The organism is Larkinella ripae (assembly GCF_054780775.1).
The window spans coordinates 863,756-921,426 of sequence record NZ_BAAGVR010000022.1 but is presented as its reverse complement, the minus strand read 5'-3'; the positions used below and the strand labels follow the sequence as shown (position 1 = coordinate 921,426).

General features: G+C 54.7%; 43 protein-coding genes (2 of these 43 running past the window's edge). 16 read left to right on the top strand and 27 right to left on the bottom strand.

Features of this window, described 5'->3' with window-relative positions; genetic code table 11:
- The 14 genes from ACYVHX_RS16760 to ACYVHX_RS16695 all read right to left on the bottom strand — a co-directional run.
- Positions 1-616, bottom strand: the 5' end (the start) of a protein-coding gene (locus ACYVHX_RS16760; RefSeq protein WP_460672814.1) for a capsule assembly Wzi family protein. The gene continues 872 nt to the left of window position 1, outside the view; 616 of the gene's 1,488 nt are visible here — the first part of the coding sequence; the start codon lies at positions 614-616; the stop codon falls past the left edge of the window.
- Positions 617-640: 24 nt separating this feature from the next.
- Positions 641-1,978 (bottom strand): exopolysaccharide biosynthesis polyprenyl glycosylphosphotransferase, encoded by a 1,338-nt coding sequence (locus tag ACYVHX_RS16755; protein ID WP_460672958.1) that lies wholly within the window; start codon positions 1,976-1,978, stop codon positions 641-643.
- Between the two features lie 288 nt (positions 1,979-2,266).
- On the bottom strand, positions 2,267-3,403 hold the full coding sequence (locus ACYVHX_RS16750) for a glycosyltransferase family 4 protein (protein WP_460672813.1): 1,137 nt from the start codon (positions 3,401-3,403) through the stop codon (positions 2,267-2,269).
- A 57-nt stretch (positions 3,404-3,460) separates the two neighbouring features.
- Positions 3,461-4,540, bottom strand: coding sequence for a glycosyltransferase family 4 protein (locus ACYVHX_RS16745; protein ID WP_460672812.1), 1,080 nt, complete (start codon positions 4,538-4,540; stop codon positions 3,461-3,463).
- A gap of 27 nt (positions 4,541-4,567) precedes the next feature.
- Positions 4,568-5,863 carry an O-antigen ligase family protein gene (locus ACYVHX_RS16740; protein WP_460672811.1) on the bottom strand — a complete coding sequence of 432 codons (1,296 nt, stop codon included), beginning with the start codon at positions 5,861-5,863 and terminating at the stop codon, positions 4,568-4,570.
- Positions 5,860-6,600: a glycosyltransferase family 2 protein gene (locus tag ACYVHX_RS16735; protein WP_460672810.1), complete on the bottom strand. Its 741-nt coding sequence runs from the start codon at positions 6,598-6,600 to the stop codon at positions 5,860-5,862. Before ACYVHX_RS16735 ends, ACYVHX_RS16740 begins: the two co-directional genes overlap by 4 nt.
- Positions 6,601-6,638: 38 nt before the next feature.
- Entirely contained in the window at positions 6,639-7,496 is an 858-nt protein-coding gene (locus ACYVHX_RS16730) for a hypothetical protein (RefSeq protein ID WP_460672809.1), read from the bottom strand.
- 182 nt (positions 7,497-7,678) lie between these two features.
- Complete coding sequence (locus ACYVHX_RS16725) at positions 7,679-8,779, bottom strand: glycosyltransferase family 4 protein (protein WP_460672808.1); 1,101 nt, start codon at positions 8,777-8,779, stop codon at positions 7,679-7,681.
- Between the two features lie 107 nt (positions 8,780-8,886).
- A complete protein-coding gene (locus tag ACYVHX_RS16720) occupies positions 8,887-9,705 on the bottom strand; it encodes a nucleotide-diphospho-sugar transferase (protein ID WP_460672807.1) in 819 nt (272 codons plus the stop codon).
- Positions 9,706-10,077: 372 nt separating this feature from the next.
- Positions 10,078-10,764 (bottom strand): O-methyltransferase, encoded by a 687-nt coding sequence (locus ACYVHX_RS16715; RefSeq protein WP_460672806.1) that lies wholly within the window; start codon positions 10,762-10,764, stop codon positions 10,078-10,080.
- Between the two features lie 155 nt (positions 10,765-10,919).
- Complete coding sequence (locus ACYVHX_RS16710; RefSeq protein WP_460672805.1) at positions 10,920-12,269, bottom strand: flippase; 1,350 nt, start codon at positions 12,267-12,269, stop codon at positions 10,920-10,922.
- Positions 12,269-13,246 (bottom strand): GDP-mannose 4,6-dehydratase, encoded by a 978-nt coding sequence (locus ACYVHX_RS16705; RefSeq protein WP_460672804.1) that lies wholly within the window; start codon positions 13,244-13,246, stop codon positions 12,269-12,271. Before ACYVHX_RS16705 ends, ACYVHX_RS16710 begins: the two co-directional genes overlap by 1 nt.
- A gap of 35 nt (positions 13,247-13,281) precedes the next feature.
- Positions 13,282-14,394, bottom strand: a complete 1,113-nt coding sequence (locus ACYVHX_RS16700) for a lipopolysaccharide biosynthesis protein (RefSeq protein WP_460672803.1) — start codon at positions 14,392-14,394, stop codon at positions 13,282-13,284.
- 22 nt (positions 14,395-14,416) lie between these two features.
- A complete protein-coding gene (locus ACYVHX_RS16695) occupies positions 14,417-16,744 on the bottom strand; it encodes an SLBB domain-containing protein (protein ID WP_460672957.1) in 2,328 nt (775 codons plus the stop codon).
- Between the two features lie 254 nt (positions 16,745-16,998).
- Here ACYVHX_RS16695 and ACYVHX_RS16690 point away from each other — a divergent pair, with 254 nt between their 5' ends.
- Entirely contained in the window at positions 16,999-17,514 is a 516-nt protein-coding gene (locus ACYVHX_RS16690) for a gamma carbonic anhydrase family protein (RefSeq protein WP_460672802.1), read from the top strand.
- A gap of 155 nt (positions 17,515-17,669) precedes the next feature.
- A complete protein-coding gene (locus ACYVHX_RS16685) occupies positions 17,670-18,164 on the top strand; it encodes a Fur family transcriptional regulator (protein ID WP_460672801.1) in 495 nt (164 codons plus the stop codon).
- A 96-nt stretch (positions 18,165-18,260) separates the two neighbouring features.
- On the opposite strand, the gene ACYVHX_RS16680 is transcribed toward ACYVHX_RS16685, so the two are convergent.
- Both ACYVHX_RS16680 and ACYVHX_RS16675 read right to left on the bottom strand, forming a co-directional pair.
- Positions 18,261-18,914 carry a DedA family protein gene (locus ACYVHX_RS16680; RefSeq protein WP_460672800.1) on the bottom strand — a complete coding sequence of 218 codons (654 nt, stop codon included), beginning with the start codon at positions 18,912-18,914 and terminating at the stop codon, positions 18,261-18,263.
- Positions 18,915-19,019: 105 nt separating this feature from the next.
- Positions 19,020-20,876, bottom strand: coding sequence for an ABC-F family ATP-binding cassette domain-containing protein (locus ACYVHX_RS16675; RefSeq protein ID WP_460672799.1), 1,857 nt, complete (start codon positions 20,874-20,876; stop codon positions 19,020-19,022).
- 182 nt (positions 20,877-21,058) lie between these two features.
- On the opposite strand from ACYVHX_RS16675, the gene ACYVHX_RS16670 reads away from it, so the two are divergent.
- Together ACYVHX_RS16670 and ACYVHX_RS16665 are read left to right on the top strand one after the other, a co-directional pair.
- Complete coding sequence (locus ACYVHX_RS16670; protein ID WP_460672798.1) at positions 21,059-22,054, top strand: formylglycine-generating enzyme family protein; 996 nt, start codon at positions 21,059-21,061, stop codon at positions 22,052-22,054.
- A 64-nt stretch (positions 22,055-22,118) separates the two neighbouring features.
- Positions 22,119-23,459 (top strand): Gfo/Idh/MocA family protein, encoded by a 1,341-nt coding sequence (locus ACYVHX_RS16665; protein ID WP_460672797.1) that lies wholly within the window; start codon positions 22,119-22,121, stop codon positions 23,457-23,459.
- On the opposite strand, the gene ACYVHX_RS16660 is transcribed toward ACYVHX_RS16665, so the two are convergent.
- The 8 genes from ACYVHX_RS16660 to ACYVHX_RS16625 all read right to left on the bottom strand — a co-directional run bounded on the left by ACYVHX_RS16660 (position 23,460) and on the right by ACYVHX_RS16625 (position 34,130).
- Positions 23,460-24,602 (bottom strand): mechanosensitive ion channel family protein, encoded by a 1,143-nt coding sequence (locus tag ACYVHX_RS16660; RefSeq protein ID WP_460672796.1) that lies wholly within the window; start codon positions 24,600-24,602, stop codon positions 23,460-23,462. It abuts the gene before it with no gap.
- A gap of 84 nt (positions 24,603-24,686) precedes the next feature.
- Positions 24,687-25,280, bottom strand: a complete 594-nt coding sequence (locus ACYVHX_RS16655) for a GNAT family N-acetyltransferase (RefSeq protein WP_460672795.1) — start codon at positions 25,278-25,280, stop codon at positions 24,687-24,689.
- 13 nt (positions 25,281-25,293) lie between these two features.
- Positions 25,294-25,692: a ketosteroid isomerase-related protein gene (locus ACYVHX_RS16650; protein WP_460672794.1), complete on the bottom strand. Its 399-nt coding sequence runs from the start codon at positions 25,690-25,692 to the stop codon at positions 25,294-25,296.
- A gap of 99 nt (positions 25,693-25,791) precedes the next feature.
- A complete protein-coding gene (locus ACYVHX_RS16645; RefSeq protein ID WP_460672793.1) occupies positions 25,792-27,240 on the bottom strand; it encodes a DUF1501 domain-containing protein in 1,449 nt (482 codons plus the stop codon).
- An 89-nt stretch (positions 27,241-27,329) separates the two neighbouring features.
- Positions 27,330-30,791 (bottom strand): DUF1553 domain-containing protein, encoded by a 3,462-nt coding sequence (locus ACYVHX_RS16640; RefSeq protein WP_460672792.1) that lies wholly within the window; start codon positions 30,789-30,791, stop codon positions 27,330-27,332.
- A 115-nt stretch (positions 30,792-30,906) separates the two neighbouring features.
- Complete coding sequence (locus ACYVHX_RS16635; RefSeq protein WP_460672791.1) at positions 30,907-32,433, bottom strand: c-type cytochrome domain-containing protein; 1,527 nt, start codon at positions 32,431-32,433, stop codon at positions 30,907-30,909.
- 179 nt (positions 32,434-32,612) lie between these two features.
- Entirely contained in the window at positions 32,613-33,680 is a 1,068-nt protein-coding gene (locus ACYVHX_RS16630; protein WP_460672790.1) for a twin-arginine translocation signal domain-containing protein, read from the bottom strand.
- A gap of 39 nt (positions 33,681-33,719) precedes the next feature.
- On the bottom strand, positions 33,720-34,130 hold the full coding sequence (locus ACYVHX_RS16625) for a contact-dependent growth inhibition system immunity protein (RefSeq protein WP_460672789.1): 411 nt from the start codon (positions 34,128-34,130) through the stop codon (positions 33,720-33,722).
- Between the two features lie 175 nt (positions 34,131-34,305).
- Between ACYVHX_RS16625 and ACYVHX_RS16620 the strand changes: the two genes are divergently transcribed.
- From ACYVHX_RS16620 to ACYVHX_RS16590, 7 genes are all read left to right on the top strand, one after another.
- Positions 34,306-34,986: an RNA polymerase sigma-70 factor gene (locus ACYVHX_RS16620; RefSeq protein WP_460672788.1), complete on the top strand. Its 681-nt coding sequence runs from the start codon at positions 34,306-34,308 to the stop codon at positions 34,984-34,986.
- A 7-nt stretch (positions 34,987-34,993) separates the two neighbouring features.
- Positions 34,994-35,986 (top strand): FecR family protein, encoded by a 993-nt coding sequence (locus tag ACYVHX_RS16615; RefSeq protein ID WP_460672787.1) that lies wholly within the window; start codon positions 34,994-34,996, stop codon positions 35,984-35,986.
- A gap of 29 nt (positions 35,987-36,015) precedes the next feature.
- Positions 36,016-39,552, top strand: coding sequence for a SusC/RagA family TonB-linked outer membrane protein (locus ACYVHX_RS16610; RefSeq protein ID WP_460672786.1), 3,537 nt, complete (start codon positions 36,016-36,018; stop codon positions 39,550-39,552).
- 251 nt (positions 39,553-39,803) lie between these two features.
- On the top strand, positions 39,804-42,998 hold the full coding sequence (locus ACYVHX_RS16605) for a DUF1553 domain-containing protein (protein WP_460672785.1): 3,195 nt from the start codon (positions 39,804-39,806) through the stop codon (positions 42,996-42,998).
- Between the two features lie 138 nt (positions 42,999-43,136).
- A complete protein-coding gene (locus ACYVHX_RS16600; protein WP_460672784.1) occupies positions 43,137-44,585 on the top strand; it encodes a DUF1501 domain-containing protein in 1,449 nt (482 codons plus the stop codon).
- A 172-nt stretch (positions 44,586-44,757) separates the two neighbouring features.
- Positions 44,758-45,126 carry a DUF2695 domain-containing protein gene (locus ACYVHX_RS16595; RefSeq protein ID WP_460672783.1) on the top strand — a complete coding sequence of 123 codons (369 nt, stop codon included), beginning with the start codon at positions 44,758-44,760 and terminating at the stop codon, positions 45,124-45,126.
- 32 nt (positions 45,127-45,158) lie between these two features.
- A complete protein-coding gene (locus ACYVHX_RS16590; protein WP_460672782.1) occupies positions 45,159-45,596 on the top strand; it encodes a WapI family immunity protein in 438 nt (145 codons plus the stop codon).
- 34 nt (positions 45,597-45,630) lie between these two features.
- Here the strand turns inward: ACYVHX_RS16590 and ACYVHX_RS16585 are convergent, their stop codons facing one another.
- On the bottom strand, positions 45,631-45,777 hold the full coding sequence (locus ACYVHX_RS16585; protein WP_460672781.1) for a hypothetical protein: 147 nt from the start codon (positions 45,775-45,777) through the stop codon (positions 45,631-45,633).
- Between the two features lie 530 nt (positions 45,778-46,307).
- Between ACYVHX_RS16585 and ACYVHX_RS16580 the strand changes: the two genes are divergently transcribed.
- Positions 46,308-46,835, top strand: a complete 528-nt coding sequence (locus tag ACYVHX_RS16580) for a hypothetical protein (RefSeq protein WP_460672780.1) — start codon at positions 46,308-46,310, stop codon at positions 46,833-46,835.
- 164 nt (positions 46,836-46,999) lie between these two features.
- On the opposite strand, the gene ACYVHX_RS16575 is transcribed toward ACYVHX_RS16580, so the two are convergent.
- Positions 47,000-48,586 carry an N-acyl-D-amino-acid deacylase family protein gene (locus tag ACYVHX_RS16575; RefSeq protein ID WP_460672779.1) on the bottom strand — a complete coding sequence of 529 codons (1,587 nt, stop codon included), beginning with the start codon at positions 48,584-48,586 and terminating at the stop codon, positions 47,000-47,002.
- Between the two features lie 152 nt (positions 48,587-48,738).
- Between ACYVHX_RS16575 and ACYVHX_RS16570 the strand changes: the two genes are divergently transcribed.
- The 3 genes from ACYVHX_RS16570 to ACYVHX_RS16560 all read left to right on the top strand — a co-directional run bounded on the left by ACYVHX_RS16570 (position 48,739) and on the right by ACYVHX_RS16560 (position 54,218).
- Positions 48,739-49,197, top strand: a complete 459-nt coding sequence (locus ACYVHX_RS16570; protein ID WP_460672778.1) for a hypothetical protein — start codon at positions 48,739-48,741, stop codon at positions 49,195-49,197.
- Between the two features lie 538 nt (positions 49,198-49,735).
- A complete protein-coding gene (locus ACYVHX_RS16565; protein ID WP_460672777.1) occupies positions 49,736-52,726 on the top strand; it encodes a SusC/RagA family TonB-linked outer membrane protein in 2,991 nt (996 codons plus the stop codon).
- 16 nt (positions 52,727-52,742) lie between these two features.
- Positions 52,743-54,218 carry a RagB/SusD family nutrient uptake outer membrane protein gene (locus ACYVHX_RS16560; protein ID WP_460672776.1) on the top strand — a complete coding sequence of 492 codons (1,476 nt, stop codon included), beginning with the start codon at positions 52,743-52,745 and terminating at the stop codon, positions 54,216-54,218.
- A 105-nt stretch (positions 54,219-54,323) separates the two neighbouring features.
- Here the strand turns inward: ACYVHX_RS16560 and uvrA are convergent, their stop codons facing one another.
- Positions 54,324-57,245, bottom strand: coding sequence for an excinuclease ABC subunit UvrA (gene uvrA / locus ACYVHX_RS16555; RefSeq protein ID WP_460672775.1), 2,922 nt, complete (start codon positions 57,243-57,245; stop codon positions 54,324-54,326).
- A gap of 119 nt (positions 57,246-57,364) precedes the next feature.
- On the opposite strand from uvrA, the gene ACYVHX_RS16550 reads away from it, so the two are divergent.
- A protein-coding gene (locus ACYVHX_RS16550) for an MgtC/SapB family protein (protein ID WP_460672774.1) crosses the window boundary here: on the top strand, positions 57,365-57,671 show its 5' end (the start). Its footprint extends 323 nt past the window's final position; the window shows 307 of its 630 coding nt (coding positions 1-307); its start codon is at positions 57,365-57,367; its stop codon lies off the right edge, out of view.

The window sequence follows — 57,671 nt, the reverse complement described above, 5'->3', positions numbered from 1 at the left end:
GCCGCCCATACAGGGCCTTCTGGTGCAGGTACGAGTTGGTAACAATGCGGTTATTGTCGAACCAGCCGTGGTTGTAGAAAGCATAAACGGCCAGGAAATCATTGGTCAGCGGAACGGAAATGAAACCATTGGTTCCGATCTGAATGACCGGAATGGGCAGGGCGTTTCCCGACCAGGCGTACGAGCCCGAAGTCAGCGTGGTGTCCATCAGTCCGTAGACGGTCCGCCGACGCCCGGCGTAGAATTCAAAACTGCCGTAGCGGGCTTTTACGTAGGCTTCGGGCAGCAGGATTTTCGAGTTGCCTCCCACGTTGCCGACCACCTCGACCCCGTATCCCCAGTCGAACTTTTTCTGCTGAATAATGCCGCTGTCGATAACCGGTTTTCCGTAATCCGACGAAATACCGACCCGAACCGTGGCGGCTGGCGTGGTGGTGGGGACGATGCCGAATTGATTGGCCCGCATCCAGAACGGTGTGCGATCACCTGAAGAAATGTAGGCGCCTGCCTGCAGATCATACCGGGTTGTTTTGGGGAAATAAGCGCGCTGAGCAACAACCGGATGGATGAAACACGAAACTATTACAAAAAATGCCAGTCCGGCTTTTATTTTCATACTTGTAAAACGTCTCCAATCTATTTATTTGCCGCGTCCCTGCACCATGACCCGGACCGTCTGAACGATGAGCCAGACGTCGGTTGAGAGCGAGACACTCTGAAGATATTCCAGGTCATACCACAACCGCTGGACCATCTCTTCGACATTTTCGGCATAGCCGAATTTGATTTGTCCGATGGAGGTAATACCGGGTTTCACCATCAGCAGATACTTGTATTCCGGCGATTTTTCAACGATCTGGTTGATAAAAAACTGCCGTTCCGGGCGGGGACCCACCACCGACATATCGCCCCGCAACACGTTGTAAAACTGCGGAAATTCGTCGAGCCGGGTTTTTCGCATGAACTGCCCCCAGGGCGTAATCCGGTGGTCGTTATCGCCCGTCGAAAGGGCCGGGCCACTCCGTTCGGCATCCGGATACATGCTGCGAAACTTGTAAATATGAAACGGGCGACCCCATTTTCCGATCCGTTCCTGCGAGTAAAAAACCGGTCCTCGCGAGCTGAATTTGGTGATCAGGGCAATAACCAGGAAGAACGGCGAGCCAAACATCAGGACGCTGGACGAAAACGCGATGTCAAAGATTCGTTTGAACACATTGACCTGCAAATCGTCGAGGTAATGCGTTGACATGCTGATTACCGGCTGTACGTCGTGGTATTCAATGGTCACGCCTTTGGTCAAAAAGCCTTTGAAATCCACGATCAGTTTGACCTGGTAGCTGGCTTCCTCCGAAAAATTCATGATGTCGCGCAACTGCTCGGTTTCGATGTACGGCAGGCAGCAATACACACAGTCGATCTCGTTCCGGATGATGTATTCTTTCAGGTAGCTGTAATCGCCCCGGAGTGCAGCCGCGTTGTCGGGCGTCAGTTTATCGAAATACCCGTAAAATTTAAAACCAATTTCCGGGTACATCTGGTAGAACGTCTGGATACTGCGCGAAAGCGGGCCGTAGCCGACGACGACAAACCGCCGGGTGTTGTAACCCATTGCCCGGTAGACTTTTAGCAGAATCAGCACCACCGCGCGCCAGAGCGAACCGGCGCACAGAAACAACACATACGTCAGAATAAGGTGTTCACGTGAATAATAAAAACCGCCTTTGGTAAATACCCAGAAAACCGAAACCAGGGCAATGTGCAGCCCGATCAGTTTGGCCAGACCCACCAGCAGATTCTGGATCGTGAACGTCAGACGGGAAAAATTATACGGCTTATTCAGTAATAAAATCAGGAACCAGGCAGCGTTGATGAACCAGAACAGGGTAACATATGGTACATCGAATAAGGATTCCATGGTACCAAATTTCAGCCGGTAAGCAAGCGCGAAACAGATATCCAGAAAGATGATATCCATCGTCGCACTAAAAGGCCGCAATAAAAAAGAAAACCGGTGTTTCATAAGCAATTCGTTTAGAACGGTCGCTGCACGGGCAGGCTAAAACTGACTAAACCGTTCCCCCGATGAATTCGTAACCAATGAAAAACACTTATTATAAGGAGCTTCACGCCAAAGAGTATAACCCGAAGTTCATCTTATTTGTACGATATTCGACAGAAAATTATTGAAAAATGGCACAATATTTATCCTAAGGGCATATCGTTTTTCTGTTTCTTGACATAGTTCTATTTAATAATCAGATAGTTAAATGGCTTTTCCGGGCCCAGGCCATTCAGTAACTTTACTGGTGACATACTGTTCGAAGGCCCGGCGGAAGTTCTCGTTGCTGAACCCCTGCGCGTGTTGATGAATACTGACCGGATCAAACCGATCCGCACTGCGGTCGAATCGCTGAACACATTCAATAAGCGAATCGGCGCGCTGCTGGTTGAAAAACAAGCCGGTTTTCTGATCAACGACTGATTCCAACACCCCGCCTTTTCCGTAGGCCAGCACCGGCGTTCCGCAGGCCTGCGCTTCCACGGGCGTAATACCGAAATCTTCTTCGGCGGCAAACACAAAGGCTTTGGCTTTTTGCATATACGAAACCAGCGCGTCGTTGGATTGATAACCCACCAGTTCGATGTTCGGCGTGGCCAGCCGTTTGATTTTTTCGTAATCCGGACCATCGCCCACCACCACCAGCCGTTTGTCGGGCATGGCCGCAAACGCTTCGACAATCAGGTTGATTTTTTTGTAGGGCACCATCCGCGACGCCGTCAGGTAGTAATTTTCCTTTTGCTGGCACAGCGCAAACTGCTGCGTATTGACCGGCGGATAGATCACATCGGCGTCCCGGCCGTAGACTTTTCGGATGCGCCGGGCAATGTAACGGGAGTTGGCAACGAAGTAATCGACCCGCTGCGCCGACTGGTAATCCCAGAGCCGGATGTAGTGCAGGATCAGCTTGGCAACGGCTCCGCTCAAGCCGGTTTTCAGCCCGCTCTCGTTCAGGTACTGGTGGTACAAATCCCAGGCGTAGCGCATGGGCGAGTGGCAATAGCAGATGTGCACCTGATTGGGGCCCGTCAGCACGCCCTTGGCGACGGCGTGGCTGCTCGACAACACCACGTCGTAAGCGCTGAGATCGAACTGCTCGACGGCCATCGGCATCAGCGGCAGATACGACCGGTATTTCTTTTTGGCCCACGGCAATTTCTGAATGAAACTCGTCGTAGCGGTTTTGTTCTGGATGAGCGGGCGCTGCGCGTCGGGTAAAAAATCGACCAGCGTGAACAGATCACTCTGCGGATACAGCCTCAGAATCTGTTCGACCACACTTTCCGAACCGGCAAACGTAACCAGCCATTCGTGCACCAGGGCGATCTTTGTATCAAGCATGATTTTATGTTGAGATAAAAGAGGGCAGGCAAGACAAATACGACCCGAATCTCTTATCTAGCCTCTCCTGTCTAATCCGGTAATGATTCCGGCCAGTTTTTTGGCCGATTGCTGCCAGTTGAATCGTTCGACCCGTTCGCGCCCTTTTTCGACCAGCGTGTTGCGGAGCGATTCGTCGCTGTAAAGCTTGACCAGGCCGTCGCGGATGCTGCCAATGTCGTACGGATCGACGTACACACTGGCGTCGGCGCAGACTTCGGGCAGACTCGTGGTGTCGGATACCAGCGTGGGACAACCGCAGGCCATGGCTTCGAGCGGAGGAATCCCGAACCCTTCAAAATACGACGGATACGCAAAAAACAGGGCGTGCTGGTACAGATTGACCAGTTGCTCGTCGCTGAGGTAGCCCGTAAAAATGATGGACGGATCGTGCTCAATCATTTCTTTCAGGCCCGTATCGGCAAACACTTTGTGGGCCGCGCCGACAATCACCAGTTTGGTGTCCTGAAACTTCGCCAGTTGAAAGGCCTGAATCAGCCCTTTAAAATTCTTGCGGGGGTCGAGCGACGAAACCGCCAGAATGTACTTGCCATACGGGTTTTCGCCTTTAATAACGGGCGGATACCGGAAAATATCCGAAATGCTGGGGTAAATAATGTCCAGTGCCGAGCGCGGAACGTCGTAAAACCGGTGCAGATCGTTTAGGGAATACTCGCTGATGGTCAGTACTTTATGGGCCTTCCGGACAATGCGCGGAATGGTGAAGTTATACAGTAACGAGAATTTTCTGGAAAACCACTCGGGATGCCGGTGAAACGACAGATCCAGGACCGTAACAATCTTGTTATCGTACACAATCGGGGCCGTGTTGCACAGATTCAGCAGCAGCGGGCTGTCCTGACTCTGGAGGTAAAACGGCATTTCGATCTGTTCCCAGATATACCCCCGGCTGCGCCCGTAAACTGTCGCGCCTAACTCACTCGCAATGTCTTTCTGAAGAATATTATGGGGCGTTAAAAACGTAATATCCGGTAGCAGATTCTTGAGTCGCAACCCGAGTTCGATGCCTACCCGTTGGGTTCCGGTGACGGGCTGGGTCAGAAATCGGGCGTTGACAACAACAGATTTATGATTCATAACAGACTATAGTGAACAGGCGTAAAATTAGAGATTGCTTTCCACACTCCTTATAGAAACCGCCGGGTTCCGCTTTTTAGTATCAAAATTTCGCTTGAGCACGTAAATGCACAGGGCGATCACCAGCGGCAGGGCATTGGAAGGCGACGTAATCCGGTGTTCGGTGAAACTCATGACCGACAGGTTGAAATACGAAACCAGCAGAAACTTCCGGACAAAACTTTCGGGTCCTTTTTTCAGAAACTGATAGAGCGCATACCAGAACACCAGAAAAATGCCCAGCCCGACGAGTCCCTGCTCACCCAGGATGTGGAGGTACGAATGGTGGGCGTGGGCATCGTTAAATTCTTTCTTCGGCTGGTCGTTGAGACTAAGCACGTACGGAAGGCCCTTGTATTTCAGCGGAATATCGTTGACGGAACCAAAACCGGTGCCGATCAGGGGCGAATGCAGAAAACAATCCACCGCGCGCGGCCAGGTTTCGAGCACCCGAATGGCTACATTGGCCGATTTGGTGCTGACCTCGCCGAAAATAGGCGAAATGTAGGTGCTGGCGCCCGCTTCACTCAGGTCGGCATCGCGCACGTAGCGGTCGTAGAGCGGATACGCAAACCACAGCACCACGCACTGAACGGCCACAATGGCCAGCAGCGCCAGCCGAATGAGGTAGGCGCGGTTGGTGCGGTCAAAAAAGTAAAAGGCAAAACCGGCCACCAGACCCAGGATGGAGCCGCGCGAGGTGGTGGCCACCAGAAAGACAGAATTAATCAGAATCATCAGCAGCCACTTTCGCCTGCGTTCCTGCAAATACAGCACAATGTTGAGCGAGAGCACGATGCTGATGAAACCGCCCGCGCCGTTGGTACTTTTGAAAAAACCGTGAAAGTATGTTTCGGGGTTGCCCCAGTCGGTGATGGCGGCAAAATTGGTGAGCACCAGATTCAGCGCAAAGGCCAGGGCGTTGACGGCGGTGGCAAAAATCAGAAATTGCTTGAAAAGCCGGTCGAGAGCCACGTTGTACGAAAAAAACGGGATCAGCAGCAAGGGCAGGTACGAAATGATGAAGTTGCCGTCGTACCGGTAAAATCTAAAGTTCCACAAAGAAGGCGGGTAGTAGATCAGAATGCCCGCCAGCGAATACAGAAAGTAGATATAGAGGTAATAAATAAACCGGGGAAGGACGAAAACCGAATGCCGCAGGAATAGGTACGGCAAAACCGCCAGGGCCAGAATCGACGGCAGCGGACTGATGAAGATCAGGTTGGTGACCGTTCCGAACAGCCCGATCAGCAGCGCGATATAAAGCATTGACCGGATCTTCATGGCGTGCGGCCCGTCAGCCGTTTGGCGTATACTTTCAGTTTGTCTTTGTAAAGCCAGGTCAGGTATTGCTGACGGCTCAGAATGCCGTTTTCGTGCCAGAGGTGCAGGTTTTCCCAAACGGCCTCCGCTTTGTGGGAAGCGCCACCCTGCCGGAAATTACTGAGAATGCGGTTTAGGGGAATAAACGGAACCTGCTGCCGTCGAAAACGTAACATCAGCTCGTAATCACTGACGTAGCGGTAGTGCTCACTGAACAGGCCGTAGGTCTGGTAAAACGAGGCCGGTACAAAACAGGTCGGGTGCTCGATGTTGCCTTTCGGGAGCTGGCTGGCGTGTGTTTGAATCAGAAAAGCTTCCTGTTCGTTGAGAAAGGTCCGCTGAATGCCGTGAAAAACCGCCGGGCCGGCCTGCTGATAGGCCTTTACCACCCGCTCGACGGTGTCGGTTTCGTACCAGTCGTCGCTGTTGATGATGCCGATCAGTTCGCCGGTGGCCAGCCGGATGCCCTTGTTCATGGCGTTGTAAATGCCGGAATCGGGCTCGGAAACGTAGCGAATGCGCTCCGGAAACTGCCGGGCATACCGCTCGATGATGGCCACTGTCTGGTCGGTCGATTTGCCGTCGATCAGAATGTACTCGATGGGCGCGTAGGTTTGGTGGACCACCGACTGAATGGTTTGTTCAAGGTGTTGCTGACTGTTGTAACAGACGGTGATGATGGAAACCAGTGGCGGCATAAACGACTCCAGCGAATGCGTAACGAAAAGAAAACGACTCAGAACGGTTCGACCGCTTGCGTGCGCGTATTGAAAACCGGCAAGCCCCGGATGACCTCAATGCGGTCGTCGCCGGTGGCAAACGTCAGGTTTCCGGCCGGGTCGCGGGCTTCCCGAAACATCGAATACACGTATCCTTCGGCGGCTGTCAGCGGTTTTAACGACCCGAGCTGGCTGTTTTTAACGAAATAGGCATTCAGCCCGACGCTGTTGCAACCCACCAGCGAATAGCCCTTTTCGGCGGCCAGATCGCAGAGCGCAGCCAGTGACGTACCAAAATACAGATGGCTGTAATGGGCCTGACCCCGGACAAAATCCGGTTTATAAGGAACGGTAATGGCTCTTTCGGCCCCGAAAAGGCTGTTGTATTCGGCCACTACAATATCCGGATCAACGGCCTGGATGGCCTTCCAGACCCAGTAATCATTCCCATCGATGTCGATGCTGAGCAAACCCAGCGTTCCGGCAAAACCGTTGTCGGCGAGCAGGGAATTGATGTTTTCGGCGGTGATAAACGCCTGTTTGGCAATCAGGTGGTGCTGCCAGAAAAACCGGTCGGACTGGATGTAGGCGATGTTTTCCGTACTGCCGTCCAGCACCAGCCCTTTCCAGTTGTTGTTGATCAGCAAAAACCGGGTGTTGGATTCAACGTAGGTTTCGACGCCGAATTCGACGAAGCTGCGGGAACGGATCGGAACCGTTTTAATCAGGTATTGAATAATGCCGTCGTCGCCGTATTGTGAAAACACTTTGTATTCCGCATCCTGAAGCGACTGAACCGCCGTTTGCTGGAGCGAAAGCAACTTGCCCATCAACACCCGGTTTTCGTACACTTCGTGCCGCGTTGTCTGAAGCATCGTCGAAAAAAACTGGATTTTCTTGAGAATTTTCCCGATCATAAGAGCTATAAAGCGTTATCCGCTGCGGTCAGAAAGGCAATCGATACTAACGTTCACGGTAGAATTAGCCACAAAGATAGGAAAATGCCGGTTGGCTGTTCAGTCATTGGGCAGACTCCTCTTGAGCGGGAAAATAACGGTTACAAACTCTGGTACAGCCGCAGGGTGTCCTGCACGGTTTTTTCCCAGGAAAAATGCTGCAATTGCTGGCGTCCCTGCTCGGCGAGCTGCTGCCGCAAAGCCGGTTTTGTCAGGATTTGCGCCACCGCTTCGCGCATGGATTCGGCCTGATCCGGATCAAAATACAGGGCCGCCGGACCGGCCACTTCGGGCAATGAGCTCCGGTCGCTGATCAGGCACGGACAGTTGCAGGCGAAGGCTTCCAGCACCGGAATGCCGAATCCCTCGTAGAGCGACGGAAACACAAACGCCAGCGCCTGACTGTATAACTGCCGCAATTTGGCGTCGTCAATGGGGTGCTGTTCAACGAGGTCGGTGAGGCCTGACTGGTGCAGGGCGGTTTTTTCCTCGGACGAAAAAGCGCCACCGCCCGCGCAAATCACCCGAACCTGGTGGGAACGCAGCAACGGTGCCGCGGCCCGGATGAAGGGCAGAAAATTTTTGTACATGCTGCGGTTGCCCACAAACAGCAGATACGGTTTTTGGGCGGACGGTTCGGCGGTTTTTTCGGTCACCGAAACCGAAGAGCCGAGGTAAATAACCCGAACCCGTTCCGCGGGTACCTGATAATACTCGACCAGATCTCGTTTGGTATTTTCCGAAATGGCGATGATGGCCGTTGCCTGATGAACAATCTGCTTTTTCCAGGCCATGACCTGATGATCGGCGGCCAGTTCCGGAAAAACCGTGTGGTATTTTTCGTGAATCATGTCCAGAAACGTGACCACAATGGGGCGTTTTCGGATGTGTTCGAGGAAATACGGTTCGTAATACGTGGCGTGAAAAACGTCGTACGCCCTTGTGCGCATCTCCAGGAGATTGAACGCTTTGTTGAGTTTGTAGATGTACGGCTGGGTTTTGGCAAAGGGCAGGCTGGGAAGAAACGGAAGCGCCCGCAGGGATTTTTCCTTTAAGTAGGCATTGTTCGAAACGAGAAGTGACAAATGGGCCTGGTGGTCGCTGGTGGGCTGTTTCAGACCGGCAATCAATTCACAGAAATACCGGGAAATGCCGCCGTAATTTTGTTGGGAAAACGTTTGGTGGTCAAAAAAAATCTTCATGCCGAGGTGTTTTCGGGAAGCGCCTGCCTCCCGAAAGCCACAAAGTAACGGTAAATTTGTCAAAAACGGGTTTCCGGATCATTCACTGCGCGCAGAAAACCGGCGTGTCAATTGAGCCCGAGCCGCCTTTTCAGGCTGGCGGTTTTGAGCGTTACCCAGTTCGGCTTTTTAAAGTAATGATGGGTGGCGTATTCCGTGGCCGGCAGGTTCTCAATCAGAAAACTGGGGTGCCGGATTTCGTGCAGCGGCTGAATCGGTACGTTGGCCAGCGATCCGTTGTCATCCAGTGTGTGGGTAGCGCCATTGCCAAACCCAATGTTGGACACCAGATTCTGGTTGGGCGAAATACATAGGCCGTTATTGATCCAGATGGAATAACACCAGGGATAGGCCCAGCTGCTGGTACGCCCGGCATATACGCCGTCGAAGGCTTCCGTCCAGTACTCCTGCACTTTGGGGTCGGGGAAGAGGTCGGCAATGCGGTTTAATTTCCGGAAACCCGGGTACGTTGCCATGCTGCCGTCGTATTTTTCCCAGGCCCGACGCCAACTGGCCCAGCCCCAGACGTGGCAGATTTTGGAATAGAAATAGGACCCGTCGCCGTGCCATTGTCCGTTCTGAAGATTGGTGCCTCCGATGTGTAAAATGTTGGCGCTGGCGCGGTGATGGTGCAGGTTTTCCCGGCAAAAAGTGAAAAAAGTCGGGTCGGGCAGGCAGTCATCTTCTAAAATAATGCCCATTTCGACCTGCTGAAAAAACCAGGTGATGGCCGTACTGACGGCCCGTTTACACCCCAGGTTCTGGTCCTGGACCAGCCGGTGAATGGAGCAGGGCCAGTCAATTTCGTTGAGCAACGCCAGGCACTGGGCTACGTTTTCCTGATCGGTGGGGTGCCCGGCGCGGGGGCCGTCGATGGACACAAACAATTCCCGGGGTTGAACCTGACGGATTCGATCAAGAACTTGGCGGGCAAGATGAGGCCGATTAAATAAGAGGAATAAAATGGGTACGTCTAACTGCATCGTTACGCTGAGTTACGTTAATCTGGTGAGAACTCTCTCCGCTTAACTACATTAAAATAACGTCAATTCTAAAGGCTTCCATATGAAGATTCCGCACTTTAGACAGAGGGTGGTTATAAATGAATAAATCAACAACTAGCTCTAAGGACAGATTTTGTCCGCGAACAGTTGTCAGGATTACACCCAAAAAATTCACATTTATAAACGATCCGGTAGGCCGTAGGGCTATTTGCCTAATGATTCAGGTAAGACGAGTACTTAAAGGTACAAAATTCTTTATTCAGAAGTGTTAAGCATGCTGCCAATTCCGTGTATGGGTTGCCGTTCATGACCCGGTTTAAAATCGATTTGCCGGGACAGATAAAAAGAAGTGGTGGTAGTATACCCGTTAATCGGATTAAAACCCGCCATATCAATTTCAATCAGGTCCGCTTCCCGGAGCAGGGCGGACGAGCGGGGGTGCCAGTCCGCATTGTCCAGAATGAAAAAACCGGTCGGCGATAGCCGTGCGAGTGCGCTGGCCGTGCAGTCGAAGCGGTATTTACCGTCAACAATGATGATGTCGAACGGATCGGGAAACCGGTGGATCGCCCGGATGTATGCTTCTTTATCTTCCAGTAAAAGGTAGTCAACATTCGGGGGGAGCCGGGCCTGAATGGTGGCATGCCAGGCTTTATCGTCTTCCACGGCGATGACGTGCTGGCAGCGACTGGCCCAGAACAGCGTGGAATTGCCCGAACCGTATTCAAAGACGGTTTTCGTCGATAAATCCAGTTGCTTGATAAACTCAATCGCGGGGTAGGTATACCACGGAATCGGGTTATTGTCCTTATCCACGGATTGCCACCGCTTCGCACTTTTGAAATGGCCAAATTCACGGCTTAGATTCTTGTAATTCTGAAAAGTGGCGCCGTATTCGTACGGCAGTATTTTCAGCAGCTTCCCCAAAATGAATCCGATCATAGCTGTAAAGAGTTAAGGAACGCTACGACTTCTGTGAGTGTACAAAAAAACGGTTTATTGGGGAAAATGTACAGAAAATTTTATCCTGTGTCCGAAAAATACCATTCTAAAAACCGGACAAGCGAAGAAGGCGCCCAGCCGAAAACCGCAGCTGGTCAGTCCGACCGGCGTAAATACGCTTTCAGGATCTTTAGTCGGAACAGGTCGGCAAAAGCCGCCGTCTGGGCAAAGAAAATAGGCCGGGTCTGGCTGATGAAGTAGTGAATGAGGTACGCCGTCGTCAGTTGGGCAACCAGCGTAGCGATTGAGGTGCCAATAGCGCCATAACGCGGAATCAGAATCAGGTTCAGCAGAATGTTTACGACGGCACCGGCAATGGTACGGATCAGCAGGATTCGCGGTTTGTTGTGCAGAATGAACCAGTAGCTGCTGCCGACACCCATGAACACAAAAACGCCCGCCCAGATGTGAATAATCAGGATTTTATCGACCCCGGTGTATTGCTGGCCGTATAGAAATGTAATAAGGTAAGAGGCTGAAAAGGAAATGGTCAGGGCAATCAGGATGCTGATGCCAATCAGCAGCGTCAAGAGCTTCCGAAAGGCCCGCTGAAACGCTTCCTCGTTCTGACTTTTTAACTGAACGATGGTCGGATAAAACGAAGCCGTAATGGCCGTGGAGATAAAATACCAGGCTTCGGAAAGCCGTAGGGCTGCGCTGAATTTTCCCAATTCCAGATCGCTGGCCAGTTCTTTCAGCATGAGCTGGTCGGCCCGCATGTACATGAAGGTAAAAAACTCCGCAATCATGATGGGCCAGGAGATGGACAGCAGGTGCGTAGCCAGTTCCCGGTTAAACTGCCAGCGGAAGATGGGCTGGTCGTTGTGCCGGTTATAAAAAATGACCAGGATTATGGCGGCCAGCGTGGCTTCGACGAAGGTGATGGACGCAAAAGCCAGCAGACCGAACTGATTGGCCAGAAAGTAAACCCGCAGCACCGTTGACAGGGCAAAGGCGGTGGATTTGGCAATCACCGAAAGCCGGGTTTTTATGCGGGCCTGAAAATGCAGGTCGATCACCTCCAGACTCTGGTAAACCAGAATGGAGCTGGTGAAGAGAATCATGGACTGCAATAGCGGTTCATCGGCGTAGAAAAGCCGGGCCAGCAGCGCAATGCTGACAAACGAAACCGTACCGGCTATCAGCCTGAGGACAAACCCCGTTCCGAGCAACTGCTTTTCGGAATATTTATCATTCCGAACGATTTCCGTCACCAGCACATTCGCCAGGCCCAAACCGGATAACGAGGTCAGCGCAATGGGGAAGGTCTGCGCGAAATTGAGCAAACCAAATTGGGCGGGCCCCAGAAACCGCGCCGACCAGACCCCGACCAGCAAGGCCGTTGCCATCCGGAAGATGCGGTCAAAAAACACCCAGCCCGCATTGGCAAATGCTTTCCGGGCGGTCGTACTCAGCATCCGGGGTTTTAACGCTGACAGGCGCATCAGCTGGCCGTCGGGTGGAAAGCGCCGTTGAGCTGGGCATCCACCATCAGCCGGGCCACGTCTTCCATTTTATGTTTTGCCTTCCAGCCAAATTGCCAGTACGCTTTGGCCGGGTTGGCATTGCCCTCCGCCAGGTCCGTGGGCCGGAAAAAGGACGGGTCGATCTGAACGTGGTCCTCCCAGTTGAGCTGGACCCGCTCGAACACAATTCGGATGAAGTCTTTCAGTTTGCGGGTGTGGCCCGTGGCAATCACATAATCGTCGGGCTGCGGTTGCTGCAACATCAGCCACATGGCCTCGACATAATCCGGCGCCCAGCCCCAGTCGCGGGCAATGTCGATGTTCCCGAGGGTCAGTTGTTCATCACTGCCCTGCGCAATGCGGCAGGCGGCTGCGACAATCTTGCGGGTTACAAACCGCTCCGGGCGCAGGGGGGATTCGTGGTTGAACAAAATGCCGGTGCTGGCGTGGAGCTGGTAGGCTTCGCGGTAGTTGGCCACCTGCCAGAAAGCGGCCGCCTTGGCAACGCCGTACGGGCTGCGGGGGCGGAAAGGCGTTCCTTCGTCGGCGGCCAGGTTGCCCGTATCCCCGAAGGACTCGCTCGACCCGGCGTTGTAGAGTCTGATCGGCAATTCGCTGAACCGAATGGCTTCCAGCAGGTTGAGCGTCCCGACGCTGATGCTCTCCAGCGTTTCGACGGGCTGTTCGAACGACAGGCCCACCGAGCTTTGCCCCGCCAGGTTGTACACTTCGTCGGGCCGTATTTTGAGCAGGGCTTGCAAAACGCTGCGAAAATCGTTGATGTTAACCGACACCAGCGTGATCTGCGACCGAATGTTCAGCCGGTTCAGATTCTGGAATGACGACATCTGGGCATCGCGCGAACCCCCGTATACCTCGTAGCCTTTCTCCAGCAACAGATGCGCTAAAAAGGCGCCATCCTGCCCCGAAACCCCACAAATCAATGCTTTTTTCATGCTTTCGTATTGGTTTTCAGTTCCGAAAACCGGTTTTAGACCGAACGGCCGGTTTTATTCACAAAAGAGCGCACCAGCGTCCAGCCAAGTCCCACAAACACCCCGGCCGCCAGACCCGCCAGAACCAGCATCGTGCGTCGCGGGCCACTGGGCCGCAACGGAATCCGGGGCGGTTCCAGCATTTTGAAAACCGGGGTTTCTTCCTCCACCCGGATTTTGGTTTGCTCCAGTTGCCGGGATAAATCATTATAGACGTTCTGGGACAGGAGAAATTCGGCCTGCAGGCGTTGTTCGGCAATTCGGGCCAACCCGCTGTACAGACTGCGGTTGCGGTCGCGGTAATTCTCCAGCTCGTATTCCGCAGCCTGGTACCGACGCCGGGACTGCTCGACCTGCTGGGTCAGAAACCGCTCCTGGTTCCGGACTTTCTGCGTCCGGTAACTGGTGATGTAGTTGGTTAGGTACTCCAGCGATAAACGGGCCACCGTCGCGGCCACAACGGGATCGGGCATAATCACCTCGATGGTGACCATCCCGGTGCGCCGTTCGTAGGTGGTCGTGATCCGTTTGGTCAACGTGGCCGCCAGCCCTTCCTGCTCGGGCGTAACCTGCAAGGCTTTGCTGTAATTTTTGGGGTCGGGCAGGGCAACCGGCGCCGGCTTGGTGTTGTCCGGGGGCGTATCGCTGATGGTACCGGTCAGCCGTTGAAACGTGCTTTCCTTCTGCTGCCGTTTCAGGTACGTTTGCAACGGCATGGTGGTTCCGTAGTTTTTGGAATAAACCGGCTGCTTCAGCACCTGCAACGCGAAGGGAATACTTTTCAGCACATTCGGGTATAAATCGGGGCGTATGGCATCACCGGCGGCATTATCCAGGTTGATACCGGCCAGACCGGCCAGGGACCCCAGACCGCCCGTTCCGCCCGTGCTGCCGCTTGACACTTCCGGCATGACGATCACCTCCGATTTATAATCGTCCGGTTTGGAAAAGGCATAGTAAAGACCCGCCACGGCACCCAGCAGCGCAAAAACCGCCACGGCCCTGCGGCTGCGCAGTAAAAATTTTCCGATGTCACCCGGCCGGATCTGGATGAGATCGTCGTCATCCATTTCGGAGCCGGCAGCGGGTTTGGACGTGGTTACTGACATGAAAATTAGGCCGTAAATCGGCTTATTCTATTAAACGGACCAGGTTAATAATCACGGTGGTTAACGTAACCGTCATGGTGCCAATCACTGAAATCAGGCCAATTCGCTCACCCGGTGTCAGCCGTCGATCATCGGTTAACGGGCCGAAGGGCACAATCACCCGCGAGCCGGGTTCAACTTTGGGGTATTTCCGGAAAAACAAAAACCGCTTCGTCCGATCCTTCAGTCCGTTGGCATAAACCACATAGGCCCTTTTCTGGCGGGCGTTATCCGTATACCCCCCGGCCTGCGTAACGTAGTCCTTGAAGTCGAAGCCGGCGGTATAGCCCACGGTCGATGGATTCAGCACGGCCCCCTGAATGGTAACGGTTTCGGGCCGTTTCGGAATGATCAGCGAATCGCCCACTTCCAGCAGCAGGTTGCCCGGCACGCCCGGATCTTCCAGAATGGCCCCCAGATCGGTGGCAATGGGAATCCCCCGTCGCGAAAACCGGGCTCCCGGCAGAAACGCTTCGGGTTTAAGACCACCCACCCGCCGGAGCACGTCCGAAATTCGTTCCGACCGTGATTCGATGGCGTAATTGCCGGGATGCATCACTTCGCCAAAAACCGCCACGTTCTGTTGCAGCGCGTAGCGGGGCGATGTGCGGACATACACCACGTCGAACGGTTTGAGCAAAAACCGGGCTTGAGCCGGTTGCAGGTCCAGGTTCCGGTCGATGGCGAACTGAAAAACCTGAACGGTTTCCTGACCGGTCATTTTCGTGGTGTCCTCCCGAATCCGCCGGGCCACTTCGATCCGGGTGGGGGTTGCGCCTTCCTGAAAACCGCCTGCCTGCGCAATCAGGTCGGCAATCGTCAGGTTGGCGACGTACGAAACCGTATCCGGCCGGTTCACGGCCCCTTCGATGCTGACGTAATACGGTTCGCGCAGGTCGCGGACGGCATAAATATGCACGCTGTCCTGGCGGGCCAGCGGAATGTCCTCGATTTCGTTGCGCATCAAGCGTCCAACCTCGAACGGAATGGCTTCCAGATCGGTGTTTTCGCGTTCGCGGTAGAGGATGGCCCGGTTCAGAAAGGCATCTTTCCGCAGCCCTTCGGCCCGGCTGAGGAGCGAGCGAACCGTCGTGATTTCGTCACCGAGGGCATACTCGCCCGGCCGCATGACCGCGCCTGACACCTGAATCCGGTTTTCGTACCGGTTTAGAATTTCGCCCGTTGTATACCGGTCGCCCGATTGGGGAACAAAAGTCGCGATTTGTTCCTGGGTAATGGTGGAAATCCGCAACTCGCGGGGCGTATTCCGGCGCAGCGTCAGCGAAAACGTATAGGCCCGATCGGTAAAACCGCCCGCGAAACTCAGGACGTTTTTGAGCGTCTCGCCGGGCTTCACTTCGTAAACGGCCGGCCGCTTGACCTGCCCGAGCATTTCCACCCGCACGCCGTAATCATTCACCCGGATTACGTCCTGATCCAGCAGCCGAATGTCGTCCTTTTTGTCGGCCCGCAGCAGGTAATCATACAGGTCGATGGTGCGGATCACCCGGTTATTCCGGATCACCTGAATGTTTCGGAACGACCCGGTTTCGGGATTGGGGCCACCCGCCAGATACAGCGCGTTGAAGGCCGTTGCCAGCGACGAAATGGTGTAGGTGCCCGGCATGACCACCTCACCCACCATCGTGACATGAATGCTGCGAATATTGCCCAGCGTCACGGTCGCGTAGGTGCCGCTGCCCGGCCGGTTCAGGCCCTGATACGCCTGTCGCAGCCGTCCGACGATCCGTTGTTCGGCCTGTTCGATGGTGAGGCCGCTGACGAAAATGGGCGCCAGGTTCAGCATCCGCACCGAGCCTTCGGGACTGACGGGCAGCCGGAAGCTTTCGGTCGAATTTCCGTAAATTTCCACCACCAGTTCGTCATCGGGTCCGACTACGTAATTGCGGGGCGTGGCAATCCGGAGATTCGGCTCGAAGGTCAGCGTCGTGCCTTTAAAAAGCGATGAACCAAAAATGTAAGGACGCCGGATCGTATCGCGTCGCAGCAGACTCAGGCTGTCGTTCAGCAGGTAAGAACGTTGCGAGAGGCTGCCCTGTTGCGCCCGGTTGAATAACGTATCGGCGGAGGATTGCCCGGGGCGGTTGGATTGCTGCTGTCTGATTTTCGCCATGCGCTGCCGCATTTTGGCAATGTCGCTCAGGGTGTAGCCCTGCGACATGGCGGCTTGTTCGATCTGCATTTCGGTCAATCCGCTGCTCTGGGCCCGCTGGTAAAATTCAATAATCTGCTCATCGTTCAGCTGATCGGCCCGCGAGGGCTGCTGGGCAAAACCGGTGGTGGCTGCCATCAACAGAAAAAAGAAAGACAGCCCGGGAAGTTGCCGGAGCCACAAAAACAGAAAAGATCGGTGCGTTGACAAATAAGTTTGTGCGCTGCTATGATTCATGCAGTAAAAAGAATCTGACTCACAAAGGTACGAATTGATTGATTGTCTGTTGCTTTTTATAGTCAACGGTCTAAAAGTGGCTTTTTATTCAAAAAAACCGCTATTTCGCCCACCGGTTTTTCCTTAATTAACGGATGAAATAGAACTTAATCAAGATGGCTTTACTAAAATCTGTGCGTGGAATCTCGCCGAAAACGGGGGAAGAATGCTGGTTTGCCGAAAACGCAACCGTTGTCGGCGAAGTGGTGATGGGGCGGCACTGCACCGTCTGGTTTAACGCCGTGGTGCGGGGCGATGTCAATTCCATCACGATGGGTGACTATTGCAACGTGCAGGACGGGGCCGTGATTCATTGCACCTATCAGAAATTCAAAACCACCATTGGCAGCTACGTTTCCATTGCCCACAACGCCGTTGTGCACGGTTGTACCATCGAAGACAAGGTGCTGATCGGCATGGGCGCTATTGTGATGGACGGGGCGGTGATCGGAACCGGCTCCATTGTTGCCGCCGGAGCGATCGTTACCCAGCATACGGTGGTGCCGCCTGGTACGATTTATGCCGGAAATCCTGCCCGGTTTTTGAAATCCGTCACCCCCGAACTGGGCGAAGTGTTTATGCGGACGGCGAATAATTACGTTATGTACGCTCAGTGGTATGAACAGGAATAAACTTCGGGGCCAATAAAATTGCACGGAACTCGTTTAGTGCGTATTTTTGTTTGAAATTAGTCTAAATAGCCACTAAAATCTAGTTTGGCTGATTTAGAACGCATGCGTTTTCCCCAGTGTCTGGCTTCTATAGGAGCCTCCACGTCCTTACTGCTATGTTGGATTCAATCTCCTCGGTCACGACAGCCCGCGCAAAACTGGAAGAATATCTGCTGAAAAAGGGCCTGCGCCGGTCATCGGAGCGGTTTGCCATTCTGGAAGAAGTCTACTCCCGCGATGATCATTTTGACGCGGAGGATCTTTATCAGGCCATGCAGCAACGCTCGTTTGCGGTGAGTCGGGCCACGGTTTATAACACCCTGGAAGTGCTGGTCGATTGCGGTTTGGTGCGTAAAAACCAGTTTGGGGATGAGGATAATACCAAAAGCCGATTTGAAAAAGCCCTCGGACGGCAGCAGCACGCCCATTTGATCTGTGTGAACTGCCACCGGGTGATCGAATTCTGCGATCCGCGTTTGCAGTTGATCAAGACCACGGTGGGCAATACGCTGCAATTTCAGGTGGAGTCGCATTCGCTGGTTTTTTACGGTGAATGCTCTGATCCGGTTTGTGTTGCGCGAACGAAAGCCGCTGCGGCTGCCAGTAATTAGGCTAAGAAGGCATGTCTACGTTACCTGGAAATAAAGGAAGAAATCTTCCATGTTGCATTAAAACGCCAGACCGCTTCAACGAATACCTGATCGTGGTCACTCGCTGACGGCTTCTTTTTCCTTCTTCATATCCCGGCGGGCGTTGATGTAGCCCCGAATCACGGTGAAGGTCGTAACGGCCAGGAAGAAAATAATGATGTAGTGGACGTAGTCGACGATCCACGGGAATTTCTCACCAAAATAAAAACCGCCCCCGACCAGCGACACCACCCAGATGGCTCCGCCAATGATGTTGTAGAGCATAAAATGCCGGAAATTCATCCGGATCAAACCGGAAAGAATGGGCGCAAACGTTCGGACGACCGGCAAAAACCGGGCGACAATCAGGGTGCGACTGCCGTATTTCAGGAAGTACTCGCGGGTGGTTTCGATGTATTTTTTCTTGAAAAACAGCGAATCCGGCCGGTTTTGCAAGCGGTCGCCAAAATACCGCCCGGTCAGATACCCCGTCAGTGAGCCGACCACGGCAGCGCCGAAAATGCAAATCAGCAGCAACGGCAGCGGAACCGCCAGAATTTTGGTGCCGGCAAAAACGCCCGAGAGAAACAACAGGTAATCGCCCGGCAGGAAAAAGCCGAAGAAAATGCCGTTTTCAACAAAAATAATGAGGGTAATCAATACCAAACCGCCTGTCCGAATGATCTCCTCGGAATTGAGTAAGTATTGGAAGAATTCGGCGATCTGATTCATGGTTGAATGAGTGAATAAGCGATTTAGCGATTGAGTGAACAGATAGCGCAGTTAAAACATGATTTCGATCGTATTCACTCAATCATTCAGTCGCTCAATCACCAATTAAATATACTCCGCTAGCTCGAGCCAGCGGTCGGATTTTTCGGAAATTTGTTGGTCGATTTGCTCAATTTCCCGGGCCCACACGGTTAGCTCTTCGTGGCTGCCGGTTCCACTGTTCAACTGACCCAATAAACCGCTTTTTTGTTCCTCAAGTTCCTCAATTTCTTTTTCTAACGCTTCGTATTCGCGCTGTTCCTTAAACGAAAGCTTCCGTTTGGTTTCGGGGGTTGACACCGCCGGCGCGGGCCGGGATTTTTCGGCCGGTTTTCGCTCGGCGGACGCGCTGGCTTTGCGTTCGCGGTAGTCGGTGTAATTGCCCGGAAAGTCGGCCACTTTGCCGTTGCCTTCGAAAACAAAGGTGTGATCGACCAGCCGATCCATGAAATAACGGTCGTGCGACACGAGCAGTATGCAACCCGGAAAATTGAGCAGAAATTCTTCAAGCACGTTGAGCGTCGTGATGTCCAGATCGTTGGTCGGTTCATCCAGAATCAGGAAGTTCGGATTTTGCACCAGCACCAGCAGCAACTGCAACCGCCGTTTTTCGCCCCCCGACAGCTTGTGCACGTAGTCGTACTGCTTGGCGCGGTCGAACAGAAAGTGTTGCAAAAACTGCGAAATGGTAACGGTTTCGCCGGTTCCCAGTTTAATGACCTCGGCCACTTCCTGCACCACGTCGATCACCCGCTGGTTGTCCGGGATCACCAAGTCCGACTGCGTGTAATAGCCGATTTTGACGGTTCCGCCCGTCACAATTTTGCCGGAATCGGGGCGGAATTCGCCGGTAATCATGTTCAGCAGGGTGGTTTTGCCCATCCCGTTCTTGCCGATGATGCCAATGCGGTCGTTGCGCCGGAACGTGTAGGTGAAATGGTCGAGCAGCACGTTCTCACCAAATCGCTTGCTCACATTTTCAAGCTCGATGATCTTGCTGCCGAGCCGCTGCGTCCGGATGTTGAGCTCCAGTTGGTCGTTGTTCAGCCGCTGGTGCGCCTTGTCCTTCACGTCTTCGAAGGCGTCGACCCGGTATTGCGCCTTGGTGCCTCGGGCTTTGGGTTGCCGGCGCATCCAGTCCAGCTCGCGCCGGAAAAGATTTTTTGCCTTATCGACTTCAGCCGCAAAAACCGCCTGCCGCTCGGCTTTCTTTTCCAGAAAATAGGCGTAATTGCCTTTGTAGCTGAACAGCGTCTGCTGGTCGAGCTCGACGATCTGGTTGCAAACGCGGTCCAGGAAATACCGGTCGTGCGAGACGAGCAGGAGCGTGGCGTTGTTGGTCGACAAATAATTTTCGAGCCATTCGATGGTTTCCAGATCCAGGTGGTTGGTCGGTTCATCCATGATCAGCAAGTCCGGATTTTCGATCAGCACCTGCGCCATCGCCACCCGTTTGCGCTGCCCGCCCGAAAGCGTCGAAACCGGCTGGGTAACGTCGTGGATACCCAATTGCCCCAGAATCTGCTTCATCTGCGTCTCATAATCCCAGGCCTGGAGCGTCTCCATCTGCTGCATGGCGCGGTCGAGGGCCTCCGGGTTATCGGCGAGCAAGGCTTTTTCGTACTGCCGGATCGCGGTCAGGGCCGGATTATCGCCCGCCAGCACCACTTCGATCACCGTTAGAGCATTGTCCAGTTGCGGTTGCTGATCCAGAAAGCCGACCGAAATGTCTTTTCGGATGCTGACCAGCCCTTCGTCGGGCGGCATTTGCCCGTACAGAATCGACAGCAGGGTGGACTTGCCGGTGCCGTTTGCGCCGACGATGGCTACTTTATCCCCCCGGCTCATTCCGAACGTCACGTTCCGAAACAACCATTTGTCGCCGAAGGATTTGGAGAGGTTTTCTGCGGATAAATAATTCATTGTACGGCAAAGATACACAACCCGGTCTGGATCGCCGAAGCCATTCGCTGGCTAAACTGCGTAAACGTCCGTTGTTACCCGGATTCCGGATACGGTATGATAGAATTTTCGGACGAAAAGTGGTAACTTTCCGGTCGGTTTCCCTTTGTATAGTTTAAAAGCTTAATCTATTAACCCAATTCATGCGAAAAATCATTGCTCTGGTTGGCCTGGCGTGTATACTTTCAGCAAGTGGTCAGGCGCAGGTGCCTGACGATGTGAAACAGTCTTATACTCAACCCATTCCCGGCAGTGCGCTGGTGTATGACATGGTGGCGATTCCGGGCGGAACGCTTACAATGGGGAGTCCGGCCAACGAAAAAGGCCGCAAGGCCGACGAAGGCCCGCAACACAAGGTGGCCATCGAACCCTTCTGGATGGGGAAGCTGGAAGTGACCTGGGATTTGTTCGATTTGTTTGCGTTCAAGAATATGGAAAAGGAGATGGCCAACCGAACCCCCGGTTTTGATCTGGCCAAAACCGATGCCGCCACGCGGCCGAGTCCGCCGTACGTGGATATGTCGTTCGGGATGGGCCGGGCCGGTTATCCCGCCATCAACATGACGCAGTATTCGGCCATTCACTTCTGCGCGTGGCTCTACGCCAAAACCGGTATTTTTTACCGGCTGCCGACCGAAGCCGAGTGGGAATACGCCTGCCGGGCCGGAACCGCAACGCCGTATTCATTCGGGGCGGATGTCAAAAAACTGGGCGAATACGCCTGGTTCAGCGGCAACAGCGACGGGTCGTACAAGCAGGTTGGCAAAAAGAAAGCCAATCCGTGGGGGCTGCACGACATGCACGGCAACGTGATGGAATGGACGCTCGACCAGTATTATCCGGATTATTACGCGAAGAAAGCCAAAGGCGAGGTCAAAGAACCGTATGCCAAAGTAACGCAGTTGTATCCAAACGCCGTTCGGGGCGGCTCGTGGGATGATGCCCCGGAAGTGTTGCGCTCGGCTGCCCGAACGCCGTCGGCTCCGGCCTGGAAAATGCTCGACCCCCAGGCGCCAAAAAGTGAGTGGTGGCTGACCAGCGCGTCGTTTGTTGGTTTCCGGGTTGTTCGGCCCGCCAAAAAACCGTCGGACGAAGAAATCAAGGCGTATTATAACCCGCCTTTGATTGAAGAGTATTAACGTGAACCTGTTGTAGAGTACCTGTTATCAGACATTATACCACTTCTTTCTAAACTTTTTCCTTATGTCAAACGAATCAAACCGCCGGGACGCCGGCCGCCGGGAGTTCCTGAAGCAATCCGGCCTCTTAACGGGCGGTGCCCTGTTGACGACACTGCCTTCTTTGGCAGGCGCTTACGGTTTTCATAATTCGGCCGACGATGCCATCAAAGTGGCGCTCATTGGCTGCGGTGGCCGCGGAAAAGGGGCTGCTCTTCAGGCTCTGAAAAGCAAGCAAAATGTTAAAATCGTGGCGATGGCCGATGCGTTCCGCGATCAGTTGGACGACGCCTATAAAGTCTTGAATCAGAATCCAGAGCTGGCGAAGCGGGTCGATGTGCCGGACGATCGCAAATTCGTTGGGTTTGATGCCTACCAAAAAGCCATTCCGCTGGCCGATGTGGTCATTCTGGCGACTCCTCCGGGTTTCCGGCCGATGATGTTTGAAGAAGCCGTGAAGCAGGGCAAACACATCTTCATGGAAAAACCGGTCGCGACCGACGCCCCGGGTGTTCGTCGGGTGCTGGCGGCTGCCGAAGAAGCCAAGAAGAAAAAACTGAACGTGGTCGTCGGTTTGCAGCGCCACTACCAGCCCAACTACCGGGAGATGATTAAACGCATTCACGACGGTGCGCTGGGCGACATCGTGGGCGGATCGGTTTACTGGGTGAGCGGGGGCGTTTGGGTGAAACCCCGTCAGGCCAACCAGACCGAAATGGAACACCAGATGCGGAACTGGTACTATTTTAACTGGCTCTGTGGGGATCACATCAACGAGCAGCACATCCACAACATCGACGTGGCCAACTGGGTGAAAAAAGGCTATCCGGTTTCGGCGCAGGGCACGGGCGGTCGTCAGGTGCGCACCGGCAAAGAACACGGCGAAATTTTTGACCACCACATCGTGGATTACGTCTACGAAGACGGAACGCTGATCAACAGCCAGTGCCGCCACTACGAAGGAACCTTCAGCAAAGTGGACGAGCAGTTCGTCGGTACGAAAGGCCGCGTCGATTCTTTTGGGCGGCAAAGCATCCTGAAAGATTACAAAGGCAACTCGATTTACACCCACAACGGCAAAGGCGATGGCGATCCGTACCAGATCGAACACGACGAATTGTTTGCGGCCATTGCCAAAAACGAATACAAATTCTGGGATGCCGAAAACGGCGCGAAAAGCACGATGACGGCGCTCATGGGCCGGATGGCAACGTATTCCGGTAAAATGGTGAAATGGGACGAAGCCCTGAATTCGAACATCGACCTGTTCCCGGAAAAACTGGCCTGGGATGCCAAACCAAAAGTGCTGCCGAATGCCGACGGTTATTATCCGGTTGCCGTACCGGGCAAAACCGTAGCGGTGTAGCTAGTCTGATCGTCTGAACTCGGATTCATCTGCGTAATCCGAGTTCAGACTGTTCAACACGCTCAGCCTCGTCTTCGGCAGGCTTTCCGGGTATTCATCCCGCAGGAAGGCAATAATATTTTCCCGGATAAAACAGCGCAGATCAAAGCTTTCGGGCGCGTTTCGGGAGGACGTCAGAATCCGCAGAACCACACAGGTGGGTTGCGTATCCGTCACCTGAACGGCGCAGACCTCCTTGTCCCACAGCGGATTATTTTCCACCAGCTCCCTGGCTTTTTCCCGAATCCGGTCAACCGGGACCGTATAATCCAGGTACAGCATCACCGTTCCCAGGACCGAGGCATTCGACCGGGTCCAGTTCTGGAACGGTTTTTCGATGAAGTACGTAATCGGCAGAATCAGCCGCCGACGGTCCCAAACCCGCACGACCACGTTCGTCAGGTTGATCTCCTCAATCCGGCCCCACTCACTTTCGACCACCACGGCGTCATCGACCCGGATTTGTTGCGTAAAGGCAATCTGAATACCGGCCAGCAGGTTGGCGATGGTTCGCTGGGCGGCAAAACCGATCACCACGGAGGCAATACCGGCCGAGGTCAGGAAGCTTAATCCAATTTTCCGGCCCCCGTTAAACGACAGCAACAGCACCGAAAAACCGACCACAATCACCACAATCGAGACGAGTTGCCGGACAAAGACAATTTGCGTAACGAATTTCCGAAGGTGCAGATTAATGTCATTGGTGGTGTCGTACCGGCGGATAATCAGCCGCTCGACCACTTTCAGCAATTGCACAACCAGCCAGGTAGTGGCAATCACAAACGCCACTTCGGCGGTTTTGGTAGCAAACGGAAACCGCTGGAAAGACCGCTCCTGAAGGTTGGTGATGATCAGGAAAAACAGCGACGGAACAAAGAAATAAAACGCATTCCGAACGTACTGGCGCAGCAAACCGAGCACTTCGACGTGGCGTCGGCGGAGAATCATCCGCACGGTCTGGGCGACGATGAAATTAACCAGTAAGCCGGTGCCAATGGATACGGCCAGCAACAGCCAGCCCGAAATTTTTCGATTGTGTCGTAACCAGCGGTCAAGCTCGGTACCGATCAGCCCGAAGTTGTCCCAAAAATCTGTCCAGTTCATGGTTTTCTAAGAGGAGTTCCTTTATAAAAGCCCCGGAAGCCGGAAATTGTTGCCCGGTTTCGAGAAAGATTTTACGACAGAATCCTACAATTCCCGCATCCAGTAAACCATCGGTTTGGCCGTTGAGTGGGTTTCCCCCAGATCGGGCCATTCCATCAGGCTCCGCAACGCCGGTTCTTTGCGGTACCCTCGTTTAGCCCAGAAAAGGTCATTGGGACGGTAATCACCCGGTTTGGCCGGGTGATTACCGGGCCGTTCGACGGCACAGAAGCAGGCGGTTTTGAACGTACCAAAACGGCGGGCGTGGGCTTCGCGCTCGTCGAAAAACCGGTGTCCCAGTCCCAAACCCCGGTAGTCCGGAAGCAGGATGCTTTCACCAAAGTAAAAAACCGTGTTGAGGTCAAAAGCGGTTTCCTCAAACGGTTTTCGGATGTCGGCCGTTTCGTCGCTCAGGGGGATGCAGGTGGTTGCACCAACCAGCAGTTCGCCGTCGTAAACCGCAAACAAAAAAGACCGCTCCGATTGGGCATAGGTTTTCAAGTACGCTTTCTCGTAATCGGGCGTGCCTTCGTAGAGGTAGGGAAAAGCGCGGAAAACCGCCATGCGCAGAGCCGCCAGATCGTCAAAAACCGTCTCGATTTCCGGGCCTCTTTTCGTACTGAACGTTACGGATTCCATTCGATGCGGTTTTTCAGGAAACCGCCCGAATCCACTGCGGCAGGTTGTAATAGGTCGTCACGCGGGTGATTTTATCGTCGGCAACCTCCAGAAAGGCCGCAGCCGGAACGACATAAGGTTGGTTTTTGGCCGCAGGCAGGCCGTCTTCCGCTTTTTTATACACACCGTTGACGACAAATTCGACGGCCACGCGCTGGCCCGTCGGTTCGGTGAAGAAAACCATGTCCGTCAGCTTCTCGTCGTAGGAGTCATCCATGTGGTGGACAAAGGCCGTAAACTTTTCGAGGCCCATGCGCGCTTCGCCCTGGTTGGGTTCGTGCCGGATGTCGGGCGAAACCAGCGCCAGCATGCCGGTCCAGTCTTTCTGATTAAAGCACTCGTAGTATTTTTTCACAACGTCTACAGCAGCCATTGATGCAAGTGGGGTTGGTTTGCCGCAAAGATAGGAAGGATGACGTTGTCCAATTTAAAAATAATCAGCAGGCAAGCGATTATACCGTTGCCTGCTGACTTACATCAGCAGCGGTTTTACCACTTTTCCGTGGACATCCGTCAGCCGGTACCGGCGGCCCTGGTGCTTGAAAACCAGCTTTTCGTGATCGACGCCCATCAGGTGCAGGATCGTGGCCTGAAAATCGTGCACATGAACGGGATCTTTCGCCACATTGTAGCCGAACTCGTCGGTTTCGCCGTAAACTATGCCTTTCTGAACGCCCGCGCCCGCCATCCAGACCGTGAAACAACGCGGGTGGTGGTCGCGACCGTAGTTTTCTTTCGACAGTTTGCCCTGCGAGTAATTCGTCCGGCCAAACTCACCGCCCCAGATCACCAGCGTGTCGTCGAGCAAACCGCGCTGTTTCAAATCCATAATCAGGGCCGCCGACGCCTGATCGACGCTCTTCGTCTGAATTTTAATGTCGTTGGGCAGATTTCCGTGCTGATCCCAGCCCTGGTGGTACAGCTGCACAAATTTGACGTCTTTTTCGATGAGCTTGCGGGCCAGCACGCAATTGGCGGCAAACGTCCCCGGTTTTCGCGAATCCGGGCCGTAGAGGTCAAAAATGTAATCCGGTTCCTTCGAAATATCGAGCGTTTCGGGCACCGACGTCTGCATCCGGTAGGCCATCTCATACTGCGCCATCCGGTTGTTGATTTCCGGATCGAGCACTTGTTTGTACTGCTCCTGATGCAGCTTGCCGAGGTAATCGAGCATCCGGCGACGGCTGGTTTTGCCGATGCCCGGCGGGTTGTTCAGGTAATAAACCGGGTCGGGACCGGAGCGAAACACCACGCCCTGGTGCACCGACGGCAGAAAACCGTTGCTCCACAGCTTGGCGTACAGCGGCTGATCACCGTCGCGGCCTTTCGAGAGCAGCACGACAAACGCCGGTAGATTCTGGTTGTCGGAGCCCAAACCGTAGCTGGCCCAGGAGCCGAACGAGGGCCGACCCGCCTGCTGGGAGCCGGTCTGGAAAAACGTCACCGCCGGGTCGTGGTTGATGGCTTCGGTGTGCATCGACCGGATGAAACACAGGTCGTCCGTAATCCGGGACGTGTACGGCAGCAGCTCGCTGACCCACATCTGGCTGTGGCCGTGTTTGGCAAACTTAAACTTGGAAGCCGCCAGCGGAAACCGGCTTTGCCCGGCAGTCATGCCCGTCAGCCGCTGCCCCTTCCGCACCGATTCGGGCAAATCCTGGCCCCACATGGTTTCCAGTTTGGGCTTGTAGTCGAACAGGTCCAGTTGCGAGGGCGCCCCGCTCTGGAACAGGTAGATCACCCGTTTCACCTTCGGCGAAAAATGCGGTTTTCCCGGTGCCCGGTTTTCTTCACTGCCCGCCAGGGCTTTTGCGGGGTTGAGCAGCGACGCGAGCGCCATAGCCCCCAAACCGGCGCTGGTTTTACCCAGAAAATTCCGGCGGCTCAACTGATCGTGTATTTCGTCTTCCAGGTTGTGCATGACCTTCAAATTTTGGCTCCTTAACGCTTCTTTCTCCGCCTGGCTTTGTGAAATAGCTTTGAATTGTTTCGCGGAGTTGAGCGGAGATGTTACCGTTTGATAATGGCTTCGTCAACGTTCATGATGGTGCTGGTGACCACCGTCCAGGCTGCTAGTTCGGCAGCCGGCAGGGTTTTATCGACCGGGTATTCACCAACGCCCAACAGTTCCGTCACCCGTTTCGGATTGCTCCTGAAATCCGCCAGTTCTTCCGCGTACAACTGCTTCATCAAATTCACTTCCGCCGGGCGAACCGGGCGACTCGTCACGGCTTTGAACACATAACCAATGAGCTGTTCATCCCGCAACCCTTTCTCCAGGGCTTTTTGTCCCAACACGCGGGCGGCTTCCACAAACTGCGGATCATTGAGCGTCACCAGCGCCTGCAGGGGCGTCGAGGTTTTTTGCCGTTTGACAATGCAGGTGTGCCGCTCCGACGCGTCGAAATTGAGCATCATCGGCGGGGGTGAGGAGCGTTTCCAAACCGTATACAGGCTCCGGCGGTAGAGGCTGTCGCCGTGGTTCTGCACGTAACTAACCGCGTTCCGGGTGGCCAGCGCTTCCCAGATTCCGGCGGGCTGGTAGGGATGTACGCTCGGACCACCAATTTTTTCGGAGATCAAACCGCTGGCGGCCAGGGCGATATCCCGCACCTGCTCGGCCGACATCCGGTAGCTGGGTCCGCGCGAGAGCAGCGAGTTATCCAGATCCGCTTCCAGTTTTTGGGGATTGGCCGCCGATGACTGGCGGTAGGTGGCCGACATCACGATCAGTTTTTGCAGAGCTTTGGCGTTCCAGATGCCCGACGCGCCCGCACCGTCCCGGAACCGAACCGCCAGGTAATCCAGCAATTCGGGATGCGAGGGCAGATTACCCTGGTTGCCGAAATCGTCACTGCTTTTGACCAGACCCTGGCCGAAATACTGTTGCCAGAACCGGTTGACCATCACGCGGCTGAACAGCGAATTATCGGGGTGGAGCAGCCATTTGGCGAGTCCCAGCCGGTTTTTCGGATACTCCGCCGGGAACGCCATGAACTGGGTCGGGGTGGCCGGTTTTACTTCCTCGCCCGGCGCGTCGTATGCGCCCCGCTTCAGCAGGTAGGTTTTCCGGGGGAATTTCCGCTCCTTCATCACCATCACCTGATCGGAATTGTTATTCAACACCAGTTCTTCTTCCCGCAAGTTCTGAAATTCTTTAAAGGCTTTGCGGTAGGTCGAATCGTGCGTGGTGACGTAATACGTATACAAACCGGCCCGCTGTGCCGCCGTGCGTTTGGCCGCCGGGGTGTAGAGAGCCGTGGTCAGCGCATCCGGCTGATCGGCCAGCTTCGGAATTTCCAGCGCGGTCAGGCTGCGGTTGTATATCCGGAGTTCGTCGATGGCGTAATCCTTGATGTAGTGGTCGTGGATGCGGCCAATGAGAAACGGCGAACCCGACCAGTTTTTGCCGTTTTTGCCCCGGTCGATGCTGTGCACCAGGTGGTCGGTCACCACGCGCAGGGGCGCCGGTTTTCCGTCCAGATACAGGTTGATGCCACCCGCCCGGCCCGACCCGTCGTAGGTCATCGTCAGGTGAAACCATTGTTTGTAGCGGATCTTGCCGACGGTTTCCAGATCGAGGCTGTTGTCGGGCCAGACGTGGTTCATCGTCACCTTAAACCGGCCGTCTTTCAGCAGTTCAAGTTCGTAGCCCCGGTTTCCGTCAAACGGCCCGTTCGATTTACCCAGCAACATGCCTTCGGTACCCGGTTTGGCGACGTTGAGCCAGGCGCTGACCGTAAACGGCTCATTCTGCTCAAAAAAACCGACTTTCCGGGGCAACTCAATGTTGCTGTCGCCGATCAGATACCGCGCCATTCCCACCCGGCCTTTGATCCGGTAGGGCAGGCTTTCCGGATCGCCCGCCAGCCGCGCCGGGAGCGTGTCGTTCACCTGGTTCCAGAAGGCGTTGCGGGGGTCTTTCTCCAGCTCTTCGCGGGTTTTCGGAACCACCGGTTTTTTCAGCTCCGGCAGACCCAGCTTTTTCCGGCGTTCGTCCTCCTGCTTCTTGGCCTCGAATTCTTTTTTGCGCTCGGCGTCCTTAATTTTCTTTTCTTCCGACCGTTCGTAGGCTTTAAAATCCAGCCGGTCGGCTTCATCAAAGGTATAGTGCGCCACCAGCCCTTCGTCAATCGACGATTTCGGGGTCCGCTCGGCCTGACTCAGCCACGGGCCAAACGCCTGCTGGTATTCCGGGCGATTCGGATTGAGTCGCTGGTGCACCGGTTTGATTTTTCCGCGGATAAACTTTAGTTGTGCTTCGGTCGCCGAGGAGGTAAGCGTGATCGTCGGAGCCGGTTCGCCGTTGTACGGGATCTGGCCGCGCTCGTTGTTGTTGTTGAAAAACGCAAACAGCGAATAATAATCCTTCTGGCTGATCGGATCGTATTTGTGATCGTGGCAGCGGGCGCACTCGACGGTCATGCCCAGCATCGCTTTCCCGAACGTATTCACGCGGTCGGCGACGTATTCCACCCGGTATTCCTCGTCCACAATCCCCCCTTCCTGACTCTGCTGGTGGTTGCGGTTGAAGGCCGTAGCCAGCAGCATGTTTTGCGTCGGATTCGGGAGCATATCGCCCGCCAGTTGCCAGGAAATGAATTTATCGAACCGCAGATTTTTGTTGTAGGCCGTGATGACCCAGTTGCGGTAGGGCCACATCGTCCGCAAGCCGTCGTCCTGATACCCGTGCGTGTCGGCGTAGCGGGCCGCATCCAGCCATTCGGCGGCCTGGCGTTCGCCATAATGCGGGCTGCGGAACAAGCGATTCACGACCTTTTCGTAGGCGTTGGGCGAGGTATCAGCCAGAAAGGCATCCACTTCTTCAACGGTCGGCGGCAAACCGGTCAAATCCAGCGTCACCCGGCGCAGCAAGGTCGCTTTGTCGGCTTCGGCGTTGGGCGTCAGGCCTTTTTCTTCCAGTTTTTTAAGAACAAAGCGGTCAATTTCGTTTTTGACCCACTTCTCATTTTTCACGTTCGGAACGTCCGCCAGCGTGGGCGAAATAAGGGACCAGTGCGGTTTGTATTCCGCGCCCTGCTCAATCCAGCGCACCAGCAACGCTTTCTCTTCATTCGTCAGAATCAGGTTCGATTCGGGCGTCGGCATCCGGTAGTCCGGGTCGTTGGATACAATGCGGTGGTAGGCTTCGCTCTTCGCCAGATTGCCGGGCACGATGGCGGTATGGCCACTTTTTGCCAACGCTTCGTAAGCGCCCTCGGGCGTATCCAGCCGCAAACCGGCTTTTTGCTTGGCCTGATCCGGGCCGTGGCAGGCAAAGCAGCGGTCGGACAGGATGGGCTTGATGTGCAGGTTGTAATCAACTTTTTCGGGCAGCTGGCTTTCCAGGGCAACCAGCTCGGCCGGTTTTTCAACACTGCGGCCACACGCGCTCCAGACAGCCACCGAAAAAAAACCGGCAGCTGCGCTCACGAGCAGTGATTGAAATCGTATGTCGGTAAATTGACGCATACGAGGAAAAGGAGTTAAGAAAAAAGTGCAATGAATCTACAAAATTATATAAAAATAGTGCAGAAATCAACCAGTTTGAATGCCAAAAAGTGTACTATTTTGACATTGCTGCCCGTTATTTGGCTTTTTCGGGTTCAGCCGCGGCCGAATCGGCTTTGGTAAACTGAGCGATTGAACTTTCGCCCAGACCCATGTTGATTTCCAGGTTGGGCATGGCTTTTTTCAAGTCGGCCACGCCCGCATCGGTCACTTTCGTTTGCCAGAGGTAGACGGTTTTCAGGTTTTTCAGCCCGGCCAGTTCTTTCAATCCCGCATCAGTTATGGCGGTGCCGTAGAGGTTCAGGTATTCCAGATACGGCAGGTTTTTCAGGTTTTTGAGACCGGCGTCGGTGACCTTCGTTTGTTCCAGATGCAGTTTTTGCAGGTTTTTCAACTGCGCCACCTGCGCCAGCGTGGCGTCGGAAACTTCCGTATCACCCAGTTTCAGCCAGACAATCTGCTGGCTCAGTTTTGGCAGGGCGGCAGCCTGCGCATCGCCGAAAGTGCGGGCGTTGACGGCGCTTACTTCCAGCTGGTTCTGCTCTTTCGACAGCGGTAAAATCAGCAACCCGGTTTTTTTCAGGTCGGCAAGGGCTTTCGGGTCGGCCGCGGGGAGTTTCATCGTCAGCACCGGCGATTCGGGGGCCGGGCCACTGGCGGCAACCGCTTGTCCACCCGTTGCACTGCCCGCGCCCAGCGACGCCAGAGCCGGTTTTACCTGATCCGTCACGTTCAGTTCGGCCACTTTTTTGTCGAAAGGCGCACCCTGGTTGATCCACCACGACAGCAGGGCAATCTGATTTTCGGTCAGCTGCGGTTTCCCCTTGGGCGGCATGTGGTTATCGTCTTCTTCCGGCAGCAGGCAAACTTTCACCAGCTTGCTCTGGTCGGCTTTTCCGACGACCAGAATGGGACCGTCTTCGCTGCCTTTTTTGATCATTTCGGGCTTATCGAGCCGCAGATCACCTTTCGACTTTTCGGGATTGTGGCACTGCACGCAGCGGGTTTTCAGAATCGGATTGACAATTTGCTGGTACACCAGCGCCTGATTGACGTCGGTAATGACCGGAATGTCTTCCACGGTTTGTTCGCGGGGCGGAATGCCCGCCAGCGAGCGGAAGGGTTCGGGCGTGTATTGGGTCAGAAAATCGGAACCGTGCGTGAGCGAACCGCCTTCGTGACCAGCCGCCAGCAGCAGCAGCACGCCGATGCCCAAGGCCGGAAAATACAGCAATTGGCCCCAGCGGATGCGCGGACCGATCCGCTCGTGTTTAACGGCCCAGGCAATCCAGGCAAAAACCGCCACGCCGATGCCTTCCCACATGTGGGTGTTCAGGGTGTCGTCGTCGTAGCCACCGCCCAGCGACAGCAGGTAGCCCAGCACACAGGCCATCGTCGCGCTGACCGCCGACCAGAACAAAATGAGCGTAATCGTGTGGGAGCTGACCCGTTGCCGGCGCGTCACCCGGTCGAGTTCCAGCAAACCGGCAATCAGCAGAAATCCAATCGGCAAATGGACGATCAGCGGGTGAAACCGTCCGAAAAACAGCGCCCACTCGGAAGGTTGCGGAGCGGTAGCCTGCAATAGAATAAAAGAAGTCATTGAATCGATTAAGGCTGGGGAGTAGGATTAGTCTTGATGATGGGGTTGCTCATTCGCCCCAACCAGTGTGCATATTGATTCAGGCCGGACGGTAACGCTTCGGCCCGGCCTGAACGGTTTTAGACGCAACGCGGTGGTTCATTCCACCCGGAGACGCAAAGAAAACCCGTGCCTGATGGTCAACCCACCCGCTGAAGCTTCACGGGATACGTTTTCTGGGAAGCCCACTGCGGCACGTACACATTCTCGTCGCCGTCGACCAGCACATCGTGCGGGTGCAGAAAGGCCGTAGAAGCCATGTCTTTCCGTTGTTCTTCGAGCTTGCCGTCTTTATAAACCGGGGCCGAACCGCCCGGCGTCGACACCACTTTGTCGTTTTTGTCCAGAATCTGGATGTACCCGGAGTTCGGGTAGGCATCGGACGTGCTGCGGAAAACCGCCCCGTAAATCATGTCGCCGTGCAAAACCGGGCGGCAGATGTACGAACCGGGCAGTGCGATGGTCGAGAGATACTTCCCATCGAGCGTAAACCGTTTAAGGCAGTTGTGCCGCCGGTCGGTGATCAGCAGCGTCGGGTTGGCCTTGTTGCGCGTATCGACCAGAATCCCGTGGCAGCAGTCGAACTGACCGTTTTCGGAGCCTTTGCCGCCCCAGTGCCGGATGTATTTTCCCTTGGCGTCGTACTGCGTGATGTAGTTCAGGCCGTAGCCATCGGCCACGTAAATATCGCCGTTGGCGGGGTTGATGGCGGTTTCGGTGGGGATGAACTGCGTGGGGTAGGTGTACTTGCCGGTTTCTTTCGGATACTCCAGCGTCATCAGCACTTTGCCTTTCAGGTCGGTTTTGATCACCTGATGCCGGTTGTTATCGCAGATGAACAGAAACTGCTCCGCGCCTTCGTTCGACAGGGTTAAGCCGTGACCACCGGGGTAGCTGTTGCCCCAGGTTTCGATCAGTTTACCGGATTTATCGTAAATGATGATGTTGTTTTTGGTTTCGTTGGTCAGCAGAATCAGCCGGCCTTTGGCATCTTCCACCATCTCGTGGCAGTCGTTGACCGGATTTTTGCCCGCATCCAGAACGCCCCAGTTCGGCACCACGCGGTAGCGGTGCGCCCCGTGTCCGATCACCATTTCGTCGGCTCTGCGTTTTGCTCCGAAGTTGATATTGGGAATTACTAATCCGACGGCGGTTGCGGCAGCGGCCTGGCCGAGGAACGTGCGTCGGTTTACAGATTGAGAAGCCATAAGGTTACGTACAAATAGGGTTTTTGGAATTTAGATGGATCACGACAATTCAAGAAACCGCCCGGTATTGATGCCCCGGTCTTCCAGTTCAAACGAATTGTTTATAATAAGTTGGTGAATATACTGCCAAAGCGGGCGATTTGTCAACCAAAAACTCAGATCGACGTTCAGAACACTCTGTAAAAGATCGCCGGGGTAGTAATCTCCTTCGGCAAACAGGTTTTTATTTAGCCGTTCAGCCGCCAGCGGAATCAGATACGGAAGCGAGAGCGCGTTCCCGACCATCAGCCGGATGTCTTCCGTACCGAACTGGTCCAGGGGCGTTTGGCGCAGCGCCTGAATTTTCTGGAACTGACCATCCATAAACTCCGGTTCTTCCCAGTATTGATCTTCCAGCGTTTCGAGCGTTTGGGTTTGCCAGTTTTCGGCCATCGCGGTTCTCAGCATCATCAGCTTCTTTTTGCCCCAAAAGTACGGTCTTTGCGGGTGCCGGCCCGCAAATGGGCTGACGAATATACGGGCGCTTCGGCGGATCTGCTGCCGAAAAAAATATTTTTTCGCGGATGTGAGGTAATAAAATACAAACTTGTCTATGTTAAATACTAGCAGTTAGGCCATTGTTTGCATGCACCAGGGACCGTTCAGGGATGACGACAGAAAGGGAGAAAATTTGCCGCGGCTCCCGGCCAATTACCCGGCTGAACCCGCCGGAAAAGTAACGGACGACGAGTTGATTTTTCGGCAACTGTTCGCGCAGGAACCCCAAAAGGGGTGTGAGCTCTTGTTCCGCCGGTATTATGCCAACCTGGTCAACCACGCCGTGCGGTTTGTCTATTCCCGGGAAGTGGCCGAAGATCTGGTGGCCGAGGTGTACACGGCGTTCTGGCAGGACCGCCTTTTTGAGCGAATCACCACCTCCTACCGGGCTTATCTCTACCAGACGGTTCGGAACCGGGCCTACAATTACCTGCGGTGGGAATTGCACCCCGCCGACCCACTGGAGTCGCTCGGCAGCCAGCGCGCATCGGCCGTGCTGCAACCCGACGAGGTGCTGCATTTCAGCGAGCTTCACCAGAAAATCGAAGAAACGATTCAGGGCTTGCCTCCGCAGTGCAAACGGGCGTTTCTGCTGAGCCGGGTCGAAGGAAAAAAGTACCCGGAAATTGCCCGGGAGATGCAGATCAGCGGCAGCGCCGTCGAAAAGCTGATGATCAGGGCGCTGAACAAATTACGCCAGGAATTGAAAAGAGAATGGTTTATCAGCCTGCTTCCGGGCGTTCTGGCTTGTCTGGCTGGTCTATGTTGAACTTGTTATGGAACCCTCGCAGCTGAAACGGATTTTATTTGAATTTTTCGACGGAAAGGCCACGGCTTTTCAACGGAAATTCCTGGAAGATTGGCTAACCGACGAAGCCAATCTCGAAACGTATTACCAGTATCTGGACGAATGGGAAAGCCAGCACCCGCAGTTTGCCCCGGATCCGGAGAAAGCGCTGGTCGCTTACCAACGGGTGCTGGAAAATCAAAAACCGCCGGTTTCTCCGCCGAAAACCGTACCGGTTTCGTCACCGGGCCTTTTCCGGCACTGGCCGAACTGGCGCATTGCGGCTTCCCTTCTGCTGGTCAGTCTGGCCGGCGCGTATTTTTTCCGTTCGCAACTTTTGTACAAAACCTACCAGACGGCTTTCGGGCAAACCACGGTGCATCAACTGGCGGACGGAACCCAGGTGGCCCTGAATGCCAATTCCACCCTGCGCGTTCCCCGGTTTGGGTTCGGTTATAAAACCCGCGAAGTGTATCTGGAAGGGGAAGGCGAATTTAAAGTGACGCATACGGTAACCAACCAGCGCTTCATTGTCCGGACCGCCGACCGGTTTCAGGTCGAAGTCCTGGGCACCGAATTTGTGGTGTACGCCCGCAAAAAAGGCAAGCGCGTTTTTCTCAGCAAAGGGAAAGTCAAACTGGATCTGCCGCAGGGCCAGCAGCTTTACATGCGCCCCGGCAACGTAGTGACAATCACGAACTCCGGCAACTACCGGCTCACGCAGACCGGCACGGTCCGCCAGTATGTGGGCTGGAAAGACCACTGGTTTTACTTCGATAACACCTCCCTGGCCGACGTGGCCGATCAGATGCGGGAGCGGTTTGGCGTCGAGGTCGTGGTGGCCGACGCCCGGCTGGCGCAACGGCGGATTGCCGGCAACTTCCGGGCCGAGCAGGCCGATGATCTCTTCCAGATTTTATCCGAATTACTCAACCTGAACGTGGTGAAGAAAAACCACCGCATCGAATTGCAAGTGCCCTGATCTTCCTAACCCTTAACTAATTCCTGAATATGGTACGTACGTGTTTACAAAAAACCGTTCTGGTCACGCTGGTGGTGTTGAGCCACCAGCTGACCCGGGCGCAGCCCATCGTCCTGGCCCGGCAGTCCAACCGCCCGCTGATGCCGACCCAGACCGTTCCGTCGGCGGGTCAGAAAATGAAGGAAATCCTGACGGAGTTAAGCCGGGAGCACCAGGTCAGCATTTTGTTCGAGGAAACGACCGTCAGCGGCATCGTTGTTCCGGCGGGCGCTCGGTTCCGCTCCGGTAAGCTGGAAAAACAGCTTGAAACCCTGCTGAAACCCTACGATCTGATGTTTAAAAAGATCGGGAATCAGGCGTATTACATCGTTAAAAACCCGGCCCGGACAACGGCTGCGTCGCCGGTCGGGCCGGAACCGGTCAACGTTCCTCCGCTCCGGGAGCCGACGGCCGTGAACAGCCCGGTTTTTTCGCCCGCCCTGCCGGTGATAACCCTGGCCGACTTTACGGTGAGCGGAAAAGTAACGGGCGAAAACGGCGAAGGCCTGCCGGGGGTGAGCGTCGTTATCAGGGGAACCCAGCGCGGGACCGTCACCAACCCCGACGGCAACTACACGCTGTCGGTGCCGGAAAGCGGCAGTGGGGCCGTGCTGGTCTTTAGTTTTGTGGGGTACCTGTCGCAGGAAAAAACCGTCAGTGCCGCGACAACGATCAACGTGTTGCTGAAACCGGATGACAAGGTGCTCGAGGAAATCGTGGTGATCGGCTACGGAACCGCCCGCAAGAGCGACCTGACCGGCGCCGTCGGCACGGTGAAAGAAGCCGAACTGAAAGAACGGCCCACGGCTTCGCTCACCCAGGCGTTGTCGGGCCGGATGCCGGGGGTGCAGGTGAACACCAACTCGGGTCGCCCCGGCGGCCGGACCACCATCCGGGTGCGCGGGTTCAGCTCCATCAACTCCTCGAACAACCCGCTGTATGTGGTCGACGGGGTGATGCTTCCGCAGGGTGGACAGAATCAGTTCAGCTCGGCCATCGACTACATCAACCCCAACGACATCGTATCGGTGGAAGTCCTGAAAGATGCTTCCTCGACGGCTATCTACGGGGCCCGCGGTGCGAACGGGGTGATTCTGGTAACGACCCGAAAAGGCAAATCCGGCGAAGGGTCGCTGACCTACAATGTCGATTTCAGCGTCAACGCCATTGGGCCCAATCCGCCCAAAGTCCTGAATGCGCGGCAATACATGGCCGTGGAAGACCTGGCCTGGGCCAACATGGAAAAGTATGATCCGGCGGGCTGGGCGGCTGGCAAGTGGGCGTATCTGAACCCCAAACTGCGCCGGATCGACCCCCGCGTGTGGAACTCCGACGGCAGCCCCAAATACGACACGGACTGGTTCCGGGAAACCACCCAGAATAAGCTGTCGCAAAACCACCAGCTCGGTTTTAGTGGCGGCAACGACCGCACGCAGTATTCGATTTCGCTGGGCTACCGCGATGATCAGGGCCTGCTCAAGACGTCCTACATGAAGCGGTATTCGGGCCGGTTTACCATCGACGATCAGGTAAAACCGTGGCTGAAAATTGGCGGAACGCTGAGTTACAACAACCAGTCGGAGAATCTGGTGGACATCAACGACGCCGTGGCCCGCCAAATCGTGGAGGATTTTCCGTTTCTGCCGGTGCAATACGAAGACGGCACCTACGCCAACAACCGCGATTTCCCCTACGCCGAAGGAACGATGAGCTCGTACCACCGGCTGATGGGAACGAAGTACATTCTGAACACGCAAACCACGCTGGGCAGCCTCTACTCCAACATCAGTTTTGGGAAAGGACTGGAAATGCGCACCATCCTGGGCACGAATGTGCAAACCCAGGAAAATAATTATTCGGTGACCCGGACGCTGAACATCGGCGGAAACGGCAACGCGTCGTCCACCAACCGGAAGGAAACGTTCTGGTCGTTTGAAAACTACCTGACCTACAACAAGCAGATCAACGACAAACATTCGATCAACGCCCTGTTGGGGATTTCGTGGCAGGAAACCAACCTGTTCAGCATGAGCGCCAGCGTCAGCAATTTTGCAACGGATTACTTTGGCTTCAACAACCTGGGCGCCGGGGCGACCAATCCGGGGGTGGGCTCGGGGGCTTCCCGGTTTTCGTTCAACTCCTACTTTGGGCGGATCAACTACAGCCTGCTGGAAAAATATTTACTGACGTTTACGGGCCGGGCCGATGGCTCGTCGAAATTTGGGTCCAGCAACAAATTCGCGTTCTTTCCCTCGGCGGCTCTGGCCTGGCGGGCCTCGGAAGAAGAGTTCCTGAAAGGCAACTCGATCATTTCCAACCTGAAAGTGCGGACCAGCTTCGGCTTGACGGGCAACTCCGAAATTCCGCCGTATTCGTCGCTGTCGCTGCTGAGTTCGACCTACGCAACCATCTTTGGCGATTCGCGGGTGTCGGGAACGGGCATCAGCCGGCTGGCTAACCCGGATTTGCGCTGGGAAAAAACCGCCCAGACGGACGTGGGGGTTGAAATTGGTTTGTTGAAGGGCCGCATCAACCTGGAAGCCGACTACTATTACCGCAAAACCACCGACATGCTGCTGGATGCGCCGGTTCCGCGCACGAGCGGTTACGCCACGATCCGCCGGAACGTGGGTTCGATGGAAAATAAAGGCTTCGAGTTTGGTCTGAACACGGTCAACATCGACGCGGGCGGTTTTCAGTGGAACAGCACCCTGAATGTTTCGTTCAACCGCAACAAGGTACTGGCGCTGGCAACCCCGTCGGACATTTTCAACGTCGGTGGTCCGAACTTCACCAACCCGACCAACATCATCCGGATTGGCGAGCCGGTGGGGTCGTTCTGGGGCCTGACCCGGCTGGGCGTCTGGAGCGAAGCCGAGCGCGAAGAAGCCGCCCGGTTTGTGAGCTACCGGAACGGGTTGACGATTCTGCCGGGGGACATCAAGTACCTGGATGTGAACGGCGATCATGCCATTACCGACGCCGACCGCAGCATCATTGGCAACGGCAGCCCGAAAGCCTGGGGGGCGTTTACGAACACCTTCCGGTACAAGAACTTCGATCTGACGCTGGAATTGCAGTTCTCGTACGGCAACGACGTGATGGATCTTAATATTTCGACCAGCGAGGACCGGCAGGCGCTGGCCAACAGCTACACTTCCGTGCTGAACGCCTGGACTCCGCAGAACCAGAACAGTCCGATTGCGGAGATTCGCGAAACCCGGGCCGGTTACGTCCTGAACGTGGACAGCTACTGGATCAAGGATGGCTCGTTTCTGCGGGGCCGCAACCTGCTGTTCGGCTACACGTTCCCGGGCGTTGTGACGAATAAATTGAAGCTGAACCGGCTGCGGGCGTACGCAACCGTGCAGAATTTTTTCCTGCTGGTCAAAGACAAAATCATCGGTGACCCGGAAGTGACGCCGACGAACCAGGGCGATGGCAACAGCGCCTTCTCGCAGGGGATGATCTGGCACAACTACCCGAAACCGACAACCTATATGTTCGGCTTGCAGATTGGATTATAAGCAATTACGGGAGGAACTATGAATAAATTCTTGTAAATTTCGGGAATAACACAAATTGAGAAAGGCGGTTTTGCGTCCCAACAGGTCAAAATGAGGGTAGAAAAATAGATTTCCCGGCGTCTCAATAGGCCTTTCGGTACGCACCGTAAATGGACTGAATGCGCATCGGAAGGCCTGGACGACCAGGCTGACTAGCTACAACATCAGGAACCGCTGGCACGTAAATCGCGTAATCTTTGTCGATGGTAAGCATGAAGGTGATAAGAACGAGCCGTATTGGGGTGTTGATACCGGTTTTGGTAGGATTCAGCCTGCTGATTCAGGGCTGTGGAAATGTGGAAAAACCGGCTGAAATCGAGCAGTTGGCCGACCAGCTTCCCGATCAGGTAGACTATAACCTGCACGTAAAGCCGATTTTGTCGGATAAATGCTTTTTCTGCCACGGTCCCGACAAAGCCAGTCAGAAGGGCGGGCTGGAACTGGCAACCCGCGAAGGGGCGATGGCGGCTCTGAAAAAAGCTAAGAATAAGAAACACGCCATCGTGCCCGGCGATCTGGCCGAAAGCGAAGTTTATTACCGGCTCATCACGAAGGACGAGGACGAAATGATGCCGCCCAAGTCCTCAAACCGGGTGTTGACGAACTACGAAAAAGCCGTGCTTCTGAAATGGATCGAGCAGGGCGCGGAATACAAACCGCACTGGGCGCTGATCAAACCGGAAAAACCGGCTTTGCCGACCGTGAAAAATGCGAACTGGCCCAAAAATCCAATCGACTATTTTGTGCTGGGCAAAATGGAAGAAAAGGGCCTGACCCCCTCGCCCGAAGCCGATAAAGAGAACCTGCTCCGACGGGTAACGCTCGACCTGACGGGTTTGCCGCCGACGGTGGAAGAAGAAGAGGCTTTTCTGGCTGATTCTTCCCCAAATGCTTACGAGAAAATAGTGGACCGCCTGCTGAAATCGCCCCATTACGGCGAAAAAATGGCCGTCGACTGGCTGGACGTTTCGCGCTACGCCGACACGCACGGCTATACCGTCGATCGCTACCGCCCCATGTGGCCCTGGCGCGATTGGGTGATCAAGTCATTCAATCAAAACCAGCCGTTCAACCAGTTCATTACCTGGCAGTTGGCGGGCGACCTGCTGCCGAATGCCACGCGCGAACAACGGCTGGCGACGGGCTTCAACCGCAACCATTCGCAGAACATGGAGGGCGGGATTATCAACGAAGAATTCCGGGTTGAGTACGTCGCCGACCGCGCCAATACCGTCGGAACGGCGCTGATGGGGATGACGATGGAATGTGCCCGCTGCCACGATCATAAATTCGACCCGATTTCGCAAAAGGATTATTACAGCCTGTTCGCGTTTTTCAACAACGTGGACGAAGCCGGACAGATCTCCTGGGACGACGCCATGCCGGTGCCGACCATGCTGCTGACCCAGCCCAAACACGATAGTTTGCTGCGGTTTTTAGACGCCAGAATCAAAACCGCCGAAACCGCCCTGAATCAAACGGTTCAGCAGGAACAACCGGCCTTTGCGCAGTGGCAGGCCAAAACCGGCACGACCCTTTCATTTGATTACCGGAAGGGGTTGCAGGCGCATTTCACGTTTGACAAGCTGGCCAATGGCAAATTTGTGAATGAAGTAAGCCGGAAAGACAGCGGCCGGGTGCTCGACCCGGTTTTGGTGCCCGGCAAGCGCGGAAACGCGTTTCAGTCCAACGGCGACGACATTCTGACGCTGGGCGAGGTCGGGATTTTTAACCGCTCGCAACCGTTTACCATCGGCGTGTGGGTCCATATTCCGAAAGAGGTGAACAAAGCCGCGCTGGTCCACAAAGGCAACGGCGATATTCTGTACAATTTCCGGGGCTATTTCCTGAACCTGCGCGACGGCAAGGCGGAACTGCTGATGGCGCACACCTGGCCGTATAACAACATCATCCGGATCGGAAAGCAGGTGCTGCCCAAAGAAAAATGGCTGCAACTGACCATGACCTACGACGGGTCCAGCAAAGCCAACGGGTTGCGGTTGTTTGTGGACGGCAAGGAGGCTGCGCTGGTGACCGAAAAGGATAATCTGTACAAAGACATTCTCTTTAAAGGCAAACAAACCGGGTTGATGGTGGGCGCCGATATGCGCGGGCCGGGTTTCAAAAAAGGCTTGTTCGACGATCTGGTGGTGTATAACCGCGCCCTGACGGCCCCGGAAGTGCTGGCGCTGGCCCAATCCGGGCAGCAACTGACGCCCAGCCCGGATTATTACCTGAGTACGGTTTCGGCATCGTACCAGCAACAGCGCGACGAATTGCAGAAGATAAGGGCGGAACGAAACCGGGTGGTGGAAGAAGTGCCGGAAGTCATGGTGATGGAAGAAATGAAAACGCCCCGGACCACGCACCTGCTCAAACGCGGGGTATACGATGCACCCGGCGAGCGGGTTCAGCCCGATGTCCCCGCCAGCGTGTTGCCCTTTCCGAAAGAATACCCCCGAAACCGCCTGGGGCTGGCGAACTGGCTGCTGCATCCCGACAACCCTTTAACGGCCCGGGTCGTCGTCAACCGGTACTGGCAAACCTACTTCGGAACGGGGCTGGTCAAATCCGCGAACAATTTCGGGAACCAGGGCAACCTGCCCACGCACCCCGAACTGCTCGACTGGCTGGCGGTGCAGTTTAGAACCGGTGCCGGGGGAACGTCTCCCTGGAATGTGAAGGCCCTGCAAAAGCTGATCGTGCTGTCGGCCACCTACCGCCAATCGTCGCGCGGAAAACCGGACCTATTGAAAAAAGACCCCGAAAATACCTGGCTGGCCCGCGGACCCTTGTACCGGTTGACGGCGGAAATGATCCGCGATAACGCCTTGTCGTCCAGTGGCTTGCTATCGGGGCGGCTGGGGGGTGAAAGCGTAAAACCGTATCAGCCGGAGGGCTTGTGGGCGGTCAATAACACGACCTACGAACAGGATACCGGCGAAAAACTCTACCGCCGGAGTTTGTACACGTTCTGGCGCCGGACCAATCCGCCCCCGTCGATGAACACCTTCGATGCGCCCTCGCGGAGTTACTGCGTGGTGCAGCGGCAAAAAACCAGCACGCCCTTGCAGGCGCTGGTGCTGCTCAACGATCCGCAGTTTGTCGAAGCCGCCAAAGTTGTGGCCGCCCGCTCGTTTGAACGGTATACGGCCCTGCCCGACCGACTGACGCAGGTGTTCCGCTTGCTGACGAGCCGAAAACCGGTGGCGAAGGAACTGGCGATTCTGACGAGCTTATACGAACAGGAATACCGGAAATTCCGGCAGAATCCCGCCAAAATGCAGGGTTGGTTGCAGGCCGGTGAATACAAACTGACAAAAACCGACGAGATGCCCGCCCTGGCGGCTGGCGCGGTCGTGGCCAGTACGGTTATGAACTCGGAAGCGTTTATTACGAAACATTAAAATAGTTTACGGTTTTCGGTATACGGTTTTCAGTTTACGGTGGCTGACGCGCGTTAAGAATGATCAATGAACTTAAAAGACGGGTCAATCTGACGAAAACCGTATACCGAAAACTGAAAACCGTATACCGGTAAAATTATGAAAGACAAACTGGCACAAAGTCTGGCGGATACGTTTAACCGGCGGTCTTTTCTGAATAAAGCTTCGTGGGGCCTGGGCACGCTGGCGCTGGGTTCGCTCCTGCCTTCGTCCGGTCTTTTCTCCAGTCCGGCGGAGCGAATTGAAACCGTGCCGCACCGCGCTCCAAAGGCCAAGCGGGTGGTGTACCTGTTTCAGAGCGGAGGACCATCGCAGCTGGAAATGTTTGATTATAAACCGTATCTGGCGAAAATGCACGGCCAGGACCTGCCCGAGTCCGTTCGGAAAGGCCAGCGGCTGACGAGCATGAGCGCCCAGCAATCGGCCCTGCCGCTGGTGAGTTCGCCGTACCAATTCCGGCAGTACGGCAAAAGTGGCGCGTGGGCCAGTGAGCTGGTGCCTTATACCGGAAAAGTGGCCGACGATCTGTGTTTCATCAAATCCATGTTTACGGAGCAGATCAACCACGACCCGGCCCTGACGTTTTTTCAGACCGGCAATCAGCTGGCCGGACGGCCCAGCATTGGTTCGTGGGTGAGTTACGGACTGGGCTCGGCCAACGAAAATCTGCCCGCTTTCATCGTGATGGTGTCGAAAGATGCCCCGCAGGATCAGCCCCTGTATGCCCGTTTATGGGGCAACGGTTTTTTGCCGTCCAAGCACCAGGGCGTGCAGTTTCGCTCCGGCAACGACCCGGTTTTGTACCTGAACAATCCCAGCGGATACAGTTCGGCGGATCGGCGGTCGATGCTCGATGCGCTGAAAGACCTGAATCAGGTGCAGGAGGAGCTATACGGCGACCCCGAAGTGTCGAACCACATTGCGCAGTATGAGATGGCCTACCGGATGCAGACGTCGGTGCCGGAAGTCAATGATTTATCGGATGAACCGGACTGGGTGTTTGACCTGTACGGTGAGGAAGCCCGCAATCCGGGAACGTACGCGGCCAATTGCCTGATGGCCCGGCGGTTACTCGAACGGGATGTGAAATTTGTGCAGTTGTATCATCAGGGCTGGGACCTGCACGGCAACCTGCCCAAAGGCTTGCCTAAGCAGTGTAAGGCCACCGATCAGGCGTCGGCGGCTCTGGTGCAGGACCTCAAACAGCGCGGTTTGCTGGACGACACGCTGGTGATCTGGGGTGGGGAATTTGGGCGCACCAATTACTCGCAGGGCAAGCTGACCAAAGACAATTACGGCCGCGATCACCACCCGCGCTGCTTCACGATGTGGATGGCCGGGGGCGGCATCAAACCGGGCATTACGTACGGCGAAACGGATGAGTTTGGTTATAACATCGCCCGGAATCCGGTGCACGTCCACGATTTCCAGGCGACCTTGCTGCATTTGCTCGGCATCGACCACGAAAAACTAACGTACGAATTTCAGGGCCGCCGGTTCCGGCTGACCGATGTGGAAGGAAAACTGGTGAAGGGGATTCTGGCCTGAGAGAGCCCCTTACCTGGTATTGGTCCTGCTCCTGCAGACTTTGAAGCGGGTGGACAATCCCGGTCAAAGAATAGCGGTTTTACGTATCTTGACCGATCGACTGGGTTGACAATCCGGAATTCCAGAGCCGATTACAGAGTTGTTTAATTGACCTTATCGACTGCGCTTCCGGATGAGTCAGGATCCTGACGGCTTTTGCAACCTGGGCAGTATAATATTTGATTATACAACACCAAGAATGAGTTTAAAGGAAGGAAAACAGAACCGTAAGAAGCTTGTACAAAACTTTAAGCGTCAAGAGAAAGAATCCAACGTGGCCGGAATGCCTATTTCGACAGCCGACCTGAAAAGCCTCTTTGATTACTTGGATGATAAGCTGCAAAAGGATGACTGTGACGATTCACTCAGTTTAACCGAAGCCTTCCTCAAGGAACGAGGTTTACCCATGGACCAGGTAAAGGCTTGGCTAAGCAAATATGGGGGTTGCTGTGATTGTGAGGTATTGGCGAACGTTGAAGATGAGTTTGAGGGAATTGTTTGATACGGGTTATCGTAAAAGCATTTATACACTAAATGAATTTTTCAATCGAAGGAAAGCATGGGTTTATTAAAATAGAAATTGAGGAAGTATTTGGCTACCCAAATCGTACATGCCATTGGGGTGGTTACGAGACAAAAAGTAAGCTCTCCTTTAGAAGTGGAACCTATGCCGTAGAAGGTGATATTTGGCTTTCAACGGGTGAAATTTTTAATTTCTACAACGACTTAAGCAGTACTTATGTATCCGTTAGCGGTAAAGCGACGCTCTTCCATGAAAGCATTTTGTTGTTTACAGTTCGTTTTGATGATACTGGCCACCTCTTGGTAAACGGCGAATTCTCACCATATCTTTCAGAAAATAATTTATCCGTATTTGAATTGGTAAGCGATCAAAGTTACCTGCCTGAAACATTAGCAAGTCTCAAGAATATTGTCAACACGTATGGCGGCAATACCGGAAAAATTCCTTGAAACCTATTGGAATCCAGCCAGGAAAACCGCCGAATCATTTGACACTTTTTTTAAGCAGGGCTAGCTCCTGTGAGATTTCATCGATGCGTGAGAGCAAGGCCTTCATGAGAGCACGAATCATCAGGCTATCCTTCGCAAATTTTTCCCCCGGGGCAATCAACTCTTCAAATGGAATGCGCATAACGGTCGAATTTAGGGAGCAACTCGGCCGACGGCTTAAACCACAGGAGCGGAAAAGAAACTCAGTGTAAACGGATGAAAATCGGATGACCGTTACAGGTACGGCCATCACTATACGATCAACGCCTTGATAAACAAATTGTTCAACCGCCCTCCACTTTCCAGATGCGCGTTTTAGGTGTGATTTAGCTTGCGCAGCATACGAATCAGAATGATCGAATCCTTGATAATGGATGGATGAAACTTCAGGATGGGATGATGCCTCAACCGGAAGCCTTCGGACACTACCCTTTCTAATTCCTTGAGGTGGGATTGAATTGCTTTCGGTTGCATAAGGATACTGATTTATTACATAACCCGATTTTCACCTGTAACGTTTCTTGTATACGTCGAAAGGAAGTAATTGGTTTTAATAAGTAAAACCGGCCTTTCATAAACCGCTGACGGTTTAATGGGCAACTAAGGATAACAATATTATATTTGGCAATTTGAACCCCTCCATTTGATCATCCATCAGGACCTGTCTACAACATGCCCGTTCGTAAAAAACGAGTTAGTACCGAAACCATTCTTGCGCTGGCGGCAACTGTGACCAGTGTGTGCGCCTTAATTGTGGCGGTTTATCAAACCAAACTCTCTCGGGAACAGCAACTTAACTCCGTTTGGCCCTACCTGATTACTTACCGGTATATGGATGAAAGCCAGCGATCCAATTTAATGGTTGCTAATTATGGCATTGGGCCCGCCATCATTGACAGTGTTCGCGTAGTCTATGAGAACAAAGCTTACTCACTACCTACTCAGGTTATTAGTACCCTATCCAAGAAACTGGACCGGGGCGAATTTGGGATCGGTTGGAGCCACACCGAACTCAGGCGGGGGCTGGTCATTCCGCAGGGGCAAGTACTGACCTGGGTAATGGTCAATGATTCCAGTGACAACGTCCTTTTCAGCAAGGAACTACCCAAGATCAAAAGTTACATCTATTACCATTCAATTTATGGAGAACGCTGGCATTCTGTTTTCAATGACAGTGGCGAAATGGTTGTGACGGACTAACGTACGGTGTAGTCTTCTGATGAAGAAATACCGTTGCCGGGCAGAATGAAAGCATTTGGCAATGCAAGGCATTACTGAAATTTAGGAATTCAAACCTCCCGTTTCGAAGACAGAGCCAAGCAGGAGCGCTTTGATGGTAAAAGCCGTAAACCACGTCCCAAAAATCACTCGGTCTTCCCCACAAACCCTTTCCCCGTCAGCACCTGCCCCGGCCGCCGGCCGTTGTGTTTGCCGTTTTCGATGACCGGGACCCCGTTGACCAGCACGTAGGAAAAACCGGTCGAGTAGGCGTGGGGCGCATCGTAGGTGGATTGGTCGGAGACGGTTTTTTCGTCGAAAATAACGAGGTCGGCGGCAAAACCGGGTTTCAGAATCCCGCGATCATCGAGTTTGAACCGTTGGGCGGGCAAGGACGACATCCGCCGGACGGCTTCCTCCACCGGAATCACTTTTTTCTCCCGGACGTAGCGACCCAGCACGCGGGCGTTGGTGCCGTAGCCGCGCGGGTGCGGCATTCCCGACTGAAACCGGGCGACGCCCGCATCCGACGCCACCATCGTGTTCGGGTAGCGCATGATCGTGGCCACGTCCTCTTCCGACATGGTGTGGTAGACCATCTGAATGCGTTTCATGGTGGCCTTGTCCATCAGGTCCAGCACCAGATCCGCTTCGGTTTCGGCGTTGTTTTTGCGGCCCATTTTCTGGTTGATTTTGCTGATGCTCAACCCGTTAAAGGTGGTGTCGGCGGGGTAGCTGGCCACGACGGCGTAGTCGTAGTTTTTGCGGTCGTTTTTCTTTAAACCGTCCAGCATTTCTTTCCGAATCCTGGTGCGGGTGGCCGGATCGCGAAAACGAACCAGCGTGGCCGAATCGCCGTCGGCCAGCGCCCAGGCGGGCACAATGCTGGAAAGGGAGGTGCTCGATGCCGTATACGGATATTGATCGACGGTTACATCAAGCCCTTCGCGCCGGGCGGCTTCCACCATCGCCACGGTTTCGACGCTCGACCCCCAGAGCGGTTTGCTGGCGACTTTAAAATGCGAAATTTCGACCGGAATCCGGGCTTCGCGGCCAATCTGAATCGCTTCCTGAATGGCTTTTTTCACGTCCTGGCCTTCGTTGCGCATGTGCGATGCGTACACCCCGCCGTAGCGCGAGGCCATTTTCGCCAGATTTACTAGTTCGGGCGTGCGGGCGTAGGTGCCGGGGGTGTAGATCAAACCGGTCGAAATTCCGACCGCGCCGTCTTTCATCGCCTGTTCCACCAGCGCTTCCATCTCCATCTGTTCTTTGGCCGTGGGCTCGCGAAAGGCCATTTTCATCACTTTCAGCCGGACGGTATTGTGGCCGATCATCGAGGCCACATTGGGCGAAAAACCGGTAATGCGCAACGAATCGTAGAAAAGCCGTAGGTTGGTGGCCGAACTGCCGCAGTTGCCGGTCACCAGGGTGGTGACGCCGTCGTAGAGAAAATTCTCGGCGCCGGGGCGGTCCTGCAAACTACCTTCAATGTGCGTATGCACGTCAATGAAACCGGGGGCCACAATCTGGTTTTTGGCGTCGATGACGGTTTTCGCGTTCGGGGCCGGAATGGGGCCGATTCGTACGACTTTCCCGTTCTGAATCGCCACGTCGGCGTAATACCACGGATTGCCGGTGCCGTCGACAACGCGACCGTTCTTAATCACCAGATCGTACGATTGGCCGAATCCGAAGGTACTGATGAAGAAAAAGTAGAATATGTATTTCATGAATAAAGTACGGTAGAATTCTCCGTCGGAAACGTTCGTCAAACACTAACTTAACGAACAAAAACCGCATTTGCCAGTGGAAGCTGCTCGTAGAAAGCAGACTTATCCTAATTTTACGGATCACCTCTGCGCACCCTTATACCACGATCTCTATGAAATTCACATTTGTCTCTTTTTTAATTGGCCTTGGTGCTGTCTTAACGGGTTGTCAGTCGGAAAAACCGTCATCGCTGCCGCTCATCGGGACCTGGGAATTGGTTTCGGCGACAGCAACCGAGAAAGACTCCACCTTCTCGACCTTCAATCCGAATCAGAAAATGATTAAGATCATCAATGACACCCATTTCGCTTTCTTAAACCACGACGGGCGGTCGGGCAAGGATACGTCGGCGGCCCTTCCGTTCTCGGCGGGTGGCGGAAGGTACACCCTGGCCGACAGCGTTTATACGGAACATCTGGATTATTTTATTGACAAGGCCTGGGAAAATCACAAATTCGAATTTGTGGTTAAAATCGCGGGTGACACGCTGGTTCAGAAAGGCGTTGAACGGCTGGAAAAACTCGGCATTGATCGGGTAATTATTGAAAAATACAAACGGGTCAAAAACTGACCCGGTTTCTGCTTATTTTCTTTAAAAGGCTGGTTCCTGTAACCGGGTCGGATTCATCAGGAAATCCTGTAATCTGACCCGGTTTTTTTGGTAAAGGTGACGCTGCTATTCCTCAGTACCTCTATTAGCCGGTTAAATCTGTCCTTATTATAGACAATTAAACAAAAAAATATTACCAATCCTTTTTTGTTTAAAGGATTAAGCATAGTTTTGAGTGGATTATTCAACCAACAAATACTAAAAAACAGCTTCATGAACCGAACGGAAACCGCAGGCTTGCCGCCGGCAGGAATGCTTTCTTCTAAAATCAAACCGGGAGCGGTAGCAGGCTCAGGATGAATTTTCTAGTTAATCACTTATTCGGCTGAATTGCAACGTTTGCTGACGCAGCGCCGTCTGTTAAAAGAGTGCTCCCAAAGTTCCACAGAAAAGAATCTCCTATCCAATTTCATCGTTTTTGTCTTCTCGCTTAATCGTTTAAGCTTTTATTGATCTTTTGCTCTATTCTTTACTTTTTTACCCAAAACCATTTTTTACTATGAGAAAATTTGTAAAACTCTTTTCGTTTCTGCTGTTGCTGGGGCAAGGCTACGCCATGGCGCAGACCGCCCGGGTGACCGGTCAGGTGACCGGCCCTGACAACCAGGGGCTTCCGGGTGTCAACGTTCAGATCAGCGGCACAACCCTCGGTACGGCTACCGATGCATCCGGTAATTTCACGCTGAACGCGGCCGGTAATGCCTCGCTGGTTTTTTCCAACATTGGGTATGTCAGTCAGACCATCGCGGTCAACGGGCGTTCGGTGATCAATGTTCAATTGGCGGAGGACCTCAAAACGCTGAGCGAAGTCGTCGTGGTCGGATACGGAACCCAGCGCAAAACCGACGTGACGGGCGCATTAACGGCTATTTCGACGAAAGAATTTGCGCAACAACCGGTTAACCGGCTCGATCAGGTATTGCAGGGACGGGCCGCGGGTGTGCAGGTCACCCAAACCAACGGCGCACCCGGTGGCGATGCGCGCATCCGGATTCGGGGCGCCAACTCCGTGCTGGGCAATAACAACCCGCTGTACATTGTCGATGGCTACGTGGGAGCCGATTTCAACTTCGTCAATCCCAGTGATATCGAGACGATTCAGGTGCTGAAAGATGCGGCTTCTACCTCGATTTACGGAAGTCGCGGGGCCAATGGCGTAGTGATCATCACGACCAAAAGAGGATCGAAAGGCTTGAAAGTCAATTACGAAGGCCAGTTCAGCATCGCGGAGAACATTAGGCGTTACGACGTTTTGCCCGCCGGAGAATTTGCCGAAATCGTGAATGCCCGGGCCACCGCCACCGGCTCCAACCTGCCGTTCACGGCGGCTCAGATTGCCGAGTTTAAACAAAACGGCGGAACCGACTGGCAGGATCTGGTTTTTCGGACGGGCAGCGGGCAGCAGCACCAGGTGACCCTCTCGGGCGGGGGTGACAAAACGACGTTTTTGATTTCGGGTAACTACCTGAACCAGAACGGGATTGTGGACAACAGCGGTTTTAAACGCTACATCCTGCGGACGAACCTCAATACGCAGGTCAACGACAAGTTGTCGTTCCGGTTGAATCTGTGGGGAACGCGCTCGCAGAACCACAACACCCTCGACGGCGGGGCCATCGTGCAGGCGCTGGCCTGGGCACCAACCACCCCCGCTTACGGAGCCGATGGGCAGCCGACGTTTACCGACCCGATCGGTTCCGTCTACCGCAACCCGCTGGATTATCTGTATGATCAGTCGATCGACGCAAACCGCACCGGACTTAACCTCAACGGCGGTTTGAATTACAAGCTGCCCATCAAAGGGCTTTCGGTCGATCTGCAATATGCGGTTAATTACCTGAACGCGCAGAACCTGAATTTTACGGGCAAACGCCTGTCCAACAACGTACCGAATTCAAACCGGTATTCGTCGGAGCAGTTGACGCTGCAAAACACGAACAGCCTGAATTACGACCTCAAAGCGGGCGATCACTCGATCAACGCCGTGGCGGTTTTGGAAACCCAGCAGTTTACGGACCGAAACTTTACGGCGAGTGCTTCGGGCTTACGGTTTCCGCAACTGGGCTACGACAACATTGGCGGAAATGCGGCTGCCACCGTGGGGTCGGGGTATCAGAAATGGACCTTACTCTCGTTGCTGGGCCGCGTCAACTACGCCTACAAAGACAAATACCTGGTCACGGCGGCCGTTCGGCGGGATGGTTCGTCTAAATTCAGCGCGGCCAACCGGTACAGCGTGTTCCCGTCGGTGGCCCTCGGCTGGCGATTATCGGAAGAGGAGTTTATCAAAAACCTGGGCGTATTCAGCAACCTGAAACTGCGGGGCAGCTGGGGGATGACGGGCAGTCAGGCCATTAATCCGTACGCAACCCTGTCAACCTACGGAACTACCAATGTGGGCTTCAACAACACGGCGGCCACGGCGGGGGTTATCCTGGGCAATCCGGGCAACGTCGATCTCAAATGGGAAACAACCCGTCAGGTTGACGTGGGGCTGGAGATGGAATTCTGGAACGGGCGGCTGCGGATTGAAGCCGATTATTTCAGGAAAAACACCACCGATCTGCTGTTGAACGTCGCCATTCCGAGCTACGCCGGGGGCGGTACGCAAACCCGGAACATTGGTGAAATTGAAAACAAAGGCGTTGAATTTTCCATCGGCGGCACACCCGTCGACCGGGGCGGTTTTCGCTGGGAAACCAATCTGAACTTCTCCACCCTGCAAAATCAAGTGCTGAGCCTGGGCGGTTTGCCCCGGCTGGGCACGGGTACGGGCGTGGGGGCCGGTATGTCGACCACCAACGAGTTTATGCTGATGCCGGGCGAACCGCTGGGGTCGTACTGGGGCCTGAAATACTTGGGCACCTGGAAACCGGGTGAAGCCGATCAGGCGGCCCGCTACGGTCGTGTGCCGGGCGACCCGCACTATGAAGACCTGAACGGCGACAACTCGATTACGACCGACGACTTCCAGATCATTGGTCGGGCGTTCCCGAAAGCCACCGGCGGCTGGAACAACACTGTGACCTACAAAGGCCTGACGCTGAACGTGTTTTTCAACGGCGTGTTTGGGGTCGATAAGCTGAACTACACCCGGGCGGCTGCGCTGTCGGGCTCGGGCGATGCGCGGCAGTTCATTCTGGCGGAAATCCGGGATTACTACCGTCCGGGCAACGAAACCTCCGATGTGCCGGCGTTTACGAAAACATACCAGCCGTTTACTCAGTCGAGCCGGTTTTTGGAAAACGGTAGCTTCGTACGCCTGAAAAACGTGAGTCTTTCGTACAACATTCCCAACGGGTTTATCCGCAACAAAGCCAACATCCGGGTCTTTGCCAGCGCCACGAACCTGCTGACCATCACAAAGTACAAAGGGCCGGATCCGGAATCAGCGCGGGTCGGGTCGGGGACGGATACCGCGATCGGTATCGACTACGGCTCGTATCCCAACGCAAAAACATACACGTTCGGCTTAAACCTGGGCTTCTAAACTCTTCTGACAATCCATGAAAAAGTTACTCATATTCGCTATCGTGGCTGCGCTGGGTGCGGGCTGCAAAAACTACCTCGAAGAAGACACCACCGGTTTGCTGTACGGCCAGAACGTTTTGTCGACGCAGGAAGGGCTGGAATCGGCGCTGACGGGTTCGTACCGGGGGCTGGCCAACCAGTGGGGGTACGGTTTTATTCACCCGTCGGCCACGGCCGCTACCATCGGCAGCGACGATGTAACCACCCACCCCGCCAGCAACAAAGCCGACTGGCGCGAGTTCGATCAGTTCAACGTATCGACCACCAACCAGCGTTCGGGGGCGGTTTACAATGGCTGTTACAAAGCAATCCAGGGTGCCAACAATGTGATCAATAATTACACGAAAACCGTGGGCACCAAAGCCACCATCGACATCATCGCGGGCGAGGCCTATTTCATTCGCGGTTTTTCCTACTACTGGCTGACCCGGTTTTACGGCAACATCCCCCTGATTACGGCGGGTGAATATTCGTCGGATCTGCTCACGATCAAAAAATCGACACCCGCGGAGGTGTACGCGCTGATTGTGGACGATCTGAAAAAGGCGGAAACCATGCTGCCCAACACCCGGCGCGATCCGGGTCGGCCCAACGCCGGTTCGGCGAAGGCCTTTCTGGCCGATGTGTACCTGACCATGGCCGGCTGGCCGCTGAAACAAACCGCCAATTATGATCTGGCGGCTGCCAAGGCGAAAGAAGTGATCGACAACCGCGCGACCTACGGTTTTGCCCTGCTGCCGACGTTTGCGGAAGTTTTCGCGAACGATCCGGCGGTGGCTATTCTGCCGGAGTCGGTTTTTCAGATCAGCGGTTTTACGGGCGGTAGCGGCACGGCCAACGCCACCTACGGCAACACCACGATGCCGGGCGAAGAAGGCGGCTGGGACGATATGTTTGCCGAACTGGCTTTCTTCAACAGCTTTCCGGCGGGGCCGCGCAAAGACGCCACCTTCCGGACGCAGTTTGGGTTGGGTGCCACCAAAATTCCCTGGCAGCAGAGCCTGACGAAGCACCCGTACTACCAGAAATGGTACATCAAAGGCAATGTTGTGACCTCGAGCATCTCGCTGCCGTCCGTGATGATGCGGTATCCGCACGTGCTGACCATTTATGCCGAAGCCAAGGCGCGCGGCACCGGCGGCCCCGATCAGGCGGCTTACGATGCCCTGAATCAGGTTCGTTCGCGGGGATTGCCAGCGGGTGCCAAAATTCTGGCTCCGGCCGACGGTTTGACGGCCACCCAGTTTGCCGACGCGGTGGTGCAGGAGCGGGCCTGGGAGTTTGCCTGCGAGCGCACCCGCTGGTTCGACCTGATCCGGCTGGAGCGGGTGGAAGCGGCCAACGCGGCTAAAAGCCCCGACGATCTGCAACCGATCAAGGCCATCACCAAGGCGAACTACTGGTTCCCGTTGCCATATTCGGATACCTCGATCAATCCGAATTTGAATTAGAAATTTGGTATACTAAAAACCGCCCGGCACGAGTGCCGGGCGGTTTTTAGTATTTAAAAATAGAAATTAGCTATTCGTAAATAGCGCTTCGGTGGCCGATCGCAATCACACCTTCCCGCGCAGAAAATCCGCCGTGTAATTCTCACCTTCCGGCAGTTGTACCAGCTCTTCCGGCGTTCCGGCGAAGGTGACGTAACCGCCTTTTTCTCCGCCTTCGGGACCGAGATCGATGAGGTAATCGGCGGATTTGATGACCTCCGTGTTGTGCTCAATGATGATGATGCTGTCACCCTGATCGACCAGCGCGTTGATGGCTTTCAGCAGCTTCCGGATGTCGTGGAAGTGCAAACCGGTGGTCGGTTCGTCAAAAATAAAGAGCGTACTGCCTTTATTCGGATTCCCCTTGCCGAGAAACGACGCCAGCTTCACCCGCTGCGCTTCGCCCCCCGACAGCGTGTTCGACGACTGCCCCAGCGTAATGTACCCCAAACCGACATCCTGCAACGGCATCAGTTTTTCAACCATTTTCGGTTCGGCTTTCCGGAAATAATCGATGGCTTCATCGACCGTCATGTCCAGTATATCCGACACATTTTGGTCGGCCAGCGTCACTTCCAGCACTTCCTGTTTAAACCGCTTCCCCCCGCAACCCTCGCATTTCAGGTAAATATCGGCCATGAACTGCATCTCGATCTTTACTTCGCCCTCGCCCTGGCATACCTCGCAGCGCCCCCCGTCGACATTGAACGAGAAGTGCGACGGTTTGTAACCACGCGCTTTGGCCACGGGCTGATCGGCCATCACCTGCCGCAAATAATCGTAGGCCTTGATGTAGGTCACCGGATTCGAACGCGACGATTTACCGATGGGATTCTGGTCGATCATCTCGATGGCCACAACCCGGTCCAGACTGCCGCCCAGGCTGTCGTGCTTTCCCGCTTCCTCCGAACCGTCGCCCTTCAGTCGCGTTAGGGCCGGGTACAAGACCTTGCGAATCAGGGTCGATTTACCGGAACCACTCACGCCCGTCACCACCGTCAGCGTGTTCAGCGGAAACCGGACGTCCAGTTCTTTCAGGTTATTTTCCCGCGCGCCATTCACCTCAACCCAGTGCGTGGCTTTCCGCCGGAACTTCGGCACGGGCACGGTTTCCTTCCCCGTCAGAAACGCGATGGTATGCGAATGCAGGAAAGAGGCAGAAAGGTGGGAGAGAGCGTCCCCAGCTTCTTTTTCTCCTTTCCGGCCTTCCTCCTCAATTTCCTCCCACGTTCCCTGAAACACCAGGTGGCCGCCGTTGGTACCGGCGTCGGGGCCAATGTCGATGAGCTGGTCGGCGGCCCGCATCACTTCCTCCTCGTGTTCAACCACAATGACGGTATTCCCCAGATCACGCAGGGTTTCCAGCACGCTCACCAGTTGTTTCGTGTCGCGCGGGTGCAGGCCGATGCTGGGTTCATCCAGAATATACATCGAACCCACCAGCGCACTGCCCAGCGAGGTGGCCAGCTTAATCCGCTGGTACTCACCACCCGACAGGGTGTTCGTCAGCCGGTTCAGGGTCAGGTAGGTCAAACCGACGCGCTCCATGTAATCGAGCCGGTTTCGAATTTCGACCAGGAGCCGCTTGCCGACTTCCTGCTGGTGTGGCGGCAATTCCAGGGTTCGGAAAAAACCGGCAGCCTCGCCAATCGGCATCAGCACAATGTCGGTAATCGATTTTCCGGCTACTTTGACGTAACTGGCATCGCGTCGGAGTCGCGAACCCCGGCATTCGGGGCAGGTGGTTTTGCCCCGGTAGCGCGACAGCATCACCCGGTATTGCACCTTGAACGTCTGGCTTTCCACGAAATCGAAAAACGCGTTCAGGCCCTGGAAGTATTTATTGCCGGTCCAGAGGGTCTCTTTCTGTTCGGGCGTCAGGTCTTTGTAGGGGCGATGAATGGGGAAGTCGAAACGAATGCCGTTCTTGAGCAGCGGCCGCAGAAATTCGTCGTTCATTTTTTCGCTCCGCCAGGGCGCAATGGCTCCTTCGAACACCGACAGATTTTTGTCCGGAAAAACCAGATCGGGGTCGATGCCCAGCACTTTGCCAAAACCGTCGCACCGGCGGCAGGCGCCATAGGGGTTGTTGAACGTGAAAAGATTGACGCTCGGTTCTTCAAACGTGATGGCATCCAGCTCGAATTTGTCCGAGAAAATCCGCGATTCCTTGCCCACCACATCGACCCGGCAAACGCCTTCGCCTTCGCTGAAAGCCGTCTGAATCGAGTCCGAAAACCGGTATTGATTGTCTTCTTCCGGCTGCCCGGTTTCGTCGAACTGCACCGTGCTCCGGTCGATCAGGATTTCGAGATCGGCCCCCGGTTTTGGTTCGGCTACGGTTTTTTCCAGTAATTCTTCAATAAACAGCACCTCGCCATCGGCCACAATCCGGGTATAGCCTTTTTGCAGCAGCACCTTCAGTTCGTCGGCCAGGCTCCGGTCGGTCCGGATGTGCAGCGGAGCCATGATCATGACGCGCTGACCGGCTTCGTAGGCATATAAATAATTCACGACATCGGTCACCGTATCTTTGCGCACCTCCTGCCCCGAAACCGGCGAATAGGTGACCCCCACGCGGGCAAAGAGCAGTTTCAGGTAATCATAAATTTCGGTGGTGGTTCCAACCGTGGAGCGGGGGTTGCGGGTCGTTACTTTCTGTTCGATGGCAATGGCCGGCGACACTCCCTTGATGTAATCGACTTCCGGTTTTTCCATCCGGCCCAGAAACTGCCGCGCGTAACTGCTCAGACTCTCGACGTACATGCGCTGCCCTTCGGCAAAGAGCGTATCGAAAGCCAGTGACGATTTGCCCGAGCCGGAAAGGCCCGTAATCACCACCAGCTGATTCCGGGGAATGGCAACGTCGATGCTTTTCAGGTTGTGCACCCGGGCACCCTTGATGATGATGTATGCTTTGGGATCAAGATTTTCAACGTTGGGTTGCTGAAAAGAGCCGTCAGGCGGCCGACTTACGGATAAATTCATTCTTAAATTTAGCAAAACTCTATCTTTGGACTAACGGTTTTTTTGAAAGGATGGTTTCCTTTTTGAAAAGCTTCGCCCAATACCCGGCAGGAACGGTCTGAAGGATTAAACGATACCCAATGGAATTCATTATTCAGGAAGATTTTCTGAAACTTCTGCTGGCGATGGTGCTGGGCGGCCTGATCGGTGCCGAACGGGAATACCGCAGCAAGTCGGCGGGCTTGCGGACCACCATTCTGATTTGCGTCGGATCGGCCCTGTTCACCATCGTTTCGCGCCGGTTCAGCGACGACGACCGGATTGCCGCCAACATCGTCAACGGCATCGGTTTTCTGGGCGCCGGAATTATTTTCCGGCAGGAAACCAGCGTCAAGGGACTGACGACAGCCGCCACCATCTGGGCCGTGGCCGCCATCGGTATGGCGA

Bases quoted from the DNA above. Each gene is read 5' to 3' on its own strand.
- ACYVHX_RS16755 (WP_460672958.1), bottom strand. From the start codon at position 1,978: ATGGATATCATCTTTCTGGATATCTGTTTCGCGCTTGCTTACCGGCTG.
- ACYVHX_RS16750 (WP_460672813.1), bottom strand. From the start codon at position 3,403: ATGCTTGATACAAAGATCGCCCTGGTGCACGAATGGCTGGTTACGTTT.
- ACYVHX_RS16745 (WP_460672812.1), bottom strand. From the start codon at position 4,540: ATGAATCATAAATCTGTTGTTGTCAACGCCCGATTTCTGACCCAGCCC.
- ACYVHX_RS16740 (WP_460672811.1), bottom strand. From the start codon at position 5,863: ATGAAGATCCGGTCAATGCTTTATATCGCGCTGCTGATCGGGCTGTTC.
- ACYVHX_RS16735 (WP_460672810.1), bottom strand. From the start codon at position 6,600: ATGCCGCCACTGGTTTCCATCATCACCGTCTGTTACAACAGTCAGCAA.
- ACYVHX_RS16730 (WP_460672809.1), bottom strand. From the start codon at position 7,496: ATGCTTCAGACAACGCGGCACGAAGTGTACGAAAACCGGGTGTTGATG.
- ACYVHX_RS16725 (WP_460672808.1), bottom strand. From the start codon at position 8,779: ATGAAGATTTTTTTTGACCACCAAACGTTTTCCCAACAAAATTACGGC.
- ACYVHX_RS16715 (WP_460672806.1), bottom strand. From the start codon at position 10,764: ATGATCGGATTCATTTTGGGGAAGCTGCTGAAAATACTGCCGTACGAA.
- ACYVHX_RS16710 (WP_460672805.1), bottom strand. From the start codon at position 12,269: ATGCGCCTGTCAGCGTTAAAACCCCGGATGCTGAGTACGACCGCCCGG.
- ACYVHX_RS16705 (WP_460672804.1), bottom strand. From the start codon at position 13,246: ATGAAAAAAGCATTGATTTGTGGGGTTTCGGGGCAGGATGGCGCCTTT.
- ACYVHX_RS16700 (WP_460672803.1), bottom strand. From the start codon at position 14,394: ATGTCAGTAACCACGTCCAAACCCGCTGCCGGCTCCGAAATGGATGAC.
- ACYVHX_RS16695 (WP_460672957.1), bottom strand. From the start codon at position 16,744: ATGGCAGCCACCACCGGTTTTGCCCAGCAGCCCTCGCGGGCCGATCAG.
- ACYVHX_RS16690 (WP_460672802.1), top strand. From the start codon at position 16,999: ATGGCTTTACTAAAATCTGTGCGTGGAATCTCGCCGAAAACGGGGGAA.
- ACYVHX_RS16685 (WP_460672801.1), top strand. From the start codon at position 17,670: ATGTTGGATTCAATCTCCTCGGTCACGACAGCCCGCGCAAAACTGGAA.
- ACYVHX_RS16680 (WP_460672800.1), bottom strand. From the start codon at position 18,914: ATGAATCAGATCGCCGAATTCTTCCAATACTTACTCAATTCCGAGGAG.
- ACYVHX_RS16675 (WP_460672799.1), bottom strand. From the start codon at position 20,876: ATGAATTATTTATCCGCAGAAAACCTCTCCAAATCCTTCGGCGACAAA.
- ACYVHX_RS16670 (WP_460672798.1), top strand. From the start codon at position 21,059: ATGCGAAAAATCATTGCTCTGGTTGGCCTGGCGTGTATACTTTCAGCA.
- ACYVHX_RS16665 (WP_460672797.1), top strand. From the start codon at position 22,119: ATGTCAAACGAATCAAACCGCCGGGACGCCGGCCGCCGGGAGTTCCTG.
- ACYVHX_RS16660 (WP_460672796.1), bottom strand. From the start codon at position 24,602: ATGAACTGGACAGATTTTTGGGACAACTTCGGGCTGATCGGTACCGAG.
- ACYVHX_RS16655 (WP_460672795.1), bottom strand. From the start codon at position 25,280: ATGGAATCCGTAACGTTCAGTACGAAAAGAGGCCCGGAAATCGAGACG.
- ACYVHX_RS16650 (WP_460672794.1), bottom strand. From the start codon at position 25,692: ATGGCTGCTGTAGACGTTGTGAAAAAATACTACGAGTGCTTTAATCAG.
- ACYVHX_RS16645 (WP_460672793.1), bottom strand. From the start codon at position 27,240: ATGCACAACCTGGAAGACGAAATACACGATCAGTTGAGCCGCCGGAAT.
- ACYVHX_RS16640 (WP_460672792.1), bottom strand. From the start codon at position 30,791: ATGCGTCAATTTACCGACATACGATTTCAATCACTGCTCGTGAGCGCA.
- ACYVHX_RS16635 (WP_460672791.1), bottom strand. From the start codon at position 32,433: ATGACTTCTTTTATTCTATTGCAGGCTACCGCTCCGCAACCTTCCGAG.
- ACYVHX_RS16630 (WP_460672790.1), bottom strand. From the start codon at position 33,680: ATGGCTTCTCAATCTGTAAACCGACGCACGTTCCTCGGCCAGGCCGCT.
- ACYVHX_RS16625 (WP_460672789.1), bottom strand. From the start codon at position 34,130: ATGATGCTGAGAACCGCGATGGCCGAAAACTGGCAAACCCAAACGCTC.
- ACYVHX_RS16620 (WP_460672788.1), top strand. From the start codon at position 34,306: ATGCACCAGGGACCGTTCAGGGATGACGACAGAAAGGGAGAAAATTTG.
- ACYVHX_RS16615 (WP_460672787.1), top strand. From the start codon at position 34,994: ATGGAACCCTCGCAGCTGAAACGGATTTTATTTGAATTTTTCGACGGA.
- ACYVHX_RS16610 (WP_460672786.1), top strand. From the start codon at position 36,016: ATGGTACGTACGTGTTTACAAAAAACCGTTCTGGTCACGCTGGTGGTG.
- ACYVHX_RS16605 (WP_460672785.1), top strand. From the start codon at position 39,804: ATGAAGGTGATAAGAACGAGCCGTATTGGGGTGTTGATACCGGTTTTG.
- ACYVHX_RS16600 (WP_460672784.1), top strand. From the start codon at position 43,137: ATGAAAGACAAACTGGCACAAAGTCTGGCGGATACGTTTAACCGGCGG.
- ACYVHX_RS16595 (WP_460672783.1), top strand. From the start codon at position 44,758: ATGAGTCAGGATCCTGACGGCTTTTGCAACCTGGGCAGTATAATATTT.
- ACYVHX_RS16590 (WP_460672782.1), top strand. From the start codon at position 45,159: ATGAATTTTTCAATCGAAGGAAAGCATGGGTTTATTAAAATAGAAATT.
- ACYVHX_RS16585 (WP_460672781.1), bottom strand. From the start codon at position 45,777: ATGCGCATTCCATTTGAAGAGTTGATTGCCCCGGGGGAAAAATTTGCG.
- ACYVHX_RS16580 (WP_460672780.1), top strand. From the start codon at position 46,308: ATGCCCGTTCGTAAAAAACGAGTTAGTACCGAAACCATTCTTGCGCTG.
- ACYVHX_RS16575 (WP_460672779.1), bottom strand. From the start codon at position 48,586: ATGAAATACATATTCTACTTTTTCTTCATCAGTACCTTCGGATTCGGC.
- ACYVHX_RS16570 (WP_460672778.1), top strand. From the start codon at position 48,739: ATGAAATTCACATTTGTCTCTTTTTTAATTGGCCTTGGTGCTGTCTTA.
- ACYVHX_RS16565 (WP_460672777.1), top strand. From the start codon at position 49,736: ATGAGAAAATTTGTAAAACTCTTTTCGTTTCTGCTGTTGCTGGGGCAA.
- ACYVHX_RS16560 (WP_460672776.1), top strand. From the start codon at position 52,743: ATGAAAAAGTTACTCATATTCGCTATCGTGGCTGCGCTGGGTGCGGGC.
- uvrA (WP_460672775.1), bottom strand. From the start codon at position 57,245: ATGAATTTATCCGTAAGTCGGCCGCCTGACGGCTCTTTTCAGCAACCC.